Genomic DNA, 57,671 nt, shown 5'->3' on the forward strand with positions numbered 1-57,671 from the left:
GGCAAAGAAAGAACCTTATTTCAAAAATACAGTTTTCATCGTAATTGCGGATCACAACACCAGAACTTACGGAAAAAATTTAGTGCCAATAAATAAATTTCATATTCCTGCTTTGATTATAGGACCTGGAGTTCAAAAAGGAGCTTCTTATGATAAATTGGCAAGTCAGATTGATATTCCACCAACATTATTGAGCTATTTAGGGCTTCCGTTTGAAACACCAATGGTAGGTAGAAATCTAAACAAATTAGATCCAAAAATACAAGGAAGAGCAATTATGCAATTTAATGATATCAATGCGTTCAGAGTCGAAAATCAAGTTGTGATTATGCAGCCTAATTTGAAACCTTTGCAATTCGAAATCAAAAATGATACAACTTTAATTCCGGTTAAATTAAATGAAGAATTAGCAAAAGATGCTTTGGCACATGTAATTACAGCAGGGAATTTGTATAAAGAGAATAAGTATAAGCTTAGAAAAGCTTCTAAGTAGCTAAGTAACCAAGGCTCTGAGTTTCTTACTTAGAACCTTTATTAAAATACAATTTTAATAATATTTGAGCAGCTGCAAAAGGTGACATTTCATCATTTTGCACTGCTTTTTTGTTTTGTTCCAGTTGCGAAATAATTTCGGGTTGATTATAAAAGTTCAGTTTAAGCTGTTCGTTAATCGTTTCCATCATCCAGAAATGATTCTGTTCTTTTCGCTTTTCCGGGAAGAAACCAGATTCATTTGTTTGTTCGAAATAACTGGAAATTGTATCCCAAATTTCTGCGATTCCGTCTTTAGTGATGGCGCTGCAAGTGGTGACTTTTGGCTGCCAGTTTGATTTTTTAGGAGGAAATAAATGCAAAGCCCTGTTGAACTCTAATTTAGCCTGATTGGCTTTTTTGATATTATCTCCGTCTGCTTTATTGATGACAATGGCATCCGCCATTTCCATAATACCGCGTTTGATGCCTTGAAGTTCATCGCCGGCGCCGGAAATTTTTAATAATAAGAAAAAGTCAACCATACTATGAACCGCAGTTTCGCTTTGTCCAACGCCAACAGTTTCTATAATAATGGTGTCAAAACCAGCAGCTTCGCATAAAATAATAGATTCACGTGTTTTTCGGGCAACACCACCCAAAGTATCTCCCGAAGCACTAGGTCTTATAAAAGCATTTTCATCCTTTACCAACTCTTCCATACGGGTTTTATCGCCCAGAATACTACCATGCGAAAGTGAGCTGCTTGGATCAACTGCCAGAACAGCTACTTTTTTACCTAATTGCGTCAGAAAACTTCCAAAAGCTTCAATAAAAGTACTTTTTCCAACTCCGGGAACTCCCGTAATACCTATTCGGATAGATTTATTTGCGTGAGGTAAACAACCATTGATCACTTCATTCGCTTTTGCAGCATGTTCAGGATTGGTACTTTCGACCAAAGTTATAGCCCGACTCAGGGATGTGATATTTCCTTTTAAAATACCATCAATCAATTCAGTAGAAGAAGGTTGCTGTCTTCTGCTTTTTTTAATTTGATCGATAGCGGCAACATTCGTGATTTCAGGAGCTGAAATTCCGGCTTTTTCTTGTAAGCTGCCTGATTGTTTTTTTTGACTTGACAAAACGATATTTTTATGTAACGTAAAAGTACAGAAAACAAAAACAGTTTCAAAAAGTTAGTGGGCCACGAATTTCACGAATATTCACGAATTTGTTATCCGTATTGAATTGGATTTTAAAAAAATAATTCATAAATATTCGTGTAATTTGTAGCTATAAAAAATTAATATCCCGCAGTAAAACGAACCTGGTGGTGTTTTGGGTTTTCGGCTTCATCAGCAATAACAACTGCCAAATCCTCTACAGAAATGATACTTCTTTGTTCCTCATTAAAAACAGGATTGTCTAATCCTAAACGGTATTTTCCGGTTCTTCCCGTTGTAATTCCAGCGTGCATTTCGAAAGCCGGACTGAAAAATGCCCAATCCAATTCTTTTTCTTCCTTAATAATGTTTAGATAATCTCTCGCAGCAGATGCCGCATCATGATATTCTTTTGGGAAATCAGGAGTGTCAACTGCTTGTAAGCCTGGCGCTACAAACAAACTTCCCCCACCACCAATAGTGATAAAACGTTTTACACCAGATTTTTTTGCAGCTTCCTGAATTGCTTTAGATCCGTTGATGAAATCATTTGCGTAATTTGGATTTGTCCAACCTGGATTGTAAGCGTTAATAATAACATCATTTCCTTTAAGAGTTTCCGCCAGCGCCTCTACATTAAAAATATCCGTAGCTACCCATTTTACTTTTGGTGTTTCTTTTGGAGTCCTTGCAATAGCAGTAATGTCGTGATTTCTGTTTGCTAATTCGTTTAGAATTGCTGAGCCAACAAATCCTGTTGCTCCAATGATTGCGATTTTCATAGTATATATAATTTAATTTTGTAATAAAAAAAGTTACAGTTTTGTTTAAAAAAAGCCGCTTAGAATTGATTAGAAAAATCTTCCAAAGAAATTCCTTCTAATTGTAAACTAACTTTTTGATTCATATCAGCATACAAGGAACTTAAGTTTTCATTTATTTTTTTTCCAACAGGGCAAGCCGGATTCGGTTGATTTTTAGCGTAACCCAAATTAATGTTTTCAAAAGTCATTTCAAATATCTCTTTTAATGTAATTTTCGAAGGATCAACACATAGTTTTGTACCACCATTTTTACCTTCTTTACTTTCGACAATGTGATGCGCCTTCAGGTTTGCAATTTCTTTTCTCACCAAAACAGGGTTTAGATTTATACTTCCCGCAATATGCTCAGATGATAGATAATCATTTGGGTATTTAGTGAGTAAAGTAAGAATGTGAATCGTTATGGCAAATTTTCCTGAAATCATACTGTAATAAAATATGTTACAAATGTAGTAGGTTTTATGTAATAAAAAAATTTTTAACTTAAAATTAATTTTTACAGGCAATTGATAAATCCTTATTTTTGATGCTTTTAGGACTATGAACAATTTTATTCTTATATTTTTCTTTCTTGCTTTAGGTTTGGTTTTGCAGCATATTAAGCAATTTCCAACCCGTATTTATAAGGTGTTGAATAAGATTGTAATTTACATCTGTTTGCCTGCGATAACCTTATACCATATTCCGAAGATAAAATGGAGTAACGATTTGCTTTTTCCGATAGCTTCAGGATGGATTAGTTTTATACTGGCTTTTGTGTTTTTTCATTTTCTTGGCAAAAGACTTGGCTGGTCTAATAAACTAATTGGTTGTTTGATTCTGACAGCAGGATTAAGCAATTCGTCTTTTCTTGGATATCCGATCATTGAGGCTTTGTTTGGAAAAAAAGGTTTAGAGACAGCGATTCTCGTTGATCAGCCCGGAACGTTTGTTGTGGTTTCTACATTGGGTGTTTTTGTAGCTGCTTTTTATTCAAAGGGAAGTCCCGATACTTTTAGTATTTTCAAAAAAATAATTTTCTTTCCGCCGTTCATTACTTTTGTGGTATCCTGCCTGATGAATGTTTTTCAATATGATCTGGATTCAAATCTTCAGTATGGTTTATTGAAAATGGGAAGTTTAGTAACTCCTTTAGCATTGTTTTCTGTAGGATTGCAACTTACCTTTGATCGAAAAAGCCAGCATTGGCGCTTTCTGGGATTAGGACTATTCTTTAGGCTTATTGTAACTCCGTTTGTTATTTTGGTACTATATGTTTTTATTTTAAAGCAACATTCTGAAGCAATTAAAATAACAATTATAGAAATGGCTATGGCTCCCATGATCACAGGTGCAATTTTAGCATCGACTTATGGTTTAAAACCAAAGTTAAGCAGTATGATGATTGGTTTCGGAATTCCTATTTCGTTTATAACGATCGCTATTTGGTATTTTATCGTTAGTTTTGCCGTTTAATTTTGCTCATTACAAATATGAATTCATCTACACAAAAGACCACGATTGATAGTGGTGTTTTAGTTCAAAAAACAGTTTATTCCGTTTTATTCTCGATTGCATTTGCGCATCTTTTAAATGATTTAATGCAGGCAGTAATTCCGGCAGCCTATCCAATTTTAAAAGAAAACTTTAACCTGACTTTTACCCAAATCGGATTAATTACATTTGTTTTTCAGCTTACAGCTTCATTACTACAGCCTTTTATAGGTTTTTATACAGATAAAAAACCAAAGCCATATTCACTTGTTATCTCAATGCTTTTTACCATTGTTGGATTGGGATTATTATCGATTGCCAGTTCTTTTTGGATGATCTTAGTTTCTGTAGCTTTTGTAGGTATAGGATCTTCTATATTTCATCCGGAAGCTTCTCGCGTTGCTTTTTTAGGTTCAGGAGGAAAAAGAGGTTTGGCACAATCAATTTTTCAATTAGGCGGAAATGCAGGAAGTGCTATAGGACCATTATTGGTTGCATTAATAGTGGCGCCACACGGACAATCGTATGTGATTTGGTTTGTTATTGCAGGCTTTTTGGGAATTCTAATTTTATCCAGAATTGCAGTTTGGTATCAGGATCATATGGCTTTAAGAGCTTCTAAAAAAGTAAGTTTAGAAGAAGAAATCGTTCCTCTGTCCAATAGAAAAATTACCATTTCTATAATCGTTTTATTATTTCTGATATTCTCAAAATTCTTTTATATGGCCAGTATGTCAAGTTATTTTACTTTTTATTTAATGAGTAAATTTTCTATGTCAGTGCAGGACTCTCAACTGTATTTATTCATTTTTCTGGCTTCGGTAGCAGCAGGAACTTTAATAGGTGGTCCGTTAGGAGATCATTTTGGTAGAAAATATATTATTTGGTTTTCTATTCTGGGAGCCGCTCCGTTTACGTTACTTTTACCATATGCTAATTTATTCTGGACTGGCATATTAGCTGTTGTTATTGGAATTATTATTGCCTCGGCATTTTCAGCAATTTTAGTTTTTGCTCAGGAATTAAAACCGGGAAAAGTGGGAATGATTTCAGGTTTGTTCTTTGGATTTGCTTTCGGAATGGGAGGTTTGGGATCTGCTATTTTAGGATATGTTGCAGATAAAACCAGTATTGAATATGTGTTTGGGATAAGTTCCTATTTGCCATTAATTGGTATTTTATGTTACTTTTTACCGAACATTCAGAAGAAGAAAAATTAATTATATTTTTAATCTCAAACAAAGACTAACTGCAGTAAATGTCATCGTAATGATTAGTTTCAAAACTGAAATTTCGTTGGTAATATCTGTAGTTTCATGTTTTCAAATGCGCTTTATTTACCTAAAACAGTAACTCGATAGAAAAAATAGAATTTTAACTTATTTTTAAAAATTTGATGTTTTCCTTGTCCTTTTTTTGACTAATTTTAGATGAACTAAAAAAATATAATTATGTCAACATTAAGATTAGGAGATATTGCTCCGGATTTTCATGCAGAAACAACCGAAGGTCCTATAAATTTTCATGAGTGGTTAGGAGATTCCTGGGGTGTTTTATTTTCGCATCCTGCAGATTTTACTCCTGTTTGTACAACTGAATTAGGAACAGTTGCGAATTATGTTCCGGAATTCAAAAAAAGAAATACAAAGGTTATAGCTTTAAGCGTCGATGGTTTAGAGTCGCACAAAGAATGGATTAAAGACATCAACGAAACACAAAATACAGTAGTTAATTTTCCGATAATTGCTGACGAAGATAAAAAGATAGCCACTTTATATGATATGCTGCATCCTAATGCAAGTGAGAAATTTACGGTACGTTCTGTTTTTGTAATTGGTCCTGATAAAAAGATCAAATTAACATTGACTTATCCGGCTTCAACAGGAAGAAATTTTGACGAATTACTTCGTGTTATTGATAGCTTGCAGTTAACGGCGAATTACAGTGTAGCAACTCCTGCAAATTGGAAAGACGGAGAAGATGTAGTAATTACACCTGCTGTTCCTGATAGTGATATTGCTGCAAAATTCCCAAAAGGACATACACCTATAAAACCTTATTTGCGAATGACACCGCAACCTAATAAATAAGTTTCTAAGTTGCTGAGGCGCTAAGTTTCGAGGGTTTAAAAAGTTTTTATAAAAATGAGTACCTTAGAAACTTAGCGCCTTAGTAACTTTATAGATAAATGTTATAAGGCTACATGTACGCTATCTTTCATTAAATCATTCATTCGTTTTTTATCTCCAACAACCCAGATTATATCATTTTTTTCCAGGATTATATGAGATTCCGGATTTAAAATTCGATTACCGTTTCTTTCAATTCCAACAACAAGTCCACCGGTTTTTTCTCTAAATTGACCAATACTTTTTTGAATAAAATCTTCATTAGAAATCTCTAATTGACGTAATACAATTTCTGTTTCTTCGTGGTTTTTGGTAGCTTCTACCTCATTCTGCAAATAATTGGTAAACTGTGCGATTTGCTCATCGGTACCAATAACACAAATTTCATCACCCGGAAACAAACGTTCATTTTTAGTCGGAATTGGGATTGTGATTTCACCACGCCTGATAAAAGCAATGTTAATTCCCATATTTTCTCGGATGCGTAATTCCTGTAACGTTTTACCGGCCAGATTAGATTCTTTTCCAATATCAAAAATAGACATGTGACCATCCCAAGGCATTAAATTGGCATATCTTCTGTCGATTTTTTTATTTTCACGATCGTTAAGGTTCTTTAAAAAGTGATTCTCAATTTTATGATATTGTTCATTCAATTTTTTAGGAAACAATTGATAAGCCCCAATAGCAATTATTAAGGCAACAAAAGCGACTAAAGGTGAGAAGAAAATATTAAGCAAGAAACCAACAAAAAATAAACCAAGGCTCATTCTTATTAAAATAAGCATCAAAAGAGCGCCACGGTATTTTCGTTCTTCCCATAAAGTTTCCACTTCATTTACTTTTACACGTCGTAACGAAAGTGCCCATAAAAACGGTGCAATTACAACTAAGGTTATCAATGCGGCCAAAGTATTTCCAAATCGTGTGTCAGCTACTAACGGAGCGACAAATTTAGCCGACAATAAAATAATAGCGGTAATAATTATAGTATGCAATATGATTTGTGTAATAGAAGCGCGAAGTACGATCTGCCAGGTACTTACAGATTTAATCGCTTGTGCATTGACACTATATCTGTTAATATTTTTAATCCATTTTTTAGGTAGTTTTCTTTCCAGATATCCGGAAAAAGGATCTGAATATTTAATTAAAAAAGGGGTTGTAAATGTTGTAATGGCAGATACCGCAACGATTATTGGATATAAAAAATCGCTGGTAACTTTAAGTGTCATACCTAATGTTGCAATAATAAAGGAGAACTCACCAATTTGAGCCAAACTCATTCCGGTTTGCACGGATTGTTTAAGAGGTTGTCCAGATAATAAAGCGCCTATTGATGAACTGATGGCTTTTCCGAAAATAGTAATAAGCGTAATAAGTGCCACTGGCAGCGCATAAGTTATCAGTGTTTCCGGATTGATTAACATTCCGACTGATACAAAGAAAACAGCACCAAACAGATCTTTTACAGGCTGAATCAAGTGTTCTATTTTTTCTGCCTGGGTTGTTTCTGCAATAATAGATCCCATGATAAAAGCACCAAGAGCAGGAGAGAAGCCTACATTAGCGGCAAACATAACCATCATTAAACAAAGGGCCAATGATATAATCAGCAGCATTTCATCTGTCAAAAGATGTTTTGCTTTTTTCAGGATTGTAGGTATAATAAAAATTCCGCCTAAGAACCAGATAATTAAAAAGAAAACTAATTTTAAAACGGATTGTAATAGCTCAGTTCCTGAAACCTGATCGCTTACTGCAATTGTTGATAGTAAAACTAACATTAAGATCGCAACAATATCTTCGACGATTAAAGCGCCAAATACAATACCCACAAACTTTTTTCCTTTTACTCCCAATTCGTCAAATGCACGAATGATAATGGTTGTAGAAGAAATCGAGAGTGTTGCCCCAAGAAAAATACTATCCATTTTTCCCCAGCCCATCCATTGCCCAACGCAATAGCCAATAAGGGTCATGGACAAAATTTGTGTTATGGCAGTAATAGAGGATGTACCTCCAACTTTCATCAGTTTCTTAAAACTAAATTCGAGCCCCAGACTAAATAATAAAAAGATAACCCCAATTTCAGCCCAGACTTCAACACTTTTCATGTCAGTTATCGAGGGGAAAAAATCGAAATGATTTCCGGCTAGAAATCCGGCAATCAAATAGCCTAGAACCAAAGGCTGTTTCATTTTTTTAAATATCAAAACAGCAATTCCGGCGGTCATCAGGATTAATCCCAAGTCGCTAATAAGTGGTTGTAAATGGTGTGTAGTTTCTGCAGCGGCGCTTAAGGCGATCATAAAGTGGTATTTTATATTAAGGAGCTAATCCAGCTTTCCATTTCAAACTTTTACTCAAAACGCTTATTTTTTAAGCAGTTCTAGGAGCTTCCGTTGGTCGCTCTGTACCTGCAAAAAAACAGGGCTTTTTTCGCAAAAGGCTTTTCATTGCAATCTGGGCTAAATTCCCGGTATTAAATAAAAAAAAGCTATCTCGATAAAGATAGCTTTTTTTGAGAAAATATTTTTAGTTTTCTTTAAATTCCTACATAATTGCTAGGTGTAATTGCCATCAATTCAGCTCTAACTGAGTCAGAAACCTCTAAAGTTGCAATAAAATTATGAATTGCTTTTTTATCAATAGCTTCGTTAGTTCTTGTTAAACCTTTTAAAGCTTCATAAGGATTTGGATAGGCTTCACGACGTAAAATTGTCTGAATTGCTTCGGCTACAACAGCCCAGTTTTTCTCTAAATCTTCGGCAAACTTAGCTTCGTTCAAGAGCAATTTGTTTAAACCTTTTAGCGAAGCTTCAAAAGCAATAATGGTATGACCAATTGGTACACCAATATTACGTAAAACAGTACTATCTGTTAAATCACGCTGTAATCTTGAAACAGGCAATTTTGCTGCTAAATGTTCAAAAATAGCATTTGCAATTCCTAAGTTTCCTTCTGAGTTTTCAAAATCAATAGGATTCACTTTATGAGGCATTGCCGAAGATCCAATTTCTCCCGCTTTGATTCTTTGTTTAAAATAGTCCATTGAAACATACGTCCAGATATCTCTATCTAAATCGATAACGATAGTGTTGATTCTTTTTAAAGCATCAAAAAATGCAGCAAAATGATCATAATGTTCAATTTGTGTTGTTGGGAAAGAATGGTGTAAACCAAGATCTGTTTCAACAAATTTATTACCAAATTTTTTCCAGTCAATTTGTGGATAAGCTACGTGATGTGCATTGTAGTTTCCTGTTGCTCCGCCAAATTTAGCCGCAAACGGAATATTGAACAATAAACGCATCTGCTCTTCAAGACGTTCTACAAAAACCAAAATTTCTTTGCCTAAACGAGTAGGAGAAGCCGGTTGTCCGTGCGTACGTGCTAGCATTGGAATATCTTTCCATTCTACACTTAATTCTTTTAATTTAGAAATTAAAGAAATTAATGAAGGCAAATAAACTTGCTCAAAAGCATCTTTTGTCGAAAGAGGAATCGCAGTATTGTTAATGTCCTGAGAAGTTAATCCGAAGTGAATGAACTCTTTGTGTTGAGATAAGCCTAGTTTTTCAAAAGCATCTTTGATAAAGTATTCAACCGCTTTTACGTCGTGGTTGGTTACCTTCTCCGTTTCTTTTATCCAAAGAGCATCTTCAGTAGAGAAATTTTTATAGATGTCACGTAAACTGTCAAATAAATTTGGGTTTACGTCTGCTAGTTGTGGCAAAGGTACTTCGCACAAGGCAATAAAGTATTCAATTTCAACTAATACACGGTATTTGATTAGAGCTTCTTCAGAGAAAAATGGTGCTAATGAAAGGGTCTTACTTCTATATCGTCCGTCAATTGGTGATATAGCATTCAATTCGTTTAAAGTAGTCATTGTTATGTTGTTTTTCGAAAGGCACAAATATAAGCTATTGTTAAAACTTCTGAAAATTACCGAAGCGTTATTATGGCAGAACTTGTAAATTAAATAATCGTTTTGAAGATTTTATCCCATATGGTAAAATAAAAACCATAATTGTGAGATTCGTTTTTATGATGATTAGAGTGAAATTTTGTTGTTGATATCCATTTGGTAAAATGATTATTGTACCAAATATCAGGAAAAACGTCTTTTTTTAAATGTCCAAAGATCCCGTACAACAGATTTAAAATGAGATAAATTGTGATGCTTAGGTAGTTGAAGTCGAATATTGTAATCGAAAATAACCAGATAATCCCAAATCCTAAAGTTTCTATAGGATGAAGAACGTACAAACTATAGACACTTGTTTCGACATGAGTATGATGCAGTTTATGAATGGGATAAAACCATTTTAGATAATGGGCCAAAAAATGGAAAACAAACATAAAAAAATCCATTACTACAATGAGCAATAAAGTATCTGTAATTATTGATAAAAGAGAGGGTGAAAAATCTATTTTGAGAATTTCATAGCGATATAATTCAAATCCCAATAACGTTATCAGCGCATTGCAAATTAAAGTTGAGAGTACCCATTTACGATCTGTTTTGTTCAATTTTGTATTATCATATTCAATTGCTTTTGCTAAAACAATGGAAAGCAGTATCAAAACTAAATTTTCAATCAAAAAGAAAATAAATAAACTAAGTAAATTATACTGGGATAATTCCTGTAACCAGCTTTGGAATATCATATTGTTTTTTCGATTTCTAATAGTTTTTCTCTTAAAATAGCAACGCCTTCAGATGCAGGTTTTGCAATAACTTCGACTTTATTCTGAATGTTTGGGATTGCAATAGGTTTGGGGTCAATATAGAAAACGGGTGTAATGCTATAAGTGTACGAAATTAAACCCGCTGCCGGATATACTTGCAAAGAAGTACCAATTACGGCAAAATAATCAGCGGTTTCGGTAATTTCGATTGCTTCTTCAAGCGCAGGAACATCTTCACCAAACCAAACAATATGAGGTCGCAACTGATGGTCGTTTTCATCAAGATCACCAGTGTATAAATCATCGTTCCAATCAAGGATTAAATCCCGATTTTGCGTACTTCTTACTTTTAGTAATTCTCCGTGCAAATGCAAAACTTTTGTACTTCCGGCACGTTCGTGCAAATCATCAACATTTTGGGTTATAATATGAACATCAAAATCGCGCTCTAATTCGGCTAAAATTTGATGTCCTAAATTAGGTTTTACTTCTTTGAGCTGTTGTCTCCTTTTGTTGTAAAAGTCCAAAACCAATTCTTGGTTTTTATGCCAACCCTCAGGAGTTGCCACTTCCATTACATCATGACCTTCCCATAAACCATCACTGTCGCGAAATGTTTTTATGCCACTCTCGGCACTTATACCGGCTCCGGTTAAAACAACCAATTTCTTTTTCATTTTATTCCATTAAAAAGATAAAAATAGGGAATAAAAGAATGAAACACTATACTTTGTTCTGTTAGGCACTAATTATCGTAAAAATAAAAAATGGAATGGGTTTAGCGTGCCGTACGTACCCAATAGTTATCGTTTTGTTGTGTATCCGCGGCACGCCTGCGAATATCAAAAATCTAGTGATTATAAATATTATGTATCTAAAGGCACATTTTAACTTTTGATTTTTTGCAGATAATAAAAGCGTAATTATACTTGTTGTAAGAGTCTTACAAAATGTTTATTTTTATTATCGAGTAAAGCAAAATAAAACTTTCAATGATTCTAATACAGTTTACGGGATTATCAGGTGCTGGTAAAACAACATTAGCTCAAAATGTTCGGCATTTATTATTAGATAAAAGTTATAAAGTCGAAATCGTTGATGGAGATGTTTATCGTAAAACGATTTGCAGGGACTTAGGATTTTCCAGAGAAGACAGATGCGAAAATATCAGACGTTTGTTTAATGTAGCGCAAAACTTTGTTAGAGAAGATACCATCGTTTTAATGTCGGTGATTAATCCTTATGAAAGTCTGCGCAATGAGTTAAGAACCTATGAGTTTGTGAGAACCGTATATTTAGATTGTTCCATAAGTAACCTGATTAAACGAGATCCAAAAGGATTGTATAAGCAAGCTTTGTTGCCAGATAATGACCCTAATAAAATTAGCCATTTTACAGGAATAAGCGATGTTTTTGAGATTCCATCAAATGCAGATTTAGTTTTAAAAACAGATGTCGAAACGGAAATTTTTTCTACTAATAGACTTTATAGTTTTATCATTAGTAATTTATCTTAGTTTTAAATAATTAAATCCTTTAGTATATGAATGCCTCTTCAAGTCAACTTCCCATTTCTTTTTCAATAGATAAATTGCAAGAAGATCTTGTGATCTGCGAAAATGATTTATGGACACCGCATTTTAATACTAATCGATACGAGGGAAAATGGACAAGTGTTTCTCTTAGATCACAATCCGGTTTAATAAATGATATTACGTCTTTCCCAAACAAAGCATATTATAATACCAATTTGCTGGATCGCTGCCATTATTTTAAAGAAATTATGGATTGGTTTCAATGCGAAAAGGAAGCTGTCAGATTACTTCGATTAGATCCTCAAAGCGAAATTAAAGAGCATATGGATAATGATACATCCTATGAAGACGGTTTTTTTAGAATTCATATACCTATTATAACCAACGATAATGTATTTTTTTATGTAGATAAAAAGCGTGTTCCAATGAAAATGGGCGAGTGCTGGTATGCCAATTTTCAGCTTCTGCATAGTGTAGAAAACAGGAGTTCAGAACCGCGCATTCATTTTACACTAGACTGTATAAGAAACGATTGGTCAGATCAATTATTTACGGAAATGGGTTTTGATATAAATGCGTCTTCGGGTAAAAATGAATATTCATATGTAGTAAAGCAACAAATAATTGCAGAACTTTCCAGAAATCCATCAGAAGCCGGGGCTAAAATTATTGCAGATCTACAATCAAAATAAAATCATCAAATGGAAAATATAAATCATCCGCTTTTAAACTGGATCCCGATTAAGTTAATCGAAAAAGATAACGAGATTTATTTTGAATGGCTGTATCTGGCAGACCTAAAATATGACGATCCGTTTTTTGATGAAACGATTGCAAAGTGCAAGAGCCATACTTACAATTCAAAACCATTTAAAGCAGTTAGCATTTTAGAAAACCTTAGAGATTGGTCTAATGAATTAATTTCGGTCGAATTAAAATCGTTGGTTTTTCACGTTTCCCGATGTGGTTCTACGATGTTGAGTCAATCTTTGGCAACTTCTTCTGAAAATATTATGATTTCAGAAGCGCCAATTATTGATCAAATTTTAAGAAGTGATCATTTTAGTTGGGATGAAAAAACACTGCTAATAAAGTCAGTAATAAAATTATTGGGTCAAAAAAGATTTCCGGAACAGCAACATTTAATTATAAAACTCGATGCCTGGCATATTTTTAATGTCGATTATCTAAGATCAATTTTCCCTGAAACACCTTTTGCTTTACTTTACAGAAATCCAATAGAGGTTTTAAAATCACATCAAAAAATGGCAGGAATGCACATGATTCCCAATTTATTGCCTTCGGATGTTTTTGGAATAACAGCTGTAGAAATTAATGAAATTAGTTTTCAGCAATACAGAGTGCTGGTTTTAGAGAAATATTTTCAAGGTTTTCTGGACTTTTACGACATAGATCAAAATGTTGTAAGACTTAATTATAACGAAGGAATGAAAAATGTTATCGAAAAATTCATATCCTATATTAAGGTTGATTATGGTGCAACTGAACTTGATAAAATGTATGAACGTCTAAAGAAACATTCGAAAAATGACAATGCCATTTTTACAGGCGATTCATATAAAGATGAAGATTTACAAATTGATTTTAAAAAGCTTATTGCTTTGTATAAAAAATGGGATAATGAATTTATTACTTCGTAATTAGGTCTTTTTCTTACTTTTTATCTTATTTTTATCCAATGAAAAAGTTATTTTTATTGCTGATCTTTTTTGCAACAGGTTTTTTATTCGCTCAAGTTAAAACTAATGAAAGCATTTCATTTAGCAACAACAACACTATTGCAAATTTTCAATTTTCAAAGTATGATGATTATTCTGTAGATTATCAAAAATATATAAATTCTCCTGTTCAGTTTTCTATTTACAATCCTAAACCTGGTTTTAATCCCATTAAAATTGAATCCCAGAAATATTATTCTTTTACAAATACCAATTTATTACTTAGAAGACAAATGAGTAATCAGGAAAGAGAACCAATTTATCCAGATCAAAAAAAAGAGAAAACATTTGGAGAAGCCATTTTGCATGATGTTTTAGATGCTGTTTTCGATAAAAAATCAAAGTAAAGCAATACCAATTATTTGTATATAACGTATTTTTGCGGCAAACACGAATATAATGATTGATTTAGATTACCTCGCTTTCCTTGAAAATATACTGACTGATAACCGCAAAGAAAGATTCTTAAAAGTACTTGGCAGCCGTACCAAGCATTTTACAGTTGTTGTAGAAGATGTTTTTCAGATGCACAATACAAGTGCTGTTATGCGTAGTTGTGAGGTTTTTGGAATTCAGGAGCTAAATGTAATCGAGCAGCGTTACGGAAAAAAAATCGATAAAGAAATCGCAATGGGCGCCCAAAAATGGGTAGACATTAATCAGTTCGATTCAGTTACCAATTGTATCTCAACTTTAAAAGATCAGGGTTATCAAATAATTGCGACTACACCTCATGAAAATGATTGTCTCTTGGAAGATTTTGATATTACAAAACCAAGTGCTTTATTTTTTGGAACAGAAAGAGACGGATTGTCAGAAGAAATATTAGAAAAAGCAGATGGTTTTCTTAAAATTCCAATGGTTGGTTTTACAGAGAGTTTAAATATTTCTGTTTCCGCGGCTATTATCATTCAGAACTTAACAAACAGATTACAAAAATCAGATATCGACTGGCATTTATCAGACGATGAAATTCTGGAAAAACGTTTGGCGTGGGCCAAGAATTCGATAAAAGATATTAAACGAATTGAAGCGAGATATTTTGAGGAAAATCCTCGATAAGTTGTTAAGAAAAAACTTTTGCTTGACACGCTGGTAATAATTGTAGATTTAATATCGCAATCCCGATAGTTAGTGGGAGCGAAGTGGCAAATTGTATATTTAAGACTAAAGATTAGAAAGATTCAAAGGATTATTTCACGCAGATTCTGCGGATTTAGGCAGATTTTATTTTGATTTAGAATTATATAAATCTGCGAGCATCCGCTTAAATCTTTTTAAATCTGCGTGAAACAATAAAACTTTGGACTTTACGAGATTTATTTTATTTCTTCAGGAATAAAATAAACCCCAAAATACTTACAATCAAAATAGTTAAGGCGGCTAAAACCATTGTTAGATCCCGAATGTTTTTTCCTGCCCAATCCATAAATAAGAATTTGTGTAGAATTGCAAAAGAATAGCCTTCGACCATATCCGAATTTTTAACTACGGCAGCCAATCTTGAAGTTGAAGTTTCAATATAATAAGTTGTTTTTTCGGGAGTGTCATAAGCTAATTTTATCACGGGTAATCTTTTGTTGACAAAGCCATATTCGCGACTATTAAAATCAGTTAAGAGTTTAGAATCTAATAGTTTTGAATTTTCCAAAGATACATGAGGTTCATCTGAAGTTTGGTCCATTTCGCAACAGGCAGCTTTTGGAGCGCCATCTGTAAAATAATAAGCTAAAAACTCCGCATATTGAAAGTCCAGATTTGGTGCAACTTTATTGGTTGAAGCATTAATATAGACTACCTCAGATTTTGGATCATCTTTTTTATTCCATTTTGAATTCGAATCTAATTTAGATGATTTGAATTTTTGCTTTTCAAGCAATTGGCAGCGATAATAGGTCGTGTCGTTTAGCGTAATAATACTCACATTTTGAAAACGACTCCAGTCTAAATCAAGATCGTTGTTCGCAACCGGAATTTCTTTAGTTACAAATGTAGGTTCGTAAATCATTTGCGATAAAGTATATGGATTCCATTTTGTTGTGGCGTGATACGCTCCACTAAAAGCAAATGTCAGAGTAAATAGTGAAATCCAAATTCCAATTTGGCGATGGTATTTTCTAAGACCTTTTTTAGGTTGTAAACTATCTGTTTTTTTGAATTGTTTCCATAATAAACCATAGATTAAAATTCCGCTTAAGGCAGAAAATCCAATGATAGATAATAAGAAAATCATTGTAATAATTCGGATACTATTGTTTGATATTGCATCGATAAACGACCAATTATGAAACGTGTCAAAAAACCAGATAAAAGCCTGTCTTGAAGTCGGGTTATAAGTTGCCAATTTACTTGATGATGTTTCTACATAAACCTGCATATTGTCAGGGCGATCAAAACTGAGTTTGTAAACCGGTAAATAACGGTTTACATATTTGTATTGCGAAGTAAATTCCGTTACAACTTCACTGTTTTTTAAAGGACTTTTTTGGTCATCGAGGAAATAACGCGAAAGCCACTCGGCATATTTTTGATCTCCGTTTTCAAGTTTTTCAGCTGTAGATGCATCAAAATACCATAATTCGCCAATTATAGTTTTCAGCTGATAATAGGTTTTATTATTGAAGGTAACGATTCTGAAATTTTTGAATTGCGTGAGTTCATTTTTCTGTAAAACTTCCTGAATCGAAAACTTCAATTGAGTTTTATCGACTATCTGTGCTTCGAGTTTTTCGTGTGCAATTTCAGGTTTAAAAAAATGCGCCATAAACGGATGCATCAAACCTGATAGTGTCCAGAAAATAACAGGAACGATGGTAATAAAACCAATCGTACGATGCCATTTGTACATGTGCTGTTTTATTTTCTTGACAAACTTTGAATCTTTCTTTTTAGATTTCTTGTCTTTTATTTCTTTGCTCATATTTGAGTTTTTATGATTTACCTATTTTTTTGCTACAGATTAAAATGATTTTTTTACCATTAAGAGATTAAGGAAAATTAAGTTTTGGCTTAATGAACCGTAATATCTTAATGGTTCAATTTTTATAATTTCTATTTTTTTAATGAAAAATTATACTGAATTCCAAACACAAAAGTTCTTGGTGCAGCTGCTGTATAAGTGGGTTGAGCGTTTGCTGTATTGGCTCTTGAAACATTGTAAGCATATAATTTGTCCGTTAAATTCAATACGTTTCCGTATATCTCGATAGATTTCCATTGATAACCTACTCTGACGTTGAATATATTGTAGCCACTGTATTTTATGCTATTAATCTGATCTTGGTAATAGCTGCCAACAAGCTGCCATTCTACAGAAGTTCTAAGATTAGGAAGCCAGTTTGGGTAATAACTTACCTCAGAATTTCCGGACCATTTTGGCGCTGCTGGCATGTCTTTTCCGTTTAAATCCTGAACAGGATCGGTTGGTTTGTCAGAAAGTTTAAAATCGATATAAGTGTGTTGTGCATAAGTTCCGCCAAAACGAATGTTGAATTGTTTTGAAGGACGGTACGAAGCTCCAAACTCAATCCCTTTATGACGTGTTTCTCCTGCTGATCGATAATCAGTTGAATTATCTGCCAGTTTAATGTTTAAAAGTTCATTTTTTCCTTCCATATAATAGAAAGCATAATCAAAATTTAATTTGTTTTGAAAGAAAGAAAACCATCCGCCCACTTCATAATTGTCGAAAGTAGCAGGTTCCAGATTATAATAAAAATCAGCAGGAACTCCGGTTGTTCCTCCGGTTCCGGGTTTAGTTCTAAAAATGGATGTAATTCCGGGAGGTGCAAAACCTTGTGAATAGTTCCCATAAAAACCGGCGAATTCAAACGGGTTGTAATTGGCTCCGGCTTTAAAAGTCATTTTGTCATAAAGTTTACTTCCGGTAGAATTGTCAAGGGCATTTTCGTAATTCACTTTCATATTATCATAACGACCGCCAATTGTGATTACTAATTTCTCTATCGGGCTAAAGCTAAATTGGGCGTAAGCCGCACTATTGAAAATATCAGCAGTATAATCTGCTAATTTTGAGTCCGGATGTTCTGCAATAATTTCATATGAATCGACAGTTTGTTTTCCGACTTCTCCAGGATTTAGATTAGCTTTTAGATCGATAACGTATGACCAATAAGTTACAGGAGAATAATCATATAATGCTCCGGCGACTAATTTTGTATTCAAAAAATCAAACTTTTGAGTGTGTTGACCAATGGCGCCGTAACTTTTAAAATTATTCGAGTTGACTTCGCCTTTTGCAGTTGTTGGGTTTACGGTTGGGCTCCATCTAATTCCGTACGAAGGATTTTGTCCTAATTTATTGTCTCGTAAATACCCTGTAATGTAACTGCTGGAATTAGGGTTCCAGTCATGTTCCAGTGTTAATCGTGTTCGTAAAGCCTGAGATTTTCTATAGGTAAAATTAGATGTGCTTTGATAAGTTCTGTTATTAAATGAATCTTCATTTACGGTTCCGCTCATGTCAGAAAAATATTTTCCGTACATGGTATTACTGATCAATCGGGTAGAAGAAGAGATGTTGTAATCGATTCTGGCATTCAGGTTGTCTTTGTTATAATCAGAATAGGTCATCCAGCCATTTTCCTGCAAGCTTGAAATTCCGGCGATATGAAAACCAACTTTCCCGATTGTTGCTCCACCGGCAGCCTGAAATCTTCTGTAACCGTAATTGTCAGCCTGAACTCCAAATTTAAATTCCGGATCAACAGGTGGTTTTAGTGAAATTAAATTGATTGTTCCGCCAACAGCTTCAGGTCCGTACAAAGACGAAACGGGGCCTTTGACAACTTCGATACTTTGTAAATTAAATTGATTGATTTCTAATAAAGCATTATGATTAAAAATTCCCATTGGCCGAATTGGTAAACCATCTTCCAAATACAAATAATAGGCGTTTGTAGTCATAGGCTGGCGAATCGACATCATGTGCTGTTCGTTTCCTAAGTTGACCATTAGAACTCCAGGAGTTTTATTGATGATCTCATAAACGGCCGTCGCTTTAGTTTCATTAATGGTTTTAGCAGTTATTTTGCTAATGGCAACAGGAGTTTCTTTGCGTAAAGTGGCAGTTCTGTTGGCTGTTATAAAAACATTGTCCAGTTCTTGTGATTTTGTGGTGTCTTTTTCTGTTTTATTTTGTGCTATCACACATTGTCCTATAAGGAATAGGATGAGATATATTTTCTTCATTTTAATACTATAAATTTTAAAAAAGTAACCGGCATTCTCTTAGTAGAACGCAGGAAAAAGCTTCTCGAAAGAATCGAAAAGCAGGGCTAAAATTTATATAAAACAGGAGGGAGGGCGAAAAGTTGAGCTTGAAACCGAAATTGGTTTTTTATCGAAATAAGCAAAAACGGCTGTTCGTGTTTCTATTGATACAACAAATTTGAAATGATTTACAGGAACATTTTGGATATAAATGACTTCTGCTTTTTCTTTCAGATTGTCCTGCATTCTTTTCTCGTTATCAGAATATTTTTTTAAACTTTTTTGAAGTTCACAACGACCGTTACAAGAATTAAAAACCATTTTGCGTTGTACACAAATCGTTTTTGAAATTTCTTCCTGATTTAATTTAAATGTAGTGTAAACAAAGAAACTGCCAAAAGATGGCACCAAAAGCATACAGGAAAGTAATATGATGATGATGATTTTTTTCAAAGTTTATTTCGTTGTTTGTATTTTGTTTTAAAAATTACAGTGTGTAATTTAAGTTTACGCTCCATCTGTAATTTGCTTCCATATTGCCGCTTGATAAGTTTTGATTGATTGGCAACATCACGTTTAATCCAACCGAAAATTTATCTTTCCCGGCTTCTATACCAAATTTGCTAAACAAAATATCGCCTGCCGTATTAGGTAAATCTAAACCGTATTGCTTGTTGGTTTGGTAAACTTCGCCCGCCAATCCGGCTTGCGGAACAATCTGAACTGATTTTAAATCGAACAAATAAAAGAACGTTCCCGCATAATTAAACTGATCTCCGTATTGGTAATTTTTGCTGTTTTCAGTCTTGAAAATATAATTCAATGTTGTGTTCAACCCCAAGTTTTTATGTTTGATTACATATTCAGAAATCACAGGAAAATCCCAACTTCCGGTTCCTAGTTGAAAACTCTGGTTCACGCTTCCTAAATTATTAGCTTCTTTAAATTTTCCCGTCGGGAGTTTTATACCCCCGCCAAGATTTATTTTATGCGTAAAAAACGTACTGTCTTTTTTTGTTTCAAAAACGGTGTACAAAGCCATTACAGTAATATCTCCCAAACCTTCGATGTTTTCAGTTCCGGCTGTCAATGCTCTTTCGTTAAAATGATAGGGAACCAATGCCGAAATCTGAATTTTCTCTGTAACAGGAATTCGCGCCCAAGCCTGAATCGTATTAAAATTTTCATCAATCCAGGGCGAATTGGCAAAGATTCCGTCACGGCTCGTATAACTTTGTTTCATATATCTTAACCCTACAAAATTGTTATTCAGCATTGAGCCAAAACCCATGCTTCCGCCACTTGCTGAACATCCGCAAGCATCACAATCAAAATCTTCCATCATCGCTAAACGTTGAAAGGTGAAGACCGAAATACTATCTTTTGCGGTAAAACTAAAGGCCGAAAACCCAGCCAAAAGCGCAATCATTACTATTATTTTTTTCATTTTAATTATTTTTAGGAGCTGATCCCGCTTTCCGTTTCAAGCTTTTTTCAAAATCCCATTTTTCTATAAGTTGACAAAGCTTCCGTTGGTTGCTTTATAAACTCAGGAAAAATAAGGTCTTTTTTCAAAAAGGCTTTCCACTTCAATCGGGGCTAGGACTCCGGTTTTTATTATATTTTTATTTTTTGCTACTCTTGATAACTATCGTGAATAGCAAAAGTGTTTACACAATCTTGTCATTTCGACGAAGGAGAAATCACACTAGAAACTCCGTAAAGAAAAGGGCCAATCTTTGTTTGATCAACGTGTGTGATTTGCTTCGCCTGTTCGCTATCGATCGGATCTCGTTCCTCGAAATGATGACAAACTTCGGCGATATTTTTTGCCACAGATTACACGGATTAAAATGATTTTTTTTAAATATGATTCTCAATTGCTTTTAATCTGCGTTAATCAGTAATCCGTAAAACCCGTGGGCTAATTTTCTTAAAATTCCGAGAAACGTTTATCAGTCAAATATTGATTATCAGTCAATGTTTTCAGGAAAGCTATAATTTGTTTTTTGTCTGTGTCAGAAAGTGCAATCCCAAACTTTCCGTTTTGTTTTAATACCGGATCCAGAGTTGCAGAGTTTTCTATACCGCTTGCATAATGATCGAGAACGCCTTCTAGAGTGCCAAATCTTCCGTCGTGCATATAAGGTCCTGAAACTTCTACATTTCGTAAACTTGGTACTTTGAATTTGTAATAATCTGTCGCCAATTCGGTTAGTTTATAACGCCCAACATCATTTACCATTGGGTTTACAGCTAAGCCATTGTTGCGAAATGAATTATCAGTTTGTAAATCTGTCGCGTGACAAGAAGCACATTTTGATTTAAACAAATCGTAACCAGCCAATTCATCGTTTGTCAAAGTTCCTCCGGATTCATTTCGCCTGTATTTATCGAATCGTGAATTAGATGAAGTAACCATAACCATAAATTGCGAAAGAGCTTTTAACATATTTTCGGTCGTAATCGCGCCGTCATCAAAAGCAAGTCCAAATAGCTTTTGATACTCTTTGTCAGCTTTCATCATTTTTAAGATGTCGTTCAGGTTTCCATTCATCTCTATAATACTCGTAATTGGAATTATAGGCTGTAAGTCAAGATGGTCTGCAGATCCGTCGTACATAAATGTAGTTTGGTAAGCGAGATTCTGAATCGATGGTGTGTTTCGGGTGCCTTGCGCATTGTCTACACCATGACTTACTGTATGTCCGTGATGTGTAAACGCATTGGCTTGTATGTGACAAAAGCCACAAGAAACAATTCCGTCAGACGCTAAACGTCCGTCGTAGAACAGTTTTTTACCCAGTTCAAATCCTTTTTCTGTTGGCGGATTCAGTGATATATTGTACGCTAAAGCAGGAAAGTTTGAAGGAACAGTAAATTCCAGAGGAATATTTACATATTGGTCATCCTGATTAGAGCAACTCCATAACAACGGAATCATCAGCCATAGAAAATATTTTATTTTCAGCATGATTTTAAGTTTAATAAAAAGCAAGACAACATATTTTTTTGCCAATAATTGCACGAATTTGCACAAATTACAATGACATTAAAATTTCTTTGTGATTGCTCTTTGATTTATTAGAAGTACAAAAAATTCTGGTTTAGCCCCGATTGCAGTAGAAATCCTTTTTGTCCGCCGCGGCGGATAAAAAGATTGAAACGGAAAGCGGGACTTTATTTCTGGTAAACCAAAATTTTTGTGCTCCTTAAAATAAAATTAGTCGTTATGTACGTGGTCAACTTTAAACATAGCCGATATGTTCTGAGTAATAAGCGGTAAGTTCGCGCCGCCCATAATCATTGCGCCCATTCCGCCTGCATTATTGTCAGACAGTTTGATTTTGTTGGTTCCGTCAATGATTTTTGACAAATCGATTTTAAAATGAACTGTTGGTGTAATAGTAGTACGAACCAATGCTTTTGTTGGCAAATCAAGTGTAACCTCAGTATAATTATAATCAGTTCCTGTTTTGCCCGTATGAATCATAAAAGGTGTTGGTGTAGTAACAGTAGGCGATGTAAAAGTACCTTCGAAAGCCAGGAATTTATAACCCGCAGCCCAAGACCATAACATTCCAGCTTTGTCAGCCTGCGCAAGAAAATCGCCTTGTCCGGTAGCGCCTAATTTCCATTGATCTTCATCGACTCCAATCCCGAACTTTACTTTTACGTAATCTCCGGCAGGAATATCAGTAAGCTTAAATTCGTGTCCGTCTGCAGCACCTTCGTCAGCAATAAAATAGCTTTTGCTTTTTGGGTAAGTTACCGTAGTTCCGTCGGCTTTTGTTAAAACTACATTGCTAACAATATATTTGATCAGGCTAATTTTTAATACTTCATTGTTAGAAGTTGTATTGCCTTGGGTATTTAAAATCAAGTCGTTTGTACCAAAACCATTGTCATATTCTAAGATTAAGCTTCCGCTTCCTGAAGTATCGTTTTTATTATCGTCGCTTGAACATGAAATTAGTGATATAGAAATTGCTACAATAGCAAGGGCTTTGTATAAAGTGTTTTTCATTTTATGAATTTTATATAATTGTAATTTTAAATTTTGGGTGTGCGTAAGCACGATTCCATTGTTTTTGAAACAACGAAATAATCATCTCAATAAAGAATTGAAATGCGATTTAAAAAATTATATAAAATAGGATGGAGGGCGAAAAGTAGCAATTGAAACCGAAATTGGTTTTTGGTCTAAAGAAGCAAAAAGATTTTCTTTAGTAGTTATAGGAGCTACTAATTTGAATGGTGTTGTAATTGTATTTTGAATGTAAACAATCTCTACTTTCTCTTTCAGGTTGTTTTGCATTTTCTTTTCATTGTCGGCGTATTTTTTTAAACTCTTTTGAAGTTCACATCGGCCGTTACAAGAATTAAAAAGCATTTTGCGTTGTACACAAATCGTTTTCGAAATTTCGTCCTGATTTAATTTGAATGAGGTATAAACAAAGAAACTGCCAAATGATGGCACTAAAAGCATAAAAGAAAGTACTATGATAATAAACTTCTTCAAGAGTTGATTTCGTTGTTTCGACAGCAAAAATACATCTTATTCGTTTATATCGAATGATTTTTGAGCTTTTTATAAAAAAAGTTTTAGTCTCAGTTTATAGTCCCAGTAGCAGTTTGCAGTATTCAGTTTCAGTCCCAGTCTCAATATGTAAACTATTTAAAAAGACAACCCCGTCAGGTTTTAAAACTGACGGGGTTGAACTATATAAGAATATCAGTCTGTAAACTTCGACTGTAAACTGTAAACTGAGGCTTACTTAACAAGAACCCAAGCGCCAGAAGCGATTAAAGTTTCTGCTTTTTTGAATTTCATTGTTTCTGTTTTACCAGTTGCAACTTCCTGAACTGTTACGGTATCATTACGGTTGATTTTTGGATTGTCTCTCACAATGGTTTCTGTAACCTGACGTTGTTGTGTTTCTCCAGCTTCGCGGTTGATGTCTTCGCTGTTTACAATTTCGTCTTTGCTTAATTTGAAGTTTTCTTTTTGGCGAACTTCTTTTGCTTCGTGAATTTCAGGAACGTTTTGAGCCGGTAAATCACCTTTGAATAAGAATGAAATAACTTCTTTGTTTACGTTGTCCAACATTCCTCTAAACAAATTAAAAGCTTCTAATTTGTAAATAAGCAATGGATCTTTTTGTTCGTGAACGGCTAACTGAACAGATTGTTTCAATTCGTCCATTTTACGTAAGTGTTTTTTCCAGGCTTCATCAACAATAGATAAAGTGATGTTTTTTTCGAAATCAGCAATTAGCTGAGTACCTTGACTATCATATGCTTTTTTCAAATCTGTAACAACATTCAAAGTTTTGATTCCGTCAGTAAACGGAACTACGATACGCTCAAACTGATTGTTTGGCTCTTCGTAAACTCCTTTTATGATTGGGAAAGCTTCTCTTGCACTTCTTTCTGTTTTTTCAGTATAGAATGCTAAAGTCTCTTTGTATATTTTTCCTGTGATTTCGATATCAGTTAATCTTGCAAAATCACCTTCAGAAATAGGAGAAGTGATAGAGAAATAACGGATCAAATCAAATTCGAAATTTTTGAAATCGTTTGTAGGCTTAGTTTGGCTTACGATTAATTCGCAAGTATCATAAAGCATATTCGCGATATCCAGTTTCAAACGCTCGCCAAATAAAGCATGACGACGACGTTTGTATACTACTTCACGTTGAGAGTTCATTACGTCATCATATTCTAATAAACGTTTACGAACACCAAAGTTATTTTCTTCTACTTTTTTCTGAGCACGTTCGATAGATTTAGTCATCATAGAATGCTGAATAACTTCACCTTCCTGAAGTCCCATTCTGTCCATTACTTTAGCAACTCTTTCAGAACCAAATAAACGCATTAGGTTATCTTCAAGAGAAACATAGAACTGCGAACTTCCCGGATCTCCCTGACGTCCTGCACGACCACGTAACTGTCTGTCAACACGACGTGAATCATGACGTTCTGTACCAATAATTGCTAAGCCTCCGGCAGCTTTTACTTCTGGGGTCAATTTAATATCCGTACCACGACCAGCCATATTTGTTGCAATAGTTACAACTCCGGCTTTACCTGCTTCTTCAACAATTTGAGCTTCTTGTTTGTGCATTTTTGCATTCAAAACGTTATGGTTAACGCCTCTCATTTTTAACATTCGGCTTAATAATTCTGAAATCTCTACAGAAGTTGTTCCAATTAAAACTGGTCTTCCTGCATTTGATAATTCAGTTACATCATCAATTACAGCGTTGAATTTTTCACGTGTAGTTTTATAGATATAATCTTCTTTGTCTATTCTTGACATCGGACGGTTGGTTGGAATTTCAACAACGTCTAATTTATAAATCTGCCATAACTCGCCAGCTTCTGTGACCGCTGTACCTGTCATACCACCTAATTTGCTGTACATTCTAAAGTAATTCTGTAATGTAACAGTTGCAAAAGTTTGTGTAGCAGCTTCGATTTTTACATTTTCTTTAGCTTCGATCGCCTGGTGTAAACCGTCAGAATAACGACGACCATCCATGATACGACCAGTTTGCTCATCGACAATCATAATCTTGTTGTCCATGATTACGTATTCTACATCTTTTTCAAAAAGAGCATACGCTTTCAAAAGTTGAGTAAGAGTATGGATACGCTCGCTTTTTACCCCAAAATCCTGGAATAATCTTTCTTTAGCTTCCGCTTCACCATCTTTATCGAGTTTTTGTTTTTCGATTGCTGCAATTTCAGTTCCAATATCCGGAAGTACGAAAAAGTCAGGATCAGTATCGCCTGAAAGGTATTGGATACCATTATCAGTCAATTCAACTTGATTGTTTTTTTCTTCAATTACAAAATACAAAGCTTCATCCACTTTATGCATTTCGCGATTGTTATCCTGCATATATTGATTTTCGGTTTTTTGAAGTAATTGTTTGATTCCTTCTTCACTCAAAAATTTAATTAATGCTTTATTTTTAGGTAAACTTCTGTAAGCTCTCAATAATAAGAAACCACCTTCTTTAGTGTTTCCTTCTTTGATTAGTTTTTTAGCTTCAGCTAAGAAACCATTTGCCAACTGACGTTGAAGACTTACTAAGTTTTCGATTTTTGGTTTTAACTCATTAAATTCATGACGATCTCCCTGAGGAACCGGTCCTGAAATAATAAGTGGTGTTCTTGCATCATCAATTAATACAGAATCGACCTCATCGACAATAGCGTAGTTGTGTTTTCTTTGTACTAAATCTGCTGGCGAATGTGCCATGTTATCTCTTAAGTAGTCAAAACCAAATTCGTTATTGGTTCCGTAAGTGATATCAGCGTCGTATGCTTTTTTTCTTTGTTCTGTACTTGGCTGGTGATTATCGATACAATCAACAGTTAAACCGTGAAATTCGAATAAAGGCGCTTTCCATGTACTATCACGTTTTGCAAGGTAATCATTCACGGTTACTAAGTGAACTCCGTTTCCTGTCAAGGCGTTTAAGTAAAGTGGCAATGTAGCAACCAAAGTTTTACCCTCACCTGTTTGCATCTCTGCAACTTTACCTTCGTGCAAAACCATACCACCAATTAACTGAACATCGTAGTGAATCATGTCCCAGGTAATTTCTTTACCGGCAGCATTCCATTTGTTTGCCCAAACGGCTTTATCACCATCAATAGTGATATATGTTTTAGTTGCTGAAAATTCTCTGTCTTTTGGACTTGCAGTTACTTCGATAAAAGAATTATCTTTAAAACGACGCGCTGTTTCTTTAACAACAGAAAAAGCTTCAGGAAGAATTTCCAATAAAGTTTTCTCAGAGATTTCATAAGCCTCTTTTTCAAGAGTATCTATAGCATCATAAAGATCTTCTCTTTTGTCAATGTCTTCAATGTTTTCTACCTCTGCTTTTAGCGAAGCAATTTTAGCATCTTTATCAGCTCTGGCTTCTTTTATTTTTTCTTTAAAATATGCGGTTCTGGCTCTCAATTCGTCGTGAGACAAACTCATTAAGCTGGTTTCGAATGTTTTAATTTTAGTTAAATAGGGCTGTAAAGCTTTGACATCTTTCTGTGATTTATCACCTACAAAGACTTTAATAATACTGTTTATGAAACTCATGATTTATTGTATTTCTATTTTATGTAAATGTGTATTTGAACCAAAAAAAAAGCCTCGGTGATGAGACTTTTTCCTTTGGTTTATTTTTTAATATTCATCCTCATTCCAAAGATAATCTTCGTCTGTTGGATAATCAGGCCAAATTTCTTCCATTGATTCATATATCTCTCCTTCGTCTTCAATCGACTGAAGGTTTTCTACTACTTCTAATGGAGCACCAGCTCTAATAGCGTAGTCAATAAGTTCGTCTTTGTTAGCAGGCCATGGGGCATCACTTAAATAAGATGCTAATTCTAATGTCCAATACATCTGTTATCTGTTTAGTTTGTGCAAAAATAAATTTTTTACTGAAAAAGACAAGTAAATTTTGATTTATTTTAATAAAATTTAAGAACGTCTCCTTAAAATTCCAATAAATAAATTCAAAATTCCAAAAAAGGAACCTAAAATTGCCAATATTTGGAATTTTGTATATTATTTAAATTCGCAGAATTTTTAAATTATTTCTTTGGAATTTGGGATTTATAAAAATTGGAATTAAAGAAAATTTACTTTCTTGGAATCCATTTCACTTCTTCCGCTTTTAAGTCTGACGACAACTTCCGTGCCAAGACAAAAAGATAGTCAGAAAGTCGGTTTAAGTACATGATTGCGATTTCAGGTACGTGCTCATTGTGGCTTAAATGTACTGCCAAACGCTCTGCACGACGGCAAATACAACGTGCAATATGACAATGTGACACAGTTGGATGGCCTCCAGGTAAAACAAAATGGGTCATTTGCTGAAGACTTTCTTCCATTTTATCTATTTCATTCTCTAGTAATTCAATGTCAGTATCTATAATTCCGAGATTTTTCAATCGAAGTTCGCCATTTTTTAATACTTCTTTTTCTGCCGGAGTAGCAAGAATAGCACCAACCGTAAAAAGACGATCTTGAATTTCTATTAAAATAGTTTTGTAATGTGCATCAATTTCCTGATCGCGAATGAGTCCTATATAAGAGTTCAATTCATCAACAGTTCCGTAACTGTCAATCCTGATATGATCTTTAGGAACGCGCGTTCCTCCAAAAAGGGCTGTGGTTCCCTTATCTCCGGTTTTTGTATAAACTTTCATTTTTTTTTAAGTTGCTAAGGTTCCGAGTTGCTAAGTGACTAAGTTTTTCCTTTTGTTCAGTTTAACAAATAAACAATAAAACTATTTGGTCGTGTCGCTTTCAATTATTCCATCGCGCAAACGAATAATGCGATGTGCATAAGCTGCAATATCTTCTTCGTGTGTTACCAGAATCACAGTATTTCCTTGTGCGTGAATATCGCCAAAGAGTTTCATGATTTCTACAGAGGTTTTACTGTCTAAGTTTCCTGTTGGCTCGTCGGCTAATATAATCGATGGTTTGTTGACCAGGGCGCGTGCAATAGCAACACGCTGGCGCTGACCTCCTGAAAGCTGATTGGGCTGATGATCCATTCTGTCAGCAAGATTTACTTGTTTGAGCACTTCGCTTGCACGCGCATTACGTTCAGATTTCGAATATCCTGCATAAATCATGGGTAATGCGACATTGTCTAAAGCGGTAGTTCTGGGTAAAAGATTGAAGGTCTGAAATACAAAACCGATTTCTTTGTTTCGAATTTCCGCCAATTCATCGTCTTTCATTTTGCTGACATCTTTTCCGTTTAAAACATAATGTCCGGAAGTTGGCGTATCTAAACAACCTAACAAATTCATTAAAGTCGATTTTCCTGATCCTGACGGTCCCATTAAAGCCACGTATTCTCCTTTGTTTATTTCTAAATCTATGCCTTTTAAAACATAAACAATTTCGTTACCTAATACAAAATCTCGTTTGATGTTGGTTATTTTAATTAATGGATTTGCCATTTCGATTTACAATTTTGGATTTAAAAGTACAAAACACTTTTCAATAAACGATAAGTAGCGTGAAATTGATTTTTGTTACAAAAATTGTTGATTTGAACTTGTCCTTTTATCGGAATTATTGTTTTTACATTAATTATAAAATAATGACTGAATAAGTTGTTATATGATTTTTGAATATAATTACATAATTGTCATATTTTCTATTTTTAACTGAATTATTTTTAATGAAATTATTAATTTATTATGTATTATTTATTTTTATTTAAAATTTTAACTATATTTGTTGTCTAATCTTTAATAATCAGAATTATGAAAAACATACAATTGTTATCAGGAATTGCATTAGTTGCATTAAGCTTTACATCGTGTAAAGATGAGAAACAAGAAAAAGCTCAAAAAACAATCGACTCTTATGTAGCCTACGTAGACTCGGTTAAGAATGTTAAAGCAGACGATTTGAAAGCAGATTGGAAAGATGTAGAAGCAGAGTATGACAGAAGAGCTGCAGAAGCTCAAACAGCACTTGCAGATATTAAAGACAACTCAGCTGCTACAGAAAAAATAAATGCGAGTAAAGTCAAATACGAAGAATTTAAAAATGAAATGACCACCGTTTTTGCCCCTCCCGCTCCAAGCCCACAACAACAATTAAGAAATTCCTTATTTGGTGAAGGAAAAATTGGCGAGGATATGAATTTTGATTGGGTAAACGCTAAAAATATTCACAGTGTATACCAACAATTTGTTCATACCGTAGAGAATAATAAAGATAAATATTCCCGTGAAGACTGGGATAAAATTAAAATCATGTATGAAGCTCTTGATAGCCGAAAAAACACGGTTGAAAAAGAAGGTCTTACCTCTGAAGACAATAGAAAAATTGCAGGTTTAAAAGTAAAATTTGCTCCAATGTATACTCTTAACAGAATGGGAGCGAAATCAGAAGAGAATAAAGCAGCTAAAAAATAATTGAGTAAATTGAATTAGTATTAAAAAGGCAATCAGCGATGGTTGTCTTTTTTTTATGCCCTGATTACAAAGTGTTCTTTTTCCTGCTCGTATCTAAAAAATACAAATCCCCATTGAAACGTATCAATAGTTACGGTAACTTTTGGATGGTTTTTTATGAGCTCCCAGGCATCTTCCATTTCTGGTGACCAATGAATATCATTAAAAATCCAAACGGAATCATTCGTAATCGTTGTTAGCAAGAGATCAAAATAAGCCAAAGTGGCTTTTTTAGAATGATTACCGTCGAAGTATATTAGATCAAAGTTTTCAGTGTCAGTATTCAGTCTCAGTTTGATTTCCTGAAAATATTTTTCGAATTCAGTTATTACCGGATTAACATTGTTACAATTAAAATTTTCTAATTGAGTTTTAGCGACATTCGCAGTTTCCGGGCAGCCTTCGAGTGTAATAACTTTTGCATTGGTATTACCTAGAGCCAGGGCAGACGTAGCCAAACCTAAAGAGGTTCCGATTTCGAGAATATTTTTAGGCTGAAAATAATTAGTCACCCTAAAAAGTAATTCGGCATGTTTTGGTGAAATTCCTGCTGTTTTAGCTATTTTAGAAATTTGTCTTCTATTCGATTTAAAAACTTTTGATCCGCCAAAATCAGATACTTCGATGAAATTTTGATTTTCTACGAGGGATTTTCTATAATTTTTTAAGATCAAATATTCTGGTTTTGTTTTTTTGTCATAAAAACACTTCGTCAATAAGTTAAACACAAAAGGCGAATGTACACCGTGTTCATTTTTGGAGTTCCAAAGGAATTTTAAATATGATTTTATTTGAAATAGCATAGTAAAATTTACAAGTAGGCGCGAAGATACAAAAAAGGAGAAAGTCAAAAGTCAGAAAGTCAAAGGTCAAAAGTTTTAGAGATACTAGTATTGCTTTCTCACTTTTGACTTTACAACTTTAGACTTTTAAAAGACTATATTTGCAGACTTTAAATTTAAGCTAATAGTAATACGTTTTTTATGATGTTGAAGGAAGAAATAGAAGGTACAAGTAAGATATCTTCTGAAGAAATTAATCGATGCATTGCTATTTTAGCACAATTGAATACAAATACAGATCTTATATTTGATATTCCGAAAGAACAACGAATCTCCTTAATTAAAGAAGCAGGACTGTTTTCCAGACCTGACAGGGATGAGTTTTCCAGAAGGGTAAAAGATGGTGTACAAGCTGCCAAGCGTAAAAAAGAAAAGAAAGACAAAACGGCGCGTAAAGAAACCGGAATTCGTCATGCGCGTGAGGCCAGTGTATTTGTTGCTCCTAAGTTATTAGCGTATAATGATCTTGCTCATAAAGAGCAATTAGAACTTGAGACGCCAAGAAATTGTTATGTGTGTAAAACAGAGTTTACTAAAATGCATCACTTTTATGATACAATGTGTACGGATTGTGGTGATTTTAATTACGCTAAACGCTTCCAGACGGCGGATGTAAAAGGCCAAGTTGCTATTATTACAGGTTCCCGTTTAAAGATTGGATATCATATTACTTTGATGTTATTGCGTGGCGGAGCAACTGTTATTGCTACGACTCGTTTTCCTGTAGATTCGGCTTTGCGATTTGCGAAAGAAGATGATTTTATGGAATGGGGACATCGCTTAAAAATTCATGGTTTAGATTTAAGACATATTCCGAGTGTGGAGATTTTTTGCAATTTTATTGAGCAAAAATACGAACGCCTTGATATTTTGATCAATAATGCGGCACAAACTGTTAGACGTCCTGCAGGATTTTATTCGCATTTGATGCAAAATGAAGAATTGCCAATCAGTGCATTGCCTAAGCAAGCGCAGGAATTATTATTGGATCATCTTAATTGTCTGGATGAATTAAAGATGCTGACAAGCGGAGCTTCATCTAATGAAAATATGCCGGTAACCTGGCATGGACCTGAACCCGGAATTGGTTTGCGTGCTTCGGCCCAATTATCTCAAATTCCGTATTCTTTTGATAATGCGTTGGTCGCCAATGAAGTTTTTCCGGAAGGAGAACTTGATGCTGACTTGCAACAAGTCGATTTGCGAAAAACAAATAGCTGGCGTTTGCGTTTAGGACAAATAGAAACTACCGAAATGATCGAAGTGCAACTGGTAAATTCTGTTGCGCCTTTTGTCTTGTGTAACCGCCTTTCGGAAGTGATGAAAAAAGACAATACGGGACAAAAACATATTATTAATGTTTCGGCAATGGAAGGGAAGTTTCATCGTTTCTTTAAAGAAGATCGCCATCCACATACGAATATGGCAAAAGCGGCTTTGAATATGTTAACGCATACGTCATCCGGAACTTTAGCCAAACATGGTATTTTTATGAATGCCGTTGATACAGGCTGGGTAACAGATGAAGATCCCGCTGAACTGGCCAAAAAGAAACAGGAATTAGAAGATTTTCAACCGCCACTGGATATTGTTGATGGTGCTGCACGTGTTATGGATCCTTTGTTTGACGGAATCAATACGAGAAAACACTGGTGCGGAAAATTCTTAAAAGATTATAATCCAATTCCCTGGTAGAATTAGTTTTTAGTCGCTATCTCAGTTTTTCAGAATTTAATAAAATAAAAAAAAAGCACAACAGAATTAAATTTTGTTGTGCTTTTTTATTAAGATGCTTTTGTGTTTTTATTTGTTGACTTTAATTAAATTAATGTCAAAGATAAGTACTGAACCTCCTGGGATAGTGCCAGAACTAGAACTTCCGTAACCTAAATGAGAAGGTATTAGTAAAGCTCCTTTTCCTCCTTCTTTAAAATGAGGAATACCTTCTGTCCAACCTTTAATAACTTGATTTAGTCCAAAAGAAAGACCTTCTGGTTTACTTTGGTCAAATATTGTTCCATTAGTAAAGTATCCTCTGTAAGCTACAGTTACATTTGATGTTGCTGTAGGTTGAGCTCCCGTTCCAGGCTCGTTGATAATATAATACAAACCAGAATCTGTTCTTGTCGCTGTTAGTTTATTTTTAGCGATGTAATCAGTGATTTCTTTTTCATTCTCGACAGTGTAATCTGTTTTTTTTGAATCTTTATCATTAGAAGAACAAGAAACAAATAAAGTCATTGCAAAAAATGCTGATAATAGGTATTTCATATGGTATTTATTTTTAAGGTGCTAATATAGTAAAATTTTAGTTTTTAGTCACAGTCTCAGTTTTTAGTCTTGTTCAGAGAATATTAGATCGTACATCCAAATGTACCAGGATTGTTAATCATGTAATTTATTAGTTTTCCAATCTCAATGTTTTTCGCATTTAGGATATCGAATTTTGCTTGATTAATATAGTCACATTTAAGTGAAAAATCTAACCAAACATTCGTTTCTGAGTTCTCAGCATCACTGTCAGTCAATTTGCTTATAAAGTGATTTGCATATCTTCTCTTTCGATAAGATTCTGCAATATTTGCTGAAACACATCTTGCAGATCATCTTATTTGATCAGTTAATGAATATTTTTCTTCGTTAGGGAATGCCTTTGAAAGTTCAAATATTTCCATTGCAATTTCAAAAGACTTTTTATAAGCTAATAATTCTTTAAAATCCATTGTTTAATTTTACAAGGATATTTAAAAAAAAATAAGAAAAAACTTAATTTAAAAAGTATTTCGCAACCAAACTGAAAACTGCGACCGAGACTGAAAACTAAAAAACTACCCTTCAATCTTAGCCGAAAGCTCGAACCAGCGCTCCTCTTTCTGATCTATTTTATTGATGATGTTCTGCAATTCGTTTGCTTTTTTTTCGATATCAGCGTCGGGAACTTTTCCGTCAGAGAATAATTGTTCGATTTTGGTTTTGTCAATTTCGAGATCTTTAATTTCTCTTTCTAGTTTTTGATATTCTTTTTGCTCGTTAAAAGTTAGGTTTCCTGTTGGATTATTTTGTTTCCAATCTTTCTTCTCTGCTTTGTTTTCTTCTTTTTGAGCAACATCGCTACTATCTTCATAAGCTCTGAAATCAGAGTAGTTTCCTGGGAAATCTTCAATAACACCTTGTCCTCTAAAAATGAATAGGTGATCGACAATTTTATCCATAAAATATCTATCGTGAGAAACTACCAATAAACATCCCGGATAATCCAAAAGGAAACTCTCTAAAACGTTTAATGTCACGATATCCAAATCGTTTGTAGGCTCATCCAGAATCAGGAAGTTAGGATTTTGAATTAATACCGTACATAAATACAAACGTTTTAATTCTCCACCACTTAATCTGTCTACAAAATCATATTGTTTTTTGGCATCAAAAAGAAAACGCTCCAATAATTGTGAAGCCGAAATAATCTTTCCTTTCATCAACGGAATATATTCTCCGTATTCCTTAATAACATCGATAACACGTTGACCCGGTTTTGGATTGATTCCGCTTTGCGTATAATATCCAATCTTAATTGTTTCTCCAACAACGACTTTTCCGGAATCCAGAGGAAGTGTTCCTGTTAATAAATTCAGGAAAGTCGATTTTCCTGTACCATTTTTACCAATAATTCCGATACGTTCACCACGTTGGAAATCAAAACTGAAATTATCTAAAATAACGTGATCCTTGAATTTTTTAGAAATTTTGTGAAGCTCGATAATCTTGCTTCCCATACGTTCCATATTAATTTCAAGTTCTACTTTATTTTCACGACGGCGGCTTTGTGCCTTTTCTTTAATGTCATAAAAGTCATCCTGACGCGATTTAGATTTTGTCGTTCTCGCTTTTGGCTGGCGGCGCATCCATTCTAATTCTTTTACAAATAAGTTTTGCGCTTTATCGACGCTAGAATTTTCAGAAGCAATTCGTTCTTCTTTTTTCTCTAAGTAGTAAGAATAATTTCCTTTGTATTGGTATAATTTTCCGTTGTCTAATTCTATGATTTCGTTACAAACACGCTCTAAGAAGAAACGGTCGTGCGTTACCATAAACAACGTAATGTTTTCTTTTGCAAAATAGCTTTCCAGCCATTCGATCATTTCAAGATCAAGGTGATTGGTAGGCTCATCCAGGATTAATAAATCAGGACGATTGATCAGGATAATAGCTAATGATAAACGTTTTTTCTGACCTCCGGAAAGACTTTTTACTTTTAGTTTAAAGTTTTCCAGTTTTAGTTTAAACAAAATTTGCTTGTATTGAGTTTCAAAATCCCATGCATTATGCTGGTCCATTCCGTCAAAAGCTTTTTGATACGCTTCTTCGTCTTCCGGATTTTCTAATGCTTTTTCATAAGCTTCAATAACTTTCAGGGTTTCATTATCAGATGCAAATATGCTTTCTTCAATAGTTAACTCTTCTTGTAAGTTATTGTTTTGTGAAAGAAAAGCCATTTTAATACCCTTTCTTAAAACTACCTGACCTGTATCCGGTTCTTCCAAACCATTGATAATACTCATAATAGTTGTTTTTCCAGAGCCATTTTTGGCAATGAAAGCAATTTTTTGATCCTTATTGATTCCAAAAGAGATGTTGTCAAATAAGGTTCTTTCGCCAAATGACTTGGATATATTTTCTACAGATAAGTAATTCACGTTGTAATTATGAGTTAAATTAGAAGTTATGAATGTTTTACAAAACACAACTTTTTTGCAAAAGTAAGCTATTATATTGCTATTTGCGAATTATTTATGGAGATAGGAATTTAAAACAGGACTTAAATCAATGCGATGAATTTGCTGCGGAACATTGATAACAGGTTTCCGAATCAACGATTCATTCGTTAAATAATAATGCAAACCATCCTGAGTAGCGATTCCTTCTATTTGAAGGATAGGAAATTTTAAGGTCATTCTTCGTTTGTTTCCGGATAAAAAATCGTTGTTTTTGTAATCGTATAAAAGATATAAAAATGGTTTTCCTATTTTAGAATAACCACAAAGCACAATTAATTTTTTAGACTCAAGATAAGTCGCGCCCGTTACCAAACCTTTTGTGTCAAAAGTATCTTTGAGCTTTGCAATATGATCGCCGGCTGTATTGGGTAAAGTATAAATAGTCGTTCCAGAGTTCTTCCATTGTTTTGTAAACAAATAAATACTGTCTTTTGAAACAATAAAAGCTTCGCAATCAAAATTAGTAGAATTTGGTTTTTTAGGCGATAAATCAGTTTGGTCAGAAAAACGAAATGTAATAATCTCGATCTCTGGTTTATCTTCTAAAAATGATTTTTTATTAATTTTTAAAATTGACAAATCCGTTCTGTTTCCGGAATAATTATTTCCAAAATCCCCAATGTACAGATGGGTACTATCCTGAGAAATTTCTTCCCAGTCGTGATTGGTTGTTTTATCCAGAATAATCTTTTTTCGAATTTTCCCTAAAGAATCTAATCCGTAAATCGTTTTTTCATGATCGTCATTATGTGTCCATAATAAATCATGAAAAGCAATTAATCCAGAAGTTTCTTTGATTGAATCACTTAATTTAATGGAGTATTGAGGTTTTAATTTTAAATTTTTATAAACGCAGCTTCCGTCGTTTACAGTAGCATTTGGGTTATAATTTTTAGAAAGAGGATCTGTACATCCTGAAATTTGTGCGTAAGCAGAAAATGAGATGAGGAAAAAAAATAAAATTGTTTTAATCATGATCTGCAATATTAAATATAAAAAGAAGAAATCTATAGTATATTATTAAAGATAGAAAAAATGCTCTTTTTTAATGGTACTAAAGCGCTTTTAATTTTAATAAAGGTTTGATGTTGCAAAAGTATCGAAACAGAAGGAATTTGTTATTGTTGGTTTTTTATGTAACAAATGTAATTGAAGGTTTCGGAATTATGTTATATTTGAGATTGCTAAAAACCTACATTTTTATGAAAATTAAAGAAAATTTATACAATCAAAGGATTATTTCTATTGATGCTTTACGAGGAATTACCATTTTTATTATGATTTTTGTAAACGAATTGGCAAGTGTCAAAAATGTACCACAATGGATGAAACATATGCCGGCTGATGCTGATGCAATGACATTTGTAGATGTAGTTTTTCCAGCTTTTTTATTTATTGTGGGAATGTCAGTTCCTTTTGCATTTAATGCCCGTTTACTCAAAGGCGATAGTGCTAAAACAATCTGGACACACACTTTAAAAAGAGCTTTGGCATTAATTGTCATTGGTGTTTATATGGTCAATGCAGAATATGGATATGATGCGTCAAAAATGATCATCGAACCTGTGTTTTGGGGACTTTTAGCGTATGCGATGCCAATTCCGATTTGGAATAAATACCCAAAAGATTTTCCGGTTTGGTTAAAAAACACACTTCATTATGGCGGAATGCTGGTTTTAGTAGCGCTATATTTTTTATATGTTCAGGAGGAAACAGGCGAAATTGGGATCACGCCAAAATGGTGGGGAATTCTAGGGTTAATTGGTTGGGCGTATCTTTTTACAGTTGTATATTATTGGATTGTTTCGGGAAGATTATGGGCAATGATTGCTTTTTTAGTAGTTTGCGTGGCGGCAAATGCAATAAATTTAACCGAAGGATCTGCATTACATCAAATTCCCTGGTTTGGTTTTATAGCCGGACATTTAACCCACGCTGCAGTAGTTTCTGCCGGAGTGGTAATTTCGTTGTTATTTTTTGATCGAAAAGTAGCTGCCAAAATCAATTGGGCCGTAGTAGGTTTTGCGGTTTTGTTTTTTGTAACAGGATATTTATTAAGACCTTATTTTGGAATCTCAAAAATTAAAAGCACTCCATCCTGGACAATGTTTTCTGCAACAATCTGTACGGTTTTATTCTACTTTTTATATTGGCTGATGGAAATTAAAAAACAAACAAAATGGAGTAATTTCTTTATGCCTGCAGCCGCAAATCCGTTATTGATTTATATTTTGCCTGGTGTAATTTATTATTTCTGTAAAGCTTTTCAAATTCATATTATTCCGGGATATTTTAGAGAAGGAGTTCCGGGAATTATCTGGTCATTGGTGTTTTCGACCATTATGTTGTTTGTCATGAAATTATGCAACAAGTATAAGATTCAATTGCATTTGTAATAGTTGTTTAACCGCAAAGGCCGCAAAGATTTACGAAAAGTTCGCTAAGATTTAACTTTTGAAAGAATTCGAAGCTTATAAAGCGGTGCGAATTATTTTTATTATTGCATTAAGAAAATCTTTTAATCTGTGGCAAAAGAATTAACCGTAAAGCTTAATAAAATTTACGCAAAGTTCGCAAAGTTTTAAACATAAAGCTTTGCGAACTTTGCATTTTAATAAAGAATTAAATAAAAAAAAACTTGCGGACTTTGCGGTTAAAATCTCATTTCAACCTGAAAAAAAATTTAACGGATTCTCTTAAACGCAATTGGACCTGTTCTTTTTTTATTGTCGACGAAAGTTCCTTCAAGCGTGGTTCCGTCTTCAGATAATGTCAAAGTGTGTGTTCCTGCCGTTGCCCAGCCTTTAATTGGTAAAGTGACATCTACGGTGTAACCAACTGTGTTTCCAATTCGTTTTCCTGTACCACTTTCTACAAATTTTTTCCCTTTCCATTCCAGATAATGAGAGAAAATAACTTTTCCGTTTAGTTCTGAGATAATAACAACTGCATTCTGAACGTCAGGATTAATATCTTCCCAAACGCCATTAATATCTATTTTTGAGGTAGTAGTTTTTTTTTGGCTATAGCCGAAATTGGAAAATAATACGGTAACGAAAAGTAAAATAAAAAGTTTTGTTTTCATGTTTTTTAATTTTGAACTATAACTGCTTTAATTTCTAAAAATGCTCCTGAAACCGGATTGTAATTCACAAAATTGAATTTACAAAGATTGTGAGGGTTTAAAAGTGTACCGTGAGATAATCCGTCTTGTTTAAAATCAGACCATGGAATTTTAACTGTTGTAAATTTTTTTGGTGAGGCTTCTAAATCAACTCTAGGATGTGAACCTCCATGAACGCAGCCTGTTCCTTCTTTATTGCCTTCGCGGGCTTGTAATTTTATTAAATGTGATGATTTATAGGTAATAGTCACAAATTTAGAATGGTCAGATAAATTAGTCGGAGCGCCATCATTCGAATCTGAATCTGTAATCAGGACATTCAATTCAATTTCTCCTGTAGGATTGTCTTTTGCAGTAACTTTAATGATCTCTTTTTCTTGCCGAATGCGATTAATTGTTTCCTGATTTTCTACAGAAGGTCCCGCAATATACCAAGTTGAGGTTTTTACTAAATTCCTGTCTGAATCTTTTTTTAAAGAAGTAAATCCAAACATGAAAAATCCCGTTATTAGAATTAAAAGCAACGAATTGAATTTACTTAATATTTTCTTTTTCATAGAAATGGTATCATTATTCAAAACCAAAAATATGCTTTTTTGCAATCTGTTATAGTTTTCTTTTTTATTATTTATAAAATTAGCTTCCGTTTTAAATTTAAGTTTAAATTTGTAAGAAGTTGTTGTTGAAAAGCTTACGAAATGAAAAAAGTAAAATCCGTAATTGTTTTGTTTTTCTTTTTCCTGTCACCATTTTGTTATTCGCAAAACGATTCAGTTGCAAATAATAAAAAGGATATTTTAGATGTTCTGTATAAACTTTTTCATAAAAATGATTCGCTTCGAATGAATCCCGATAAAAAAGTGGTTTTTTCTTTGCTTCCGGTTCCTATCGATGCGAATAAAAATGCCGGATTGGTAGTTTCATTTTTAACTACATTTTATCTTGGTGACAGTAATACTACCAAAATGTCCCAGATTTCTTTTTCGCCTTATTTTAGTTTTACCAAACAATATGTTTTTCCTGTTCAATCTTATATTTACACAAAAGACAATAATTGGAATTTTATTGGAGATTATCGGTATATGATTTATCCTCAGCCAACTTATGGATTAGGCGGACATAATACAGATAAGGAAATGTCGATTCTGGATTATCAGCAATGGCGGTTTTATCAATTTGCAACCCGAAAAATTATTGGCGATTTTAGATTGGGACTTGGTTTGTTGTTCGATAGTTATCAAAATATTTCTGAGCAATCTTATGTAGAGGATCAAACTGATTACTCAAAATATATGAATGGGGATTTCTCTGATGAAACTTCTTTTGGGGTTGCTATACAAGGATTATACGATTCGAGAAAAAACAACGTAAATCCTGAACAAGGCTTATATGTCGAAGCAGATTACAGAATTAATACAAGTGGAGTAAATGGTGAAAAATGGAAATCGATTTATTTTGATGCCCGAAAATATCATTCGTTTAATAAATACAAGCACAGGGTTCTAGCATACAGAGCTTTTTACTGGTCTACTTTTGGCGGAAAACCTCATTATCTCGATTTGCCAAGTATTGGTTGGGATCGCGACGGAAAAACAGGTCGGGGTTTTACCAGAAATAGATTCCGCAGCAATGCATTAATTTATTTTGAAACAGAATACAGGACAGATATTACTAAAAATGGTTTTTTAGGGGCTGTGTTTTTTACCAATATTTCTTCGGTTTCTAAATTAGATACTTATGATTTTAAAAAATGGAATCCCGCTGTCGGAACCGGATTACGTATTAAATGGAACAAACAAAATAATAGTAATCTGGTCTTGGATTTTGGGGTTAGTAAAAACGATTGGTCATTGCGATTAGGTTTGGCTGAGAATTTTTAGCTCTGCAAAAAAAAAACAAAAACAAAAACAATTCCTTCATTTTACGGTAATTACGGGTAATTATAAAATTGCATTACTCAGAAAGCTTTGTATTTTTTATTCAAATCGGAAATTATTTTTTCTCTTTTATGAAAATGTTTCAGGTTAAAATAAAAGCAAAACCTTAAGCGGAAAGTATTGCTTTTTACGCTGCAAATAGAATTTTGTCTGAAAAATTGCCCTTTATTTCGAAAAATAAAGTGGTGTTTATGAATTTAAAAAAAGAAAAAATGGTAAATTCGTCCCTGATTTTTAAGGGCAAAAGGGTTGGGATTATTTTGGATAATCAGTATGTTTCATTCGAAAAATGTGTCAAAATCATAAAAACTCTTAAAGATAAGAACGTTACTTTTAAGATTTTCCCCAAAAACATAAATTTTATTATTGGAAGCAATTCACGAAATGATAGGGGGCAAATTGTAAAAATTGAGTAAAAAATTATATTAAATGTAATTTATATTTATAATATTCAGTAATTTCGCAATCTGAAAATCAAAATCACCTTTTAGGTTAACAATATGGCAAGATTTGAATTGAAACTTCCTAAAATGGGAGAGAGTGTCGCTGAAGCAACTATTACCAACTGGTTGAAAGAAGTGGGAGATAAAATTGAAGCTGATGAAGCTGTACTTGAAATTGCAACTGATAAGGTTGACAGTGAAGTGCCAAGTGAAGTATCAGGAGTTTTAGTTGAGCAATTATTTGGTAAAGATGATTTAGTTCAGGTAGGACAAACTATTGCGATTATTGAAACAGAAGGTGACGCACCAGCTGCAAAAGCTGAAGTTGCTGCTCCTGCAGAAGCCGCGGTCATTGAACAAACAATCGAAGTTGTAAAAGAGTCAGTTTCATCTGCACAGGATTTTTCTGCATCTGATAAATTCTTTTCTCCGTTAGTAAAAAATATTGCAAAAGAAGAAGGTATTTCTGTTGCTGAATTAGAAAATATTGCTGGTTCAGGAAAAGACGGACGTGTCACAAAAGAAGATATTCTAAAATATATTGAAACTCGTAAATCGGGTGTCGAAACTCCAAAAGCCGTTGTTGCTGCTCCAAAAGCACAACCAATAGCTGCTCCGGTTCAGAAAAGTCAACAAGCAGTTCCGATTTCTGTAAATGGTGGTGATGAAATCATCGAAATGGACAGAATGAGAAAGTTGATTGCAGGATATATGATGGCTTCAATACAAACTTCGGCTCACGTACAATCCTTTATTGAGGTTGACGTAACGAATATTGTAAAATGGAGAGAAAAAGTTAAAACCGCTTTCGAGAAAAGGGAAGGTGAGAAGTTGACTTTTACGCCAATTATGATGGAGGCGGTTGCAAAAGCATTAAAAGATTTTCCGGGAATGAATATCTCCGTTGATGGTGAATATATCATCAAAAAGAAAAATATAAATTTAGGAATGGCTGCGGCTTTACCAAACGGAAATTTAATTGTTCCGGTAATTAAAAATGCTGATCAGTTGAATCTTGTTGGAATGGCAAAAGCGGTTAACGATTTAGGAAATCGTGCTAAAGCAGGAAAACTAAAACCGGACGATACTCAAGGTGGAACTTATACGGTAACTAACGTAGGTACTTTTGGCAGTGTTTTTGGAACTCCAATTATCAATCAGCCTCAAGTGGGAATCCTTGCTCTTGGTGCAATTCGTAAAGTGCCTGCGGTTATAGAGACTCCGGAAGGTGATTTTATCGGAATCCGTCAAAAAATGTTCTTGTCACACTCTTACGATCACAGAGTTGTAGATGGAGCGTTAGGAGGAAGCTTTGTAAAAAGAGTAGCAGAGTATTTAGAAGCTTTTGATATAGACAGAGATTTTTAAATCACATAAAAATAAATTCGAAACCCGGAAGATTTTAGTGATTTTCCGGGTTTTTTTGTTTGTAAGAAAAGGTTAGGAAATGAACAAGAGCTTTCTTTCAGAATGAATTTAAAAGTTAAAATCGCAAATTTGAGCCCTTTTTTGTTTAAAAAAATCAAGAATAAAAGAGGAAATTCCGCTTTAAAAATTACATTTGTAATCTTATAAAATTAAAAAATGGAACTGAAACTGAACAAACCAATTTGCTTTTTTGATCTTGAAACAACTGGAATTGACATCGGAAAAGATCGAATTGTAGAAATTTCGATATTCAAAGTTTTTCCAAACGGAAATAAAGAAAGTAAAACCTGGTTAGTGAATCCCACGATTCCAATTCCGGCACAAACAACCGCGGTTCATGGTATTACAGATGAAAAAGTGGCCAACGAGCCTACTTTTGCAGAACTGGCAATGCAAGTTCATACTATGATTAAGGACAGTGATTTGGGAGGTTTTAATTCAGATCGTTTTGATATTCCGTTATTGGCAGAAGAATTGCTTCGCGCGGGAGTTGATTTTGATATGAAAAATAAAGTTTCTGTAGATGTGCAGACTATCTTTCATAAAATGGAAGAACGTACTTTAAGTGCTGCATTGAAATTTTATTGCGGAAAAAGTCTTGAAAATGCCCATTCTGCAGAAGCAGATACAATGGCGACCTATGAAATTCTAAAAGCACAATTAGATCGTTATCCGGATTTAGAGAATGATATGAAATCATTGTCTGAATTTACAACCCGTAAAAAAATCGCTGATTTTGCCGGAATGATTGCTTTTGATAAGGATAACGAAGAAGTCTTTACCTTCGGAAAACACAAAGGTGCCAAAGTCGATAAAATCCTTGAAACCGAGCCTGGCTATTTCAGTTGGATTCAAAACGCTGATTTTCCTTTGTATACCAAAAAAGTTTTAACGGCAATTAAATTAAGAAAGTTAAATACGAAATAAAGAGACTAAGTTCTTAAGGCTCTGAGTTGCTAAGTTTTTTTTACATAGTTTCTTAAGGCCTTAGTAGCTTAGTAACTTAGTAACTCAAAAAAGAATGAAAATAATCTGTATCGGTAGAAATTATACCAATCATATTGAGGAGTTAAAAAACGAGCGCCCAACAGAACCTGTGGTTTTTATGAAACCGGATTCAGCAGTTTTGTTAAAGCAGCATCCGTTTGTAATTCCGGAATTTTCTGAAGAGATTCATCACGAAATAGAAATAATTGTTAAAATTAATAAGGTAGGGAAGTATATCGAACCTAAATTTGCTCATAAATATTATGATGAAATTAGTGTAGGTATTGACTTTACAGCCAGAGATTTACAGGACAAACTAAAAGCAAAAGGATTGCCTTGGGAAAAAGCAAAAGCTTTTGACGGCTCAGCAGTAATTGGAGAGTTTTTACCAAAAACTGATTTTGTTTCGATGGAAAATCTTACATTTGAGTTAACAAATAATTCTGAAACAGTTCAAAAAGGAAATACAAGCTTTATGCTTTGGAAGATTGATGAGCTTGTTTCTTATGTATCGCAATTTTTCACTTTAAAAATTGGAGATATTATTTTTACAGGAACTCCTGAAGGTGTTGCTGCGGTTAAACCAAATGATGTTTTAGAAGGCTTTTTAGAAGATAAAAAATTATTCAGAATACAAGTAAAATAATGGCTTTAAAATACAACCTTTCGAAAGTATATGCGCTTTCAGACAATGATCCGGAATTTGTAAACGAAATTCTTAAGTTATTTGTTACCGAAGTTCCCGAAGATTTAAAACAAATCAAAGAAGGAATTAAGAAAAAAGATCATAAATATGCTTATTCTTACGCGCACAAAATAAAACCCACATTAGACTTAATGGGTTTAAATGTGGCTTTTGAAGAAATTCTGCAAGTCGAAGCCTGGACAAAGGCCGAAGGCAAGAAAAAAGAAATTATTGAGACCTTTAAAAGTATTAAGATACAAGTAAAGGACGCAATCAAAGAAATTAAAAAAGACTTTGACCTATAAGATTTTGGTATGTCTCTGTTTTTGATCTTTTTTAATTTAGGTCAAAAACAGATTCGGTACTTTAGTTCGGGATCTGTATCTTTTATCCCTGAAATTTTAGGTTAAATAATGTATGTCCTTTATATAAAAGGATATCGCTACTACCCCTCACGCAAAATCATTGCGGACAACAACCTACTATGTAATAACGACTTACAATAAGTAAGTAAAAATATTCCACAGCTATGAAAGCAACTATCATTACTATTGGAGACGAAATTTTAATAGGTCAGATTGTAGATACAAATTCTGGTTTTATCGCCAAGTCACTTGACCGGATCGGTGTTGAGGTTCATGAAATGATTTCGATAAGCGATGACAAAAAACACATTTTAGACACATTTGCGCAACTGCAAAACAAAGTCGATGTGGTAATTATAACAGGTGGTTTAGGGCCAACGAAGGATGATGTTACTAAGAAAACTTTCTGCGATTATTTTGATGATGAATTAGTCGTTAATACGGAAGTTCTTGCACACGTGACAGAATTGATTGAAGGTTTTTATAAACGGCCAATTTCACAATTAAATAAAGATCAGGCATTAGTTCCGTCAAAATGTACCATTTTGCACAACAAAATGGGAACAGCGCCGGGAATGTGGATGAAGAAAGAGAATACGGTATTTATATCGCTTCCGGGAGTTCCGTATGAAATGAAATATTTAGTCGAAGAAGAGATTGTTCCTAAGATAGTTCGGGAGTACAAACGCCCTTATATCATTCATAAAACTATTTTGACATATGGTCAGGGCGAGAGCCTAGTGGCAGAACGTATTGAAGACTGGGAGAATAATTTGCCTGAATTTATTAAGTTGGCTTATTTGCCCAATCCAGGAAGAGTTCGCCTGCGTTTGTCAGCCAGAGGAATAAATAAAGAACTGCTTGAAGCTGCAATAGAGGAGAATGTAAAATCATTAGATGCTATCATTCATGATATTATAGTAGGGTATGAGGAAAATGAAACAATTGAATCTGTAGTTGGTAAAATTCTTACAAAGCAAAATAAAACCATTGCAACTGCTGAAAGTTTTACGGGAGGAAAAATAGCTTCGATTATGTCAGCTGTTCCCGGCGCTTCTAACTACTTTAAGGGCAGTATAGTTTCGTATGCAACAGAGGTGAAGGTTAATGTTCTCGGGGTCTCACAGGATTTAATCGATCAATTTTCTGTAGTTAGTGCAGAGGTTGCCTCGGCTATGGCTTTGAATGTGAAAGAGATACTTAAAACTGACTATGCAATTGCTACAACCGGGAACGCCGGACCGACAAAAGGTGACTCAAATGCTGAAATTGGAGCAGTTTTTATTGCTTTGGCTACTCCGGATGGTATAATTGTTGAAGAATTTAATTTTGGCCAACCACGTGAAAAAGTGATAGATAGAGCCGTGATTAAGAGTTTAGAAATATTACAGAAAGAAATTTTAAAAAATGTGCTATAATTTTTTGTTTCAATCGTTTATTTTTCTTTTCTTTGCACCCTGATTTTGAATAACGATAAAAGATAAGTATAATGTCAAGAGTTTGTGACCTTACAGGTAAAAGAGCGATGGTAGGAAATAACGTTTCTCACGCTATGAACAAAACTAAGAGAAAATTTTCTGTAAACTTAGTTAAAAAGCGTTTTTATCTTCCAGAAGAAGATAGATGGATTACTCTTAGAGTAGCAGCATCTACGATAAAAACAATTAATAAAAATGGAATTTCTGCTGTTTTGAAAAAAGCGCAGTCACAAGGATTTATCAAATAATCTTTCCTAAATAAATATATAGCAAGATGGCAAAGAAAGGTAATAGAATCCAGGTAATTTTAGAATGTACAGAGCACAAGACTTCTGGTGTTTCAGGTACTTCAAGATACATAACAACTAAGAACAAAAAAAACACACCAGACAGATTAGAGATTAAGAAATTTAATCCAATCTTGAAACGTGTAACTGTTCACAAAGAAATTAAGTAATAATTTAGAGATTTTAATACAATCTTAAATGTTGATTATTAAGTAATACTTGTAATACTAGTAGCATTTGAAGATTTATTGAATTTCAATAACATTTAAATCATGGCAAAGAAAACCGTAGCATCGTTACAAACAGCTTCTAAGAGATTATCAAAAGCCATCAAAATGGTGAAATCTCCTAAAACTGGTGCATATACATTCGTAGAATCTATTATGGCTCCTGAAGAAGTTGATACTTTCTTGAAAAAGAAATAATAACAATTACAGTATATAGAAAAGCTACTTTCATTCGGAAGTAGCTTTTTTATTTTTTATATTTGTCTAAAATTTTATAGAAATATAACAATTGGCAATTTTTTAAGCTATAATTCTTACTATCCTCTATATCTTTACTGTTCCGCTGTAGTGGAAACGAAAAGATGTGAATGCTGTTAGAATCATATAAAACAATTGGACCTCTATAAAAATTAGGATTATTTAGATTGTCAAAGAATCGGATAGTCTAAAAAACTAACAACCTATAAAAATGAGTTTTTTTAAAAAATTATTCTCTACTGATAAAAAAGAGACTTTGGACAAAGGTCTTGAAAAATCAAAAACTACTTTTTTCTCAAAGTTAAGTAAAGCCGTTGCCGGAAAATCTAAAGTCGATGACGATGTTTTAGATAATCTGGAAGAAATTCTGGTAGCGTCAGATGTTGGTGTAAATACAACGCTGAAAATAATCTCAAGAATAGAAAAACGTGTTGCTGAAGACAAATACTTAGGTACAGACGAATTAAACCAGATTCTGCGTGAAGAAATTGGTGCTCTGTTATCTGAAACCAATACTGGAGAAGCAACTGAATTTGATATCCCAAAAGATAAAAAGCCATATGTTTTAATGGTGGTTGGTGTAAACGGAGTTGGAAAAACTACTACAATTGGTAAACTGGCTTATCAGTTTAAAAAAGCAGGTTATAAAGTTGTATTAGGAGCTGCCGATACTTTTCGTGCTGCTGCTATCGATCAGCTGCAAGTTTGGGCAGATCGTGTAGATGTGCCAATTGTGAGACAGAATATGGGGAGTGATCCTGCATCTGTTGCTTTTGATACCTTACAGTCAGCTGTGGCTCAAAATGCCGATATTGTTATTATAGATACTGCCGGACGTTTGCACAACAAAGTCAATTTGATGAATGAGCTTACCAAAGTAAAACGTGTTATGCAAAAAGTTGTTGCTGATGCGCCTCATGATGTACTTTTGGTTTTAGACGGTTCTACTGGTCAAAATGCTTTTGAACAAGCCAAACAATTTACTGCTGCAACTGAAGTAACTTGCCTTGCTGTGACTAAATTAGACGGAACTGCAAAAGGTGGGGTTGTAATTGGTATTTCAGATCAGTTTCAGATTCCTGTAAAATATATTGGTGTTGGTGAAGGAATCGAAGACTTACAGGTCTTTAATAAATATGAATTTGTAGATAGTTTTTTTAAATAGTTTATAATGAGTTTTTCTTCTTTAAAAAATATAACGCCTCTTACTTTTTATTTTGCAAGCGTTATTTGTTTCGTTTTAGCAAATGTAATCAGAGATCAAGCTTTGTCCTTCTACTACGTTTTATTGGTTTTAGGTTTAATATTCTTTTTTATGGGAATTCTGAAAAGATTGCGTACGAAGCGATAGAGTAATAGCAGTAAATTTTTCTTCTTTAAGATTGCGTCAAATTGCATTGTTGATTTTTTTAATAATGTTTATAACTTGATGGTGATCTTATTTTTGTTTTCTGGAATTTTTATTTCTTTTGAATTTTATAAAGTTAACTTTGCATTACTAAATATTCTTTTGAAAACCGAAGCCTTAGCCCTGATGGAAGCGATATCCTTTTTCTGGATTCTTTAGCCAGGAAAAGATATAGCGTACAGCAGGAATAGCTCCTAATTTTTATACTTTTAATTATCAGAATTGTTCAAAAGAACAGTTTTGAATTTAATATATTTTTATACTATGAAAAAAACTTTTATAATTTTGGTTGTGTCACTCTTCTTTGTAAGTTGCAAACAGGAAATTAAACCGGCTGATATTGCGAAATTAAATGGTTATTGGGAAATCGAAAAAGTGGTTTTTGATAAGGGTGAAGAGAAGGATTACAAAATGAATGAGAGTTTTGATTATTTTGATATTAAAAATAACAAAGGAATCAGAAAGAAGGTAATGCCACAATTTGACGGAACTTTTTTAACGAGTGATTCTTTTGAAAATGTTTCGGTTCGATTTAAGGGTGAGCAGGTTTTTCTGGATTATAAAACAGATTATGCAAAGTGGAGTGAGGAATTGATTTCGATTTCAGACGAGAAACTGGTGGTGAAAAATCAGCAAAAAAAAGAGTATCATTATAAAAAAGCAGCAGCAATAAATTTATTAGGAGATGGCAAAAAGACTAAATAATCAAACGATTGGGGCTGTTTTGCAACAGATTATCCAGGTGAATAAATTAGGGGCAGGAATGGACCAGATTGATGTAAAGGAGGCCTGGAGACAATTGATGGGGAATGGTGTTAATACGTATACAAGAAACGTGGTTTTGAAAGGTAGTACATTATATGTAGAGTTGTCATCAGCGGTTTTAAGAGAGGAATTGAGTCACGGAAAAACTAAGATCGTGAAAATGATTAATGAAGAGTTGGGGCGTGAAGTGGTGACGGATGTGGTTTTGAGATAAGTGTTTAATAGAACGTTTAAATTGTCATGATTGTAAATTCTAAGTTTAAAATTTCACCAATTTTGTTAATTTCAATTTTAAGTATTTTGCCATTTTTGGCTATTTACATTTATGTTATTTCTCCACAAGAAAGTGTAGCTTTTCCTTTAGTAGTATTTATGATTATTGTTTATTTTTGGTTTGCTTTAGTGAGAACCAGGGTTCATAAAGTAATTATTGAAAAAAACAATATAATAGTTAAGCGTTATTATGGGTTAGGTAGGTCTATAGCTTATGACTTTAGCAAATTAGATGGTTTTGTGGTTTTATTCGAAAGTGGAAAACTTGGTGTTTCTGAGTCTGTTTTTATTCTTGAAAAAGGAAAAAGAGTTGTTTGTATTTGTAGTTATTACCTAAGTAATTTTAATGATTTAAAATTAGTTTTAAAAGAAAATTTGAATGATTTAGGTGAAATAAAAGGACATGATAATATTTCTGACTTTTTAAAAAATTCATAAAAAAATCCCGTTCAACTTGTCGAACGGGATTTTTTTATTGTGTAATCTAAAATCTAAATTCAGAAATCTGAAATTTAGAATTGCTCTCTTCCAGCAAAATGGAATGCACCTTCGATAGCAGCATTTTCATCGCTATCAGAACCGTGTACTGCATTTTCTCCAATAGAAGTTGCGTATGCTTTACGAATAGTTCCTTCAGCAGCTTCAGCTGGATTTGTAGCTCCAATTAAAGTTCTGAAATCTTCTACAGCGTTGTCTTTTTCTAAAATAGCAGCAACAATTGGTCCACGAGACATGAATTCAACTAATTCTCCGTAGAAAGGTCTTTCTGCGTGAACTGCGTAAAATGCTTTAGCATCAGCTACAGTTAATTGAGTTAATTTTAATGAAACGATTTTAAATCCTCCATTAGTAATCATTGCTAAGATATTTCCGATGTGTCCGTTTTGAACTGCATCTGGCTTAATCATTGTAAACGTTCTATTTGTTGCCATTGTATATTTATTAAATTTTGTGCAAAAGTATACTTTTTTTATGAATTGATTTTAATTAATTCGTAATTAAAACACGGTAGAATAATGTTTTGACCAATGAAAGATGTTTTTTGAACCATAAAAGTAATATAAGTTCATTTAAATAGCTTTGTGTAGAAAAACAGTACCGAACTTTAGCTGTTTTCTAAAATGAACTTATATTGCTTATGTGATGAAACATTTAGACTTTGAAAATTAATTTGTTTTTGTAGAATATCCACAAGATAAAAGTCCAGATCCCCACATAAATTAAAGCTCCGGCTAAAGAGGCTGCCATTGGATTACTGAAAAATGGGGCGATTCCGAAAGTATATAAATAATTTAAAAGATTGATTTTTTCTAAAGGATTATGTGGGTTTTGAAATTCAATCATCACTAATGCCTGCGGAATAATCTGTGAGGTAAAGAAAACAATCATAGGATTTACTCCCCAGATCAGGAATGGTTTGAAACCTTTTTTGTAGTTAGTAATATCAATGATGTAATATAGTATAGTTAGAAATACGGTTGCTAATCCTGTAGTGTATAGAACATAGCTGCTTGTCCAAAGTGATTTGTTTATTGGGAATACGAGATCCCAGATTAAACCAAAAAAGATAAGTATCGTACCGATAATACCCATTTTTTGAGCTTTTTGGATTTTGATTGCATCAGTTTGTAAAAGTTGTCCAATCAATAAACCAATTATTCCGTTTACGATCGACGGAAATGTGCTTAAAATACCTTCAGGATCCCAGGTGATAGTGCCGCGATACATATGTCCTTTTAGTAAAACGCTATCAAGCCAGGAAGCTAAATTAGTTCCTTTGTCAAGATTTGCGGCTCCAATTCCGGGAACAGGAATTAATGTCATTATTGCCCAATATCCCAGTAATAAAATAATTCCGGTTATAATTTGAGTTTTTTGAGATGTTTTAAGATACAAAAGCGAAACAACAAAATAAACAATTGCAATTCGTTGTAAAACTCCCGGTAAACGCACATCGTGATAGGCTTCGATACCGCTATATGCCAAAAAAAGATAAATAGCGAGAATTGAAAATGCCAGTATGTTTTTGACTTTTGAACTAAAACTTCCCATTAAAGCGTAACCAACAGCAATGGTAATAATTAATCGGCCAATTAAAAGTGGAATTCCTTCAAGACCGAATAGCTGTATTTTTCCAAAAAAGTTAAAGAAAATCCCCAAACAAAGCATTCGCAGAGAGCGAACTAAAATTTTGTTGAAAGTGCTTCCGTCATAAAATTTATCAGGCATTGCCAGTGGTACTGCCACTCCCATAATAAAGATAAAAAACGGAAAAACTAAATCGGTTGGCGTGCAGCCATGCCATTCTGAATGTAATAAAGGTCCGTAAACATGTCCCCAGTCTCCGGGATTATTTACAATTGTCATTAGTAAAATGGTTAATCCTCTAAAGACATCTAAAGATATCAAGCGCTCTCTGGTCATAATTTTGGTAAATAGGTTAATTTTTGTTTTAAATGTTACTATTTGGTTTAGAGAGGCAATAATTTCAGAAGAGGTGGTTATTTGTTTCTGAGGATTATTACTTTATTTTACCGTTAAACGGATTGTTTTTTTGTCACGAATTCCACTAATTTTTATTCATGAGAATTAATATTCGTGTAATTAATCGCGGTTTTTTTTCGATATTTATATTGTAATTATATTAAAATTCGCTTCTAATGGTTTTAACTTTTGAATTAAAAGCGGAATCAATTGTTCGCCTTTTTCTAAATAAAATTCAGAAAAATTAGTTTGGCGTTCCTGTAAACTTTGATTCGGGAATAACTCGAATTGCAAATCTGTTACGCGTTGTAATTCGTTTTCTAATTTTCGTTTTTGAGCTTTCAATAATCTTTTCTCAAGATTGTCTAAACCTTTCTTTTGTTTGACTTCCTGCGCTTTGACTGCTCCGGTAAATGACTTTTCCGTTTGTTGTGCCAATACGTAAAGATATTCAAATTGTTTTTCTAATGCTTCTTTTTGAGGTGTTAAATCAATTGGGAAAGCAGATAATTTGTGCGTGATTGCATTGATTAAATTCGCTGGTTTTGTAAAAAGATCTGCCCAGCTTAAACCTAGGTTATCGGCTTTTTTAACTTGTTTTTCAGTAGCTAAAAGTACTGAGTTACGAACAAGAAGCATCGGGAAAGTAATGTTTACGGCTTCGAAGAAAGATTTTAATTCTAGCCAATAGGCAATTTCTCCACCTCCGCCAATATAGCATAAATTGGGTAAAATAATCTCCTGGTACAACGGACGCATAATCACGTTTGGACTGAATTTCTCAGGATTGTTTTCTAGCAATTTTAGAATTTCGTCTTTCGAAAATGAGATTTTGGTATTGTTAACGAAGTATTTGTTATTCTCAAAAATAATGCGTTCACGTAAGTCATCTTCGATATAAAATAAATTAATTTCACGCGGATTTACCTGAACGGTATAAGCAGCAAGTTGTTCTATCGTTTTCTGAACCGCCTTGAAAGAAGTTTGTTGTTCTAATTCTTCTTTGATATAAGGAATAAATGCACGTTTTAAATTTGCATCATCAGCATCTAAAATCACTAAACCATAGTTAGCAAATAAACTATTGGCTAAAAAGCGCGTTGCATCTGCTAAGTTTTCATGTTTTAAATAAGCTTCTTCAAATAATTTTTTAATAACATTAGCATTAGTGCTTGATCCCAGTTCCGCAGCATAAATTTCCAGAAAATCAGCTAAACCTTCAGTAGAAAGTCTGCCAACAGGACCTGTGCTTTCTTTATTCCAACGAAATTTCTTTCCTTTAAAATTAAAGTAATTGATTTCTTCAAAATCATGATCTTCTGTCGCCATCCAATATACCGGAACAAAATTATTCGCCGGATATTTTAATTTTAATTCCTTCGTCAGATTAATCGTCGAAATAATTTTATATAAGAAATACAACGGACCGCTAAATAAATTTAATTGGTGCCCAGTCGTTATGGTAAACGTATTTGGAAGCGCTAGAAGCTCTATGTTTTGTTTCGTTGCATCAGAGACTTCAATATGCTGGTATTGTTTTTTTAGAGTTTCAACCAAGGGCATTCGATTTTGATTATCGAAGTTTGCTTGTTTCTCAATGATTTGTTTTTCAAAGTTTTTCGATGTTGGAAAATGATTGTACAGCGGCTTTAATTCTGGTTTTTGATCTAAATAATCTTGCATCAATTTAGAGAAATATCCTGAAGTTTGGTAGCTGATACAGTCTGTTGGCATAATTTTAAATTTATTTTTGACAGCTGTAAATTTAATGAAAATATGCAGTTAAATTCAGTTTTAACTATTGCTTATGATTTGATTTTTTACTTTTATTTTAAAGTTCCTGTAATCAGCTGTTTAAAATTGAAATAGGATGCAGTTTAAAAAGTGTAGTTTTTATGATAGTTGTTAAAAAAGATTGTTATTTTGAAACTATTTATGATAATGGTGAATTATTAATAACGAAATTATATTTTTGCAATAAAAAAAGATATATCTATTTTACATGGAAACTAACCCGAAAAAGAAGAACTCATTAAAACATGTTCTTTTTGGTTCCTTAATTGGAACTACAATTGAATTTTTTGATTTTTATATTTATGCCAATGCTGCAGTATTGGTTTTTCCGCAATTATTTTTTCCTGGTTCTAATGCGACTATGGCGACTCTGGAATCTTTGGCTACTTTTTCAATAGCTTTTTTATCGCGTCCTTTAGGTTCAGCCTTTTTTGGACATTATGGTGATAAAATAGGACGTAAGTTCACTCTCGTTGCCGCTTTGTTAACGATGGGGATTTCGACTGTTGCCATTGGATTTTTGCCAAGTTATGCCAGTATTGGTGTTGCAGCTCCATTATTATTGATGCTGTGTCGATTTGGGCAAGGTGTAGGGTTGGGAGGCGAGTGGGGAGGAGCTGTTTTATTGGCTATCGAAAATGCACCGCCAAACAAACGTGCCTGGTACGGAATGTTTCCGCAATTGGGAGCTCCAATAGGATTATTACTTTCAGGAGGAACTTTTTTATTCTTGACTGATTCAATGAGTAATGAAGATTTTATGGATTACGGATGGAGAATTCCCTTTATTGCCAGTTCGCTTTTGGTAGTAATAGGGTTTTATATTCGAACAAAAATTACTGAAACTCCCTCTTTCGAAAATTCTAAAAAAGAACAGGAAGAAGTTAAAATTCCTTTTTTAGTACTTGTCAAATCATATAAAAATCAATTGATTTTTGGAACATTTGCCGCGATTACAACTTTTTTGGTTTTTTACTTAATGACTGTTTTTACGTTGAGTTGGGCGACTTCAGATTTAGGAATTGTTAAAAGAGACGGATTGTTAATACAATTATTTTCAGTATTGTTTTTTGCCATCTTTATTCCGGTTTCGGCAGTAGTTGCAGATAAAATTGGCCGACGTAAAATGCTAATTATAGCAACTGTAGCAATCGGGATTTTTGGATTTTTCTTTTCATACTTTTTAAGTTCCGGTAACATTGTTCTGGTGACCATTTTTGCCTGTATCGGAATGGCTTTAATGGGATTCACATATGGACCTTTAGGAACTTTTTTATCAGAGCTGTTTCCAACAAATGTTCGTTATTCCGGTGCGTCCTTGACTTTTAATATGGCTGGAATTCTTGGTGCTGCTTTTGCGCCAATGATTGCTATTTGGTTAGCCTCTACTTATAGTGTAAGTTATGTAGGGATATATTTAACAATTGCAGCCTGTATCTCTTTGTTTTCATTTTTGGTGATTAGCAAAGAAGAACATAAGTTTTAAAAGTTTAATCGTAATCCGATATTTATCGGAAACAAAAGATTTACACAAAGTCCACAATCATGATAATAAGTATCATGATTGTGGACTTTGTAATTTAAATCTATCTCTTCAGACTAAAATGCCCTCTATATTCTTTTCCGTTTAATCTTGTTGCAGTAAACCAATAATCTGATGCAGGTTCCTGACTGCCCAGATAATTTCCATCCCATGAAGTATTAGTACTTAATTCTTTGATGAATTTTCCATAACGATTAAATATTTTGATTCCTGTATTAGGTTTCAAATACGCAAAATCTATTGTCCAGGTATCATTATAACCATCGTTGTTTGGAGTGAAAAATTTGGGAAAAGGAAGTTCGTCAACAAAATTAATACAATCTCCTTGTGTTGCTTCAAGAATAGTAATAGTAACAGGTATTCTGTTGCTTTCGCAATTATTTATGGTTTGTAAAGCATAATAAGTAATCCCGTTTTCGAGAGTTACTGCTTCAGATAATGTGATATTTGAAGATGTGCTTTGATACCATTTTATATTTTGTCCTGTAATGTTGATGCTTTTTATTGAAGCATTTTTTTGAATACAGAATGTTTGAGGTGAATCAGCAATTGGATTTTGAGTATCCTGAATTTTTACTGTAACAGCCAATCTTTTACTTTCGCAATTGTTTAATGTTTGTGTACCGTAATAAATACCATTTTGTAATAAAGTGGTTTCGGATAAAATATTACCATTTGTCGGAGAATCGTACCATTTAATTGCTGTTCCGGTTAAATTTATATTTTCCAAAGTTGCAATTTCGTCTATACAAAATTGTTTATTAGCGCTTCCGCCTGGCATTGGAGTATCATAAACTCGGATTAAAAAAGGAGTTCTGTCACCTTCGCAACCAATTGTTTGCGAAGCATAATATGTTCTATTGTCTTCTAGTAAGGTTGTATTTGGTAAACTGGCCGCAGAGAAATCAGTATCGTACCATTTTGTGTTTTGCCCAATTATTTGAATGTCGTTTAATGTTGCATTCTCACTTTTACAAAATTGCTGATTTGCATTTCCAGTTGGGGGAGATGGTGTGTTTACAATTGAAACTGTAACTCCTAATCTAGGGCTTTCGCAATTATTTATAGTTTGGGAAGCATAGTACGTTTTTCCATCTTCAAGATTAGTTGTTTCTTGTAATAATAAACCGTTCGTTAATGCATCATACCATTTTGTAGAATTCCCTGTAACTTGAATGTTGGCAACAGTTGCATTTTGGGCTGAACAAAAAGGTTGATTAGTATCTGCTGTTGGTGGTAAAGTATTGTGAATTTTTGTTGTCACAGGTACTCTTTCGCTTTCGCAGCCTTTAATAGTCTGTGATGCGTAATACGTTACATCATTTTGTAGTGCAGTTGTATTTGGTAAGAGTATTCCGGAAGTTGCACTATTATACCATTTTATATTCTGGCCTGTTATAGAAATATCATCTAAATCTACATTAATGGGATTGCAAAATGATTGTAGCGAAGAGGTAATTGGTATTTTAAGAGGATTAACTATTAAATTAAATGTAGTTTCACTATAACAATTTAGGTTGTCTGCTTGAGCCACTCTTGCATTAATTATTGCAGTTTTACTTTGAAGAGGATTTGGTAATGGACTTTGGAAAGGATTACCATTCGCATCAAAATAAGATACTGTCATTCCGGTTTGATTCCCAAGGAGTTCAGATTGAATATCAGATGTATTAAACGATGCAGTGCCACTTGGGTAGGTATTTTCACAAGCGGAAAGAGTTGTAACTTTATTGGCAATGGGCGATGATTTAACGTTAATTATCTTTGTTCTATTATATATTTGTCCCAGCATGTCGGTAAATGTTGCGGTAACTTCGTATTGGTCGGCTGAAGAAAATGTATGGGTTGGATTAATTAAAGTACTTGTATTTTCAGTATTAGAATTTATATCTCCAAAATTCCAGACAACGCTTTTTATGTCAAGGCTATTTACTAACGAGAATTGTTTTTGAAGTCCATTACAATCTTTATTGACAGTTATGGTAAAAGGAGTATCATCTATTGCTTCTCCATTGACAGTAATGTAAAATTTTGCATCTGGACGATTTAAAGATAATGTTGTTTTATATTCATTATACGGAGGACATCCGCCCTTTTTAGACCTAAACCATGAAAAATCATTATCTTCAGCTGTACCGGCTACAAATGCATGTGCTTCACTATTTGTGCTGTGTAATTGAAAAACTTCAACTAATATTTCTTGAGTACCAGCGGGTACGATTATTGGATTTTCAAAATTTACAGTAATGATTTGGGTGTTATTACTACTCATTGGAAGTTTAACAATTTGACTA

54 protein-coding genes and 1 pseudogene (2 of these 55 cut by a window edge) are annotated in these 57,671 nt (G+C 33.7%); 26 read left to right on the top strand and 29 right to left on the bottom strand.

The features are described 5' to 3' along the window. On the top strand, window positions 1-493 hold the end of the coding sequence (locus ACQKCJ_RS06775; protein ID WP_271334441.1) for an LTA synthase family protein. 1,448 nt of this gene lie to the left of the window's left edge; only the last 493 of its 1,941 coding nucleotides appear in the window; its start codon lies off the left edge, out of view; its stop codon occupies window positions 491-493. 25 nt (window positions 494-518) lie between these two features. Here the strand turns inward: ACQKCJ_RS06775 and meaB are convergent, their stop codons facing one another. The 3 genes from meaB to ACQKCJ_RS06790 form a co-directional block, all read right to left on the bottom strand. Next, window positions 519-1,616, bottom strand: a complete 1,098-nt coding sequence (gene meaB / locus ACQKCJ_RS06780) for a methylmalonyl Co-A mutase-associated GTPase MeaB (protein WP_427401671.1) — start codon at window positions 1,614-1,616, stop codon at window positions 519-521. A gap of 161 nt (window positions 1,617-1,777) precedes the next feature. After that, window positions 1,778-2,419, bottom strand: coding sequence for an NAD(P)-dependent oxidoreductase (locus ACQKCJ_RS06785; protein WP_427401672.1), 642 nt, complete (start codon window positions 2,417-2,419; stop codon window positions 1,778-1,780). Between the two features lie 59 nt (window positions 2,420-2,478). After that, complete coding sequence (locus tag ACQKCJ_RS06790) at window positions 2,479-2,886, bottom strand: RrF2 family transcriptional regulator (protein ID WP_271334438.1); 408 nt, start codon at window positions 2,884-2,886, stop codon at window positions 2,479-2,481. A 115-nt stretch (window positions 2,887-3,001) separates the two neighbouring features. On the opposite strand from ACQKCJ_RS06790, the gene ACQKCJ_RS06795 reads away from it, so the two are divergent. The 3 genes from ACQKCJ_RS06795 to ACQKCJ_RS06805 all read left to right on the top strand — a co-directional run bounded on the left by ACQKCJ_RS06795 (window position 3,002) and on the right by ACQKCJ_RS06805 (window position 6,024). After that, a complete protein-coding gene (locus ACQKCJ_RS06795; RefSeq protein ID WP_271334437.1) occupies window positions 3,002-3,916 on the top strand; it encodes an AEC family transporter in 915 nt (304 codons plus the stop codon). Window positions 3,917-3,933: 17 nt separating this feature from the next. Beyond that, a complete protein-coding gene (locus ACQKCJ_RS06800) occupies window positions 3,934-5,154 on the top strand; it encodes an MFS transporter (RefSeq protein ID WP_271334436.1) in 1,221 nt (406 codons plus the stop codon). A gap of 231 nt (window positions 5,155-5,385) precedes the next feature. Next, a complete protein-coding gene (locus tag ACQKCJ_RS06805) occupies window positions 5,386-6,024 on the top strand; it encodes a peroxiredoxin (protein WP_271334435.1) in 639 nt (212 codons plus the stop codon). Between the two features lie 101 nt (window positions 6,025-6,125). On the opposite strand, the gene ACQKCJ_RS06810 is transcribed toward ACQKCJ_RS06805, so the two are convergent. The 4 genes from ACQKCJ_RS06810 to ACQKCJ_RS06825 form a co-directional block, all read right to left on the bottom strand. Continuing rightward, window positions 6,126-8,375: a cation:proton antiporter gene (locus ACQKCJ_RS06810; RefSeq protein ID WP_271334434.1), complete on the bottom strand. Its 2,250-nt coding sequence runs from the start codon at window positions 8,373-8,375 to the stop codon at window positions 6,126-6,128. A gap of 236 nt (window positions 8,376-8,611) precedes the next feature. Continuing rightward, the gene (gene purB / locus ACQKCJ_RS06815; protein WP_271334433.1) at window positions 8,612-9,958 is read right to left on the bottom strand and encodes an adenylosuccinate lyase; all 1,347 of its coding nucleotides are present in this window, start codon (window positions 9,956-9,958) and stop codon (window positions 8,612-8,614) included. An 89-nt stretch (window positions 9,959-10,047) separates the two neighbouring features. Then, window positions 10,048-10,740, bottom strand: a complete 693-nt coding sequence (locus tag ACQKCJ_RS06820; RefSeq protein ID WP_271334432.1) for a sterol desaturase family protein — start codon at window positions 10,738-10,740, stop codon at window positions 10,048-10,050. After that, window positions 10,737-11,438: an SIR2 family NAD-dependent protein deacylase gene (locus ACQKCJ_RS06825; protein ID WP_271334431.1), complete on the bottom strand. Its 702-nt coding sequence runs from the start codon at window positions 11,436-11,438 to the stop codon at window positions 10,737-10,739. The genes ACQKCJ_RS06820 and ACQKCJ_RS06825 overlap by 4 nt, the downstream gene beginning before the upstream one ends. A gap of 315 nt (window positions 11,439-11,753) precedes the next feature. On the opposite strand from ACQKCJ_RS06825, the gene cysC reads away from it, so the two are divergent. Genes cysC through ACQKCJ_RS06850 form a run of 5 tightly spaced genes read left to right on the top strand, consistent with a single transcriptional unit; the run spans window position 11,754 to window position 15,097 of the window. Beyond that, window positions 11,754-12,278 carry an adenylyl-sulfate kinase gene (cysC, locus tag ACQKCJ_RS06830; protein WP_271334430.1) on the top strand — a complete coding sequence of 175 codons (525 nt, stop codon included), beginning with the start codon at window positions 11,754-11,756 and terminating at the stop codon, window positions 12,276-12,278. Between the two features lie 26 nt (window positions 12,279-12,304). Further along, window positions 12,305-12,988, top strand: a complete 684-nt coding sequence (locus ACQKCJ_RS06835; protein WP_271334429.1) for an aspartyl/asparaginyl beta-hydroxylase domain-containing protein — start codon at window positions 12,305-12,307, stop codon at window positions 12,986-12,988. 9 nt (window positions 12,989-12,997) lie between these two features. Next, window positions 12,998-13,957, top strand: a complete 960-nt coding sequence (locus ACQKCJ_RS06840; protein ID WP_271334428.1) for a sulfotransferase family protein — start codon at window positions 12,998-13,000, stop codon at window positions 13,955-13,957. 38 nt (window positions 13,958-13,995) lie between these two features. Continuing rightward, window positions 13,996-14,382: a hypothetical protein gene (locus ACQKCJ_RS06845; RefSeq protein ID WP_271334427.1), complete on the top strand. Its 387-nt coding sequence runs from the start codon at window positions 13,996-13,998 to the stop codon at window positions 14,380-14,382. A gap of 52 nt (window positions 14,383-14,434) precedes the next feature. Continuing rightward, window positions 14,435-15,097 (top strand): TrmH family RNA methyltransferase, encoded by a 663-nt coding sequence (locus ACQKCJ_RS06850; protein WP_271334426.1) that lies wholly within the window; start codon window positions 14,435-14,437, stop codon window positions 15,095-15,097. Between the two features lie 262 nt (window positions 15,098-15,359). Here the strand turns inward: ACQKCJ_RS06850 and ACQKCJ_RS06855 are convergent, their stop codons facing one another. From ACQKCJ_RS06855 to ACQKCJ_RS06905, 11 genes are all read right to left on the bottom strand, one after another. Continuing rightward, entirely contained in the window at window positions 15,360-16,955 is a 1,596-nt protein-coding gene (locus tag ACQKCJ_RS06855; protein WP_427401673.1) for a PepSY domain-containing protein, read from the bottom strand. 131 nt (window positions 16,956-17,086) lie between these two features. Continuing rightward, the gene (locus ACQKCJ_RS06860) at window positions 17,087-19,246 is read right to left on the bottom strand and encodes a TonB-dependent receptor (RefSeq protein WP_427401674.1); all 2,160 of its coding nucleotides are present in this window, start codon (window positions 19,244-19,246) and stop codon (window positions 17,087-17,089) included. Between the two features lie 93 nt (window positions 19,247-19,339). After that, complete coding sequence (locus ACQKCJ_RS06865; RefSeq protein ID WP_271334423.1) at window positions 19,340-19,720, bottom strand: hypothetical protein; 381 nt, start codon at window positions 19,718-19,720, stop codon at window positions 19,340-19,342. A 34-nt stretch (window positions 19,721-19,754) separates the two neighbouring features. Further along, window positions 19,755-20,714 carry a transporter gene (locus ACQKCJ_RS06870; RefSeq protein WP_271334422.1) on the bottom strand — a complete coding sequence of 320 codons (960 nt, stop codon included), beginning with the start codon at window positions 20,712-20,714 and terminating at the stop codon, window positions 19,755-19,757. A gap of 486 nt (window positions 20,715-21,200) precedes the next feature. Continuing rightward, a complete protein-coding gene (locus ACQKCJ_RS06875) occupies window positions 21,201-22,241 on the bottom strand; it encodes a cytochrome-c peroxidase (protein ID WP_427401675.1) in 1,041 nt (346 codons plus the stop codon). Between the two features lie 249 nt (window positions 22,242-22,490). Further along, window positions 22,491-23,294 carry an MbnP family protein gene (locus ACQKCJ_RS06880; RefSeq protein WP_427401676.1) on the bottom strand — a complete coding sequence of 268 codons (804 nt, stop codon included), beginning with the start codon at window positions 23,292-23,294 and terminating at the stop codon, window positions 22,491-22,493. A gap of 117 nt (window positions 23,295-23,411) precedes the next feature. Further along, window positions 23,412-23,789 (bottom strand): hypothetical protein, encoded by a 378-nt coding sequence (locus tag ACQKCJ_RS06885; protein ID WP_271334419.1) that lies wholly within the window; start codon window positions 23,787-23,789, stop codon window positions 23,412-23,414. Window positions 23,790-24,041: 252 nt separating this feature from the next. Continuing rightward, entirely contained in the window at window positions 24,042-27,383 is a 3,342-nt protein-coding gene (gene secA / locus ACQKCJ_RS06890; RefSeq protein ID WP_271334418.1) for a preprotein translocase subunit SecA, read from the bottom strand. An 87-nt stretch (window positions 27,384-27,470) separates the two neighbouring features. Then, window positions 27,471-27,692: a DUF2795 domain-containing protein gene (locus ACQKCJ_RS06895; protein WP_007138072.1), complete on the bottom strand. Its 222-nt coding sequence runs from the start codon at window positions 27,690-27,692 to the stop codon at window positions 27,471-27,473. 239 nt (window positions 27,693-27,931) lie between these two features. Further along, window positions 27,932-28,501, bottom strand: coding sequence for a cob(I)yrinic acid a,c-diamide adenosyltransferase (locus tag ACQKCJ_RS06900; protein WP_427401677.1), 570 nt, complete (start codon window positions 28,499-28,501; stop codon window positions 27,932-27,934). Between the two features lie 81 nt (window positions 28,502-28,582). Then, the gene (locus ACQKCJ_RS06905; protein WP_271334416.1) at window positions 28,583-29,269 is read right to left on the bottom strand and encodes an ABC transporter ATP-binding protein; all 687 of its coding nucleotides are present in this window, start codon (window positions 29,267-29,269) and stop codon (window positions 28,583-28,585) included. A 309-nt stretch (window positions 29,270-29,578) separates the two neighbouring features. On the opposite strand from ACQKCJ_RS06905, the gene ACQKCJ_RS06910 reads away from it, so the two are divergent. After that, window positions 29,579-30,238 (top strand): DUF6565 domain-containing protein, encoded by a 660-nt coding sequence (locus ACQKCJ_RS06910; protein ID WP_271334415.1) that lies wholly within the window; start codon window positions 29,579-29,581, stop codon window positions 30,236-30,238. A gap of 53 nt (window positions 30,239-30,291) precedes the next feature. Here the strand turns inward: ACQKCJ_RS06910 and ACQKCJ_RS06915 are convergent, their stop codons facing one another. Further along, on the bottom strand, window positions 30,292-31,080 hold the full coding sequence (locus ACQKCJ_RS06915) for an O-methyltransferase (RefSeq protein ID WP_271334414.1): 789 nt from the start codon (window positions 31,078-31,080) through the stop codon (window positions 30,292-30,294). Window positions 31,081-31,263: 183 nt separating this feature from the next. Between ACQKCJ_RS06915 and ACQKCJ_RS06920 the strand changes: the two genes are divergently transcribed. After that, on the top strand, window positions 31,264-32,814 hold the full coding sequence (locus tag ACQKCJ_RS06920; protein ID WP_427401702.1) for an SDR family NAD(P)-dependent oxidoreductase: 1,551 nt from the start codon (window positions 31,264-31,266) through the stop codon (window positions 32,812-32,814). Window positions 32,815-32,922: 108 nt separating this feature from the next. Here ACQKCJ_RS06920 and ACQKCJ_RS06925 read toward each other — a convergent pair whose 3' ends face one another. The 4 genes and pseudogenes from ACQKCJ_RS06925 to ACQKCJ_RS06940 all read right to left on the bottom strand — a co-directional run bounded on the left by ACQKCJ_RS06925 (window position 32,923) and on the right by ACQKCJ_RS06940 (window position 36,866). Further along, window positions 32,923-33,390, bottom strand: a complete 468-nt coding sequence (locus ACQKCJ_RS06925; RefSeq protein WP_271334413.1) for an FKBP-type peptidyl-prolyl cis-trans isomerase — start codon at window positions 33,388-33,390, stop codon at window positions 32,923-32,925. Between the two features lie 83 nt (window positions 33,391-33,473). After that, window positions 33,474-33,842: pseudogene (locus ACQKCJ_RS06930) on the bottom strand (four helix bundle protein). Between the two features lie 105 nt (window positions 33,843-33,947). After that, the gene (locus ACQKCJ_RS06935; protein ID WP_271334412.1) at window positions 33,948-35,810 is read right to left on the bottom strand and encodes an ABC-F family ATP-binding cassette domain-containing protein; all 1,863 of its coding nucleotides are present in this window, start codon (window positions 35,808-35,810) and stop codon (window positions 33,948-33,950) included. Window positions 35,811-35,900: 90 nt separating this feature from the next. After that, a complete protein-coding gene (locus ACQKCJ_RS06940) occupies window positions 35,901-36,866 on the bottom strand; it encodes a T9SS C-terminal target domain-containing protein (protein ID WP_271334411.1) in 966 nt (321 codons plus the stop codon). Window positions 36,867-37,093: 227 nt separating this feature from the next. Between ACQKCJ_RS06940 and ACQKCJ_RS06945 the strand changes: the two genes are divergently transcribed. Continuing rightward, window positions 37,094-38,287, top strand: a complete 1,194-nt coding sequence (locus ACQKCJ_RS06945; RefSeq protein WP_271334410.1) for a DUF5009 domain-containing protein — start codon at window positions 37,094-37,096, stop codon at window positions 38,285-38,287. A gap of 287 nt (window positions 38,288-38,574) precedes the next feature. On the opposite strand, the gene ACQKCJ_RS06950 is transcribed toward ACQKCJ_RS06945, so the two are convergent. Beyond that, window positions 38,575-38,976, bottom strand: a complete 402-nt coding sequence (locus ACQKCJ_RS06950; RefSeq protein WP_271334409.1) for a hypothetical protein — start codon at window positions 38,974-38,976, stop codon at window positions 38,575-38,577. A 5-nt stretch (window positions 38,977-38,981) separates the two neighbouring features. After that, window positions 38,982-39,572: a hypothetical protein gene (locus ACQKCJ_RS06955; RefSeq protein ID WP_271334408.1), complete on the bottom strand. Its 591-nt coding sequence runs from the start codon at window positions 39,570-39,572 to the stop codon at window positions 38,982-38,984. Window positions 39,573-39,713: 141 nt separating this feature from the next. On the opposite strand from ACQKCJ_RS06955, the gene ACQKCJ_RS06960 reads away from it, so the two are divergent. From ACQKCJ_RS06960 to ACQKCJ_RS07020, 13 genes are all read left to right on the top strand, one after another. Then, window positions 39,714-40,895: a hypothetical protein gene (locus ACQKCJ_RS06960; RefSeq protein ID WP_271334407.1), complete on the top strand. Its 1,182-nt coding sequence runs from the start codon at window positions 39,714-39,716 to the stop codon at window positions 40,893-40,895. 557 nt (window positions 40,896-41,452) lie between these two features. Beyond that, complete coding sequence (locus ACQKCJ_RS06965) at window positions 41,453-42,763, top strand: dihydrolipoamide acetyltransferase family protein (RefSeq protein WP_271334406.1); 1,311 nt, start codon at window positions 41,453-41,455, stop codon at window positions 42,761-42,763. 216 nt (window positions 42,764-42,979) lie between these two features. Next, entirely contained in the window at window positions 42,980-43,750 is a 771-nt protein-coding gene (locus ACQKCJ_RS06970; RefSeq protein WP_271334405.1) for a 3'-5' exonuclease, read from the top strand. Window positions 43,751-43,844: 94 nt separating this feature from the next. Beyond that, window positions 43,845-44,456: a fumarylacetoacetate hydrolase family protein gene (locus ACQKCJ_RS06975; RefSeq protein ID WP_271334404.1), complete on the top strand. Its 612-nt coding sequence runs from the start codon at window positions 43,845-43,847 to the stop codon at window positions 44,454-44,456. Further along, entirely contained in the window at window positions 44,456-44,800 is a 345-nt protein-coding gene (locus ACQKCJ_RS06980) for an Hpt domain-containing protein (RefSeq protein ID WP_127339700.1), read from the top strand. The genes ACQKCJ_RS06975 and ACQKCJ_RS06980 overlap by 1 nt, the downstream gene beginning before the upstream one ends. Window positions 44,801-45,024: 224 nt before the next feature. After that, window positions 45,025-46,278, top strand: coding sequence for a CinA family nicotinamide mononucleotide deamidase-related protein (locus ACQKCJ_RS06985; protein ID WP_427401678.1), 1,254 nt, complete (start codon window positions 45,025-45,027; stop codon window positions 46,276-46,278). Between the two features lie 71 nt (window positions 46,279-46,349). Continuing rightward, window positions 46,350-46,586 carry a 50S ribosomal protein L28 gene (gene rpmB, locus ACQKCJ_RS06990; protein WP_072961635.1) on the top strand — a complete coding sequence of 79 codons (237 nt, stop codon included), beginning with the start codon at window positions 46,350-46,352 and terminating at the stop codon, window positions 46,584-46,586. Between the two features lie 26 nt (window positions 46,587-46,612). Further along, on the top strand, window positions 46,613-46,795 hold the full coding sequence (gene rpmG, locus ACQKCJ_RS06995) for a 50S ribosomal protein L33 (protein WP_047778459.1): 183 nt from the start codon (window positions 46,613-46,615) through the stop codon (window positions 46,793-46,795). A 102-nt stretch (window positions 46,796-46,897) separates the two neighbouring features. Continuing rightward, a complete protein-coding gene (locus ACQKCJ_RS07000) occupies window positions 46,898-47,050 on the top strand; it encodes a DUF4295 domain-containing protein (RefSeq protein ID WP_072961632.1) in 153 nt (50 codons plus the stop codon). A gap of 271 nt (window positions 47,051-47,321) precedes the next feature. Further along, window positions 47,322-48,275, top strand: coding sequence for a signal recognition particle-docking protein FtsY (ftsY, locus tag ACQKCJ_RS07005; RefSeq protein ID WP_271334402.1), 954 nt, complete (start codon window positions 47,322-47,324; stop codon window positions 48,273-48,275). 507 nt (window positions 48,276-48,782) lie between these two features. Next, on the top strand, window positions 48,783-49,223 hold the full coding sequence (locus ACQKCJ_RS07010) for a lipocalin family protein (protein ID WP_271334401.1): 441 nt from the start codon (window positions 48,783-48,785) through the stop codon (window positions 49,221-49,223). Next, window positions 49,204-49,497 carry a DUF721 domain-containing protein gene (locus tag ACQKCJ_RS07015; RefSeq protein ID WP_271334400.1) on the top strand — a complete coding sequence of 98 codons (294 nt, stop codon included), beginning with the start codon at window positions 49,204-49,206 and terminating at the stop codon, window positions 49,495-49,497. The genes ACQKCJ_RS07010 and ACQKCJ_RS07015 overlap by 20 nt, the downstream gene beginning before the upstream one ends. 26 nt (window positions 49,498-49,523) lie before the next feature. Beyond that, window positions 49,524-49,994, top strand: coding sequence for a hypothetical protein (locus ACQKCJ_RS07020; RefSeq protein ID WP_427401679.1), 471 nt, complete (start codon window positions 49,524-49,526; stop codon window positions 49,992-49,994). A 74-nt stretch (window positions 49,995-50,068) separates the two neighbouring features. Here the strand turns inward: ACQKCJ_RS07020 and ACQKCJ_RS07025 are convergent, their stop codons facing one another. The 3 genes from ACQKCJ_RS07025 to bshC form a co-directional block, all read right to left on the bottom strand. Beyond that, window positions 50,069-50,488, bottom strand: a complete 420-nt coding sequence (locus ACQKCJ_RS07025) for a nucleoside-diphosphate kinase (RefSeq protein ID WP_055095565.1) — start codon at window positions 50,486-50,488, stop codon at window positions 50,069-50,071. Between the two features lie 220 nt (window positions 50,489-50,708). Further along, complete coding sequence (locus tag ACQKCJ_RS07030; RefSeq protein WP_427401680.1) at window positions 50,709-51,980, bottom strand: acyltransferase family protein; 1,272 nt, start codon at window positions 51,978-51,980, stop codon at window positions 50,709-50,711. Window positions 51,981-52,184: 204 nt separating this feature from the next. Continuing rightward, window positions 52,185-53,774 carry a bacillithiol biosynthesis cysteine-adding enzyme BshC gene (gene bshC, locus ACQKCJ_RS07035; RefSeq protein ID WP_427401681.1) on the bottom strand — a complete coding sequence of 530 codons (1,590 nt, stop codon included), beginning with the start codon at window positions 53,772-53,774 and terminating at the stop codon, window positions 52,185-52,187. 268 nt (window positions 53,775-54,042) lie between these two features. Here bshC and ACQKCJ_RS07040 point away from each other — a divergent pair, with 268 nt between their 5' ends. Next, window positions 54,043-55,320, top strand: a complete 1,278-nt coding sequence (locus tag ACQKCJ_RS07040) for an MFS transporter (protein WP_271334396.1) — start codon at window positions 54,043-54,045, stop codon at window positions 55,318-55,320. 100 nt (window positions 55,321-55,420) lie between these two features. On the opposite strand, the gene ACQKCJ_RS07045 is transcribed toward ACQKCJ_RS07040, so the two are convergent. Next, window positions 55,421-57,671, bottom strand: the 3' portion of a protein-coding gene (locus tag ACQKCJ_RS07045) for a T9SS type B sorting domain-containing protein (protein ID WP_427401682.1). 272 nt of this gene lie beyond the right edge of the window; the window shows 2,251 of its 2,523 coding nt (coding positions 273-2,523); its start codon lies off the right edge, out of view — the gene reads right to left on this strand; the stop codon is at window positions 55,421-55,423.

Origin of the sequence: Flavobacterium sp. NPDC079362 (assembly GCF_050267765.1) — a bacterium.
Taxonomy (GTDB): domain Bacteria; phylum Bacteroidota; class Bacteroidia; order Flavobacteriales; family Flavobacteriaceae; genus Flavobacterium; species Flavobacterium azizsancarii.

What these genes read in the sequence shown, in the direction of transcription:
- ACQKCJ_RS06785 (WP_427401672.1), bottom strand. Translation starts at nt 2,419, where the DNA reads ATGAAAATCGCAATCATTGGAGCAACAGGATTTGTTGGCTCAGCAATT.
- ACQKCJ_RS06790 (WP_271334438.1), bottom strand. Translation starts at nt 2,886, where the DNA reads ATGATTTCAGGAAAATTTGCCATAACGATTCACATTCTTACTTTACTC.
- ACQKCJ_RS06795 (WP_271334437.1), top strand. Translation starts at nt 3,002, where the DNA reads ATGAACAATTTTATTCTTATATTTTTCTTTCTTGCTTTAGGTTTGGTT.
- ACQKCJ_RS06800 (WP_271334436.1), top strand. Translation starts at nt 3,934, where the DNA reads ATGAATTCATCTACACAAAAGACCACGATTGATAGTGGTGTTTTAGTT.
- ACQKCJ_RS06805 (WP_271334435.1), top strand. Translation starts at nt 5,386, where the DNA reads ATGTCAACATTAAGATTAGGAGATATTGCTCCGGATTTTCATGCAGAA.
- ACQKCJ_RS06810 (WP_271334434.1), bottom strand. Translation starts at nt 8,375, where the DNA reads ATGATCGCCTTAAGCGCCGCTGCAGAAACTACACACCATTTACAACCA.
- purB (WP_271334433.1), bottom strand. Translation starts at nt 9,958, where the DNA reads ATGACTACTTTAAACGAATTGAATGCTATATCACCAATTGACGGACGA.
- ACQKCJ_RS06820 (WP_271334432.1), bottom strand. Translation starts at nt 10,740, where the DNA reads ATGATATTCCAAAGCTGGTTACAGGAATTATCCCAGTATAATTTACTT.
- ACQKCJ_RS06825 (WP_271334431.1), bottom strand. Translation starts at nt 11,438, where the DNA reads ATGAAAAAGAAATTGGTTGTTTTAACCGGAGCCGGTATAAGTGCCGAG.
- cysC (WP_271334430.1), top strand. Translation starts at nt 11,754, where the DNA reads ATGATTCTAATACAGTTTACGGGATTATCAGGTGCTGGTAAAACAACA.
- ACQKCJ_RS06835 (WP_271334429.1), top strand. Translation starts at nt 12,305, where the DNA reads ATGAATGCCTCTTCAAGTCAACTTCCCATTTCTTTTTCAATAGATAAA.
- ACQKCJ_RS06840 (WP_271334428.1), top strand. Translation starts at nt 12,998, where the DNA reads ATGGAAAATATAAATCATCCGCTTTTAAACTGGATCCCGATTAAGTTA.
- ACQKCJ_RS06845 (WP_271334427.1), top strand. Translation starts at nt 13,996, where the DNA reads ATGAAAAAGTTATTTTTATTGCTGATCTTTTTTGCAACAGGTTTTTTA.
- ACQKCJ_RS06850 (WP_271334426.1), top strand. Translation starts at nt 14,435, where the DNA reads ATGATTGATTTAGATTACCTCGCTTTCCTTGAAAATATACTGACTGAT.
- ACQKCJ_RS06855 (WP_427401673.1), bottom strand. Translation starts at nt 16,955, where the DNA reads ATGAGCAAAGAAATAAAAGACAAGAAATCTAAAAAGAAAGATTCAAAG.
- ACQKCJ_RS06860 (WP_427401674.1), bottom strand. Translation starts at nt 19,246, where the DNA reads ATGAAGAAAATATATCTCATCCTATTCCTTATAGGACAATGTGTGATA.
- ACQKCJ_RS06870 (WP_271334422.1), bottom strand. Translation starts at nt 20,714, where the DNA reads ATGAAAAAAATAATAGTAATGATTGCGCTTTTGGCTGGGTTTTCGGCC.
- ACQKCJ_RS06875 (WP_427401675.1), bottom strand. Translation starts at nt 22,241, where the DNA reads ATGCTGAAAATAAAATATTTTCTATGGCTGATGATTCCGTTGTTATGG.
- ACQKCJ_RS06880 (WP_427401676.1), bottom strand. Translation starts at nt 23,294, where the DNA reads ATGAAAAACACTTTATACAAAGCCCTTGCTATTGTAGCAATTTCTATA.
- secA (WP_271334418.1), bottom strand. Translation starts at nt 27,383, where the DNA reads ATGAGTTTCATAAACAGTATTATTAAAGTCTTTGTAGGTGATAAATCA.
- ACQKCJ_RS06895 (WP_007138072.1), bottom strand. Translation starts at nt 27,692, where the DNA reads ATGTATTGGACATTAGAATTAGCATCTTATTTAAGTGATGCCCCATGG.
- ACQKCJ_RS06900 (WP_427401677.1), bottom strand. Translation starts at nt 28,501, where the DNA reads ATGAAAGTTTATACAAAAACCGGAGATAAGGGAACCACAGCCCTTTTT.
- ACQKCJ_RS06905 (WP_271334416.1), bottom strand. Translation starts at nt 29,269, where the DNA reads ATGGCAAATCCATTAATTAAAATAACCAACATCAAACGAGATTTTGTA.
- ACQKCJ_RS06910 (WP_271334415.1), top strand. Translation starts at nt 29,579, where the DNA reads ATGAAAAACATACAATTGTTATCAGGAATTGCATTAGTTGCATTAAGC.
- ACQKCJ_RS06915 (WP_271334414.1), bottom strand. Translation starts at nt 31,080, where the DNA reads ATGCTATTTCAAATAAAATCATATTTAAAATTCCTTTGGAACTCCAAA.
- ACQKCJ_RS06920 (WP_427401702.1), top strand. Translation starts at nt 31,264, where the DNA reads ATGTTGAAGGAAGAAATAGAAGGTACAAGTAAGATATCTTCTGAAGAA.
- ACQKCJ_RS06925 (WP_271334413.1), bottom strand. Translation starts at nt 33,390, where the DNA reads ATGAAATACCTATTATCAGCATTTTTTGCAATGACTTTATTTGTTTCT.
- ACQKCJ_RS06940 (WP_271334411.1), bottom strand. Translation starts at nt 36,866, where the DNA reads ATGATTAAAACAATTTTATTTTTTTTCCTCATCTCATTTTCTGCTTAC.
- ACQKCJ_RS06945 (WP_271334410.1), top strand. Translation starts at nt 37,094, where the DNA reads ATGAAAATTAAAGAAAATTTATACAATCAAAGGATTATTTCTATTGAT.
- ACQKCJ_RS06950 (WP_271334409.1), bottom strand. Translation starts at nt 38,976, where the DNA reads ATGAAAACAAAACTTTTTATTTTACTTTTCGTTACCGTATTATTTTCC.
- ACQKCJ_RS06955 (WP_271334408.1), bottom strand. Translation starts at nt 39,572, where the DNA reads ATGAAAAAGAAAATATTAAGTAAATTCAATTCGTTGCTTTTAATTCTA.
- ACQKCJ_RS06960 (WP_271334407.1), top strand. Translation starts at nt 39,714, where the DNA reads ATGAAAAAAGTAAAATCCGTAATTGTTTTGTTTTTCTTTTTCCTGTCA.
- ACQKCJ_RS06965 (WP_271334406.1), top strand. Translation starts at nt 41,453, where the DNA reads ATGGCAAGATTTGAATTGAAACTTCCTAAAATGGGAGAGAGTGTCGCT.
- ACQKCJ_RS06970 (WP_271334405.1), top strand. Translation starts at nt 42,980, where the DNA reads ATGGAACTGAAACTGAACAAACCAATTTGCTTTTTTGATCTTGAAACA.
- ACQKCJ_RS06975 (WP_271334404.1), top strand. Translation starts at nt 43,845, where the DNA reads ATGAAAATAATCTGTATCGGTAGAAATTATACCAATCATATTGAGGAG.
- ACQKCJ_RS06980 (WP_127339700.1), top strand. Translation starts at nt 44,456, where the DNA reads ATGGCTTTAAAATACAACCTTTCGAAAGTATATGCGCTTTCAGACAAT.
- ACQKCJ_RS06985 (WP_427401678.1), top strand. Translation starts at nt 45,025, where the DNA reads ATGAAAGCAACTATCATTACTATTGGAGACGAAATTTTAATAGGTCAG.
- rpmB (WP_072961635.1), top strand. Translation starts at nt 46,350, where the DNA reads ATGTCAAGAGTTTGTGACCTTACAGGTAAAAGAGCGATGGTAGGAAAT.
- rpmG (WP_047778459.1), top strand. Translation starts at nt 46,613, where the DNA reads ATGGCAAAGAAAGGTAATAGAATCCAGGTAATTTTAGAATGTACAGAG.
- ACQKCJ_RS07000 (WP_072961632.1), top strand. Translation starts at nt 46,898, where the DNA reads ATGGCAAAGAAAACCGTAGCATCGTTACAAACAGCTTCTAAGAGATTA.
- ftsY (WP_271334402.1), top strand. Translation starts at nt 47,322, where the DNA reads ATGAGTTTTTTTAAAAAATTATTCTCTACTGATAAAAAAGAGACTTTG.
- ACQKCJ_RS07010 (WP_271334401.1), top strand. Translation starts at nt 48,783, where the DNA reads ATGAAAAAAACTTTTATAATTTTGGTTGTGTCACTCTTCTTTGTAAGT.
- ACQKCJ_RS07015 (WP_271334400.1), top strand. Translation starts at nt 49,204, where the DNA reads ATGGCAAAAAGACTAAATAATCAAACGATTGGGGCTGTTTTGCAACAG.
- ACQKCJ_RS07020 (WP_427401679.1), top strand. Translation starts at nt 49,524, where the DNA reads ATGATTGTAAATTCTAAGTTTAAAATTTCACCAATTTTGTTAATTTCA.
- ACQKCJ_RS07025 (WP_055095565.1), bottom strand. Translation starts at nt 50,488, where the DNA reads ATGGCAACAAATAGAACGTTTACAATGATTAAGCCAGATGCAGTTCAA.
- ACQKCJ_RS07030 (WP_427401680.1), bottom strand. Translation starts at nt 51,980, where the DNA reads ATGACCAGAGAGCGCTTGATATCTTTAGATGTCTTTAGAGGATTAACC.
- bshC (WP_427401681.1), bottom strand. Translation starts at nt 53,774, where the DNA reads ATGCCAACAGACTGTATCAGCTACCAAACTTCAGGATATTTCTCTAAA.
- ACQKCJ_RS07040 (WP_271334396.1), top strand. Translation starts at nt 54,043, where the DNA reads ATGGAAACTAACCCGAAAAAGAAGAACTCATTAAAACATGTTCTTTTT.